This is a genomic window from Mesorhizobium sp. WSM4848, from assembly GCF_055811375.1.
Genome location: NZ_JBVVPX010000004.1, coordinates 189581 through 246517, shown reverse-complemented (window position 1 = coordinate 246517; position 56937 = coordinate 189581). Strand labels below are relative to the sequence as shown.

Sequence of the window (56937 nt, the reverse complement as noted above, 5' to 3'; positions counted from 1 at the left end):
CCGCCGACTGGTGGCGGATGATCAGGATGTCGGGATGCATGGCGTTCAGCGTCATCGCCGTGTCGATCAGCGTCTCGCCCTTCTTCACCGAAGAGCTGGCCACCGACATGTTCATGACGTCGGCGCCGAGCCGTTTTCCGGCCAGTTCGAACGACGACTGCGTCCGTGTCGAGGCTTCGTAGAACAGATTGATCTGAGTGCGGCCACGCAGCGTGGAGGCCTTCTTCTCCGACTGCCGCGAGATCGCGACCGACCGGTCGGCCCTGTCCAGCAAAAGCTCGATGTCGGCGGGGGAAAGATCGCGGATGCCCAGAAGATGGCGGTGGGGGTAGAGTGGCAGGGACGAAGCGTCGGTCATCTCAAGGCGCTGCTATAGGGTGGAGGACCTTTGGCTGCAAGCACCAGCTTTGGATTGCGGCCTTTCTCCCCGGTATTTTCGTCGCGCGCGTTGCGCGGCTTGGGTTATAAGCCGCTAATGGCTTCGGATTCGTAGCCTTGTGATGATAAGGACAGTGCGTGACCGACGACGTGACGAACCAGCCGCCGCCGCTGGCAGGCGGCAACGCCTGGCGAGGCGATCCGCTGCTGATCCAGCTTGCCGAGCGTTTTTCCGATCCGGTGCGCAAGGATCTCGATGGCCTTGGCCGTTTCGTGCTGACGCAGGAGGCGCAGGAACTGGCTCGCCTCGCCAATGTCGAAACGCCGAAGCTCAGGACCCATGATCGCCAGGGCCGGCGCATCGATCTGGTCGAGTTCCATCCAGCCTATCATGCGCTGATGCGCCGGTCGGTGGCGAACGGGCTGCATTCGTCGGTCTGGGAAAATGGCGATGCCGAGATCGGCCGCCGCCATCAGGTGCGCGCCGCCCGTTTCTACCTGACGGCCCAGCTCGAAACCGGGCATCTCTGTCCCATCACCATGACCAGCGCCTCGCTGGCCGCACTGATGGCAAGCCCAAAACTGTTTCGCGAATGGGCGCCTCGGGTGACGACACGCAAATATGACCAGAGCCAGAAGCCGCCGGTCGAAAAGGCTGGGCTGACGCTCGGCATGGGCATGACCGAGAAGCAGGGCGGCACCGACGTCCGCGCCAACGTCACCAGGGCCGAGCGCGCCGGCAGCAGCTTCTATCGGCTGACCGGCCACAAATGGTTCATGTCGGCGCCGATGTCGGATGCGTTCCTGGTGCTTGGACAGGCGCCGGAAGGACTTTCGTGCTTTCTCGTTCCCCGCATTCTCGGCGATGGTTCGAGCAACGGCTTCCGCTTCCAGCGGCTGAAGGACAAGCTTGGCAACCGCTCCAACGCCTCGTCCGAAGTCGAGTTCGTCAATGCCATCGGCGAGATGGTCGGCGAGCCCGGGGCAGGCGTCAAAACGATCATGGATATGGTGACGCTGACCCGGCTCGACTGCGCGATCGCCTCGTCGGCGATCATGCGTGCCGGGCTGGCCGAAGCCGTCCACCACACCCGTCATCGCCAGGTGTTTGGAACCAATCTGATCGAGCAGCCGCTTATGCAGCGTGTGCTGGCCGACATGGCGCTCGACGTCGCCGCCGCCACCGCGCTGTCATTCCGACTGGCGCGCTCCTTCGACGAGGCGGCCGGCGACCGCGGCGAGGCGGCCTTCGCTCGCGCCATGACGCCGGTCGTCAAATACTGGGTCTGCAAGATCGCACCGCCGCTGCTCTATGAGGCGATGGAATGCCTCGGCGGCAATGGCTATGTCGAGGAGGCGCCGCTCGCCCGCTACTATCGCGAAGCTCCGGTCAACGCGATCTGGGAGGGATCCGGCAACGTCATGGCGCTCGACGTGCTGCGCGTGCTGGGGCGTGCACCCGGCCTGTTCGACGAGGTGCTGGCCGGCATCGATCGCGATCTCGGCGCCGGCGGGCGCGGCACCGTCGGTGTTCTCAAGGCAGCAATGCAGGTCGCTGCAACCGATGAGGGCTCGGCCCGTCTGCTCACCGAGCAACTGGCGCTGTCGGCGGCAGCGGCGGAGCTTCGCAGGCTGGGGGCAGGGCGGATCGCCGACGCCTTCGTCGAGACGCGCCTCGCCGGCCAGTGGCGCAACACATATGGCATGCTCGATTCACGCCATGACGCGCGTATGATCATCGACACGCTCTACCCCCCGGTCACCTGAAGCGACTTCGGGAAGGTTTCTCGTCGTTTGTCGCACCGCTAGATGATTGCGAGCGCGGCGCAAACAATCTGAGCACGGTCTCACGCAAAGCGAGCACGAGCGCTTCGCCAGTCTAAAAGAATTTGTGGATTCGGCTATGATTGTGAGCAGCTACATCTAGCTTGGTCTAGAGCGTCCTTGCGCGTCCAATTGGGGGAGCATGAGGAACTCGCGTTGCGGCCCACCAAACGGGCACTTTCTATGGCGCGATTTCGGCCCGTTCAGAGAGCCTCCGTCACCGACCACCCCACGTTCCTCGTGCTCTCGAAATCGAGCGCCGCATTCAGGCGGTTTGACGAAACAGGTTCTTGATGAGCGTGAGGGTAGATGGAATTTCTTGTTTTGATCGTGTCATGCCGACGGCACCCCAAAAAATTTTCAAACTTGCCCACTGCCGATCAACTTGACCCAGCATTCGGGACTCTTAAGTGAATTAAATGGTTAATCGGGGCGCAGCGAGATGGGAATGGCAGTCAATTTCAGCGAGCTTCTGGATGCGTTCGAATTCGTGAGTTCCGGCGGAGCCGGCGAAAATGAGGCCTATCTGTGCATGGAGACAGGCAAGATCTACTGCCATTCGGAATGGGTGGACGATGTTGAAGAACTGCCTGACGACGTCGAGGACAGCGAAAGATACATCGCCATCCCGGACAAGCGCGAACTCGATCTCGGCAAACCGCTGGTGCTGACATTCGCGCGCCACCACCTGCCCGACGATTTCGATAAGGTTCGAGAGATCTTCAGCCGGTCGGGTGCCTATGCCCGCTTCAAGGATCTTTTGGAGCACAGGGGCGCCTTTGATCGATGGTACGACTTCGAGCAAAAAGCCACGGAAGAAGCGTTGAAGACCTGGTGCTCGGATAACGACATCAAGATAACGCTCACCACCGCTGTGGATGATCGTTAACCTTAACAAATGGTTTCCATTGCAGCGGCAAGCCGCAAAGCCCACTGTTCTGTTTACGGAAGCAGGAACGCTATGCGGCATATATTGAGCTCCTTTCTGGCCTTGCACTGGGCGGTCGTTTTCGCCTTGCTGGCGTTCATCTGCATCGATGGGAATCGCGGTGTTGGGGCAGCGCTTGGCGTGCTCGGCATCGCCGTCCAGAACACCGGCTTGGTCGGCCTCGAAAACGCTCTGGTGGTGGCGCCGCTTGCCGTAGCGCTGCTTGTCGTAGCGGTGCTGTTCTGCTGGGCATTTGTCGAGGCTCTGTTTAGCGACCCGACACATCCGGACGCGACCGATAGCGTCGTGCGGGTCGCCTTCATCTCCGCCTCCGGCGTGCTGTCACTGATTGTCGTCGGCGGCGCCGCGCTAGGCATCAACGGGCTGTTCATGGTTGTCGCGGTGCAACTGGCGGCACTGCTGGCTTCCTATGTCGCCATGCTGGCAGAGCGGCGGTCGGCCCTGGCCGCAGCGGTTCCGGGCACGGGTGAAATCAGTGCCGCCGCGCATGTGATGGCGAAGGCGGCGGCGCACAACTCGGCGCTCTCGCGCATTTCTGGCCGGCTGGACACGAGCTTGAGGCCGGACACGAACTTGAGGGACCGCTGATGCGCACCTTGTTCGCGCTATGGGCGGCGCCGCTCGCCCTGTTCTGGGGCTGGTTCTTCCTGTCGCTCAACGACGTCAATTTCGGCTATGTCATGCTGAGCCGCCAATTGCATGACCTCGTCTTCCAGCTCTATGGGGAGATGCTTGGCATCGATCCGGCTCTCATTCCCGGCATGGTGGCAAAAGCCTGCATCCTCGACAGCCTGCTGCTCATGGCGTTTTGGGCGTTTCGCCGGCGCCGAGTGATCGGTAGCTGGATCAGGATAATGCGCGACCGCTATTTCGACCAGGCGTCGACGCCGAGCGCCTGAAGCCGGTCGAGCGCGCCCTGAAGAATAAAGGCCGCCGCGGCCGAATCGATCTTGCCGGCGCGTTTGCGGCGCGAAAAATCCATCTCGATCAGCGTCCGCTCGGCCGCTACCGTCGACAGCCGCTCGTCCCACAAAACGAAGGGCAGGTCGGTCACAGCAGCCATGTTACGGGCGAAGGCGCGGGATTTCTGGGCGCGCGGGCCTTCCGACCCGTCCATGTTGACCGGCAGGCCGAGCACCACGGCCCCGACATTCTCTTTCTCCAGCAAGGCGAGCAGCACTGCGGCATCCAGCGAGAATTTCCTGCGCATGATGACGGGACGCGGGTGGGCGAAGGCAAAGCCCCGGTCGGAAACCGCCACGCCGATCGTCTTGTCGCCAAGGTCGAGCCCGGCCAGCGTCTTGCCGCCGCTGAGCCGCGCCGGCAACTCCTCGATGGTGATGATGCTCAACGGCTTTCCTTGGCCTACACGCCGCAAAGGACGCTATGGGACTTTAATTTCACTGCCGGCGTTCTATCCTTTGGCGAAGCAAAAATCGAGGAAGGCATTCATGAAACTGACCTGGTACGGACATTCCGCATTTCGCGTCGAAACCACCGAGGCGAAAATCCTCATCGATCCCTACCTGATCGGCAATCCGTCGTGGACGGGCGGCTGGGAAGAGCCGGCGGAAGGGGTCACGCATGTTCTGTTGACCCACGGCCACAGCGACCACATCAGCGGTGCGCTCGAAGTGCTTGGGAAAAGCGGGGCCATGCTGGTCGCCAATTTCGAGGTCTGCATGTATCTGGTCGGCAAGGGCGTCAGCGACAAGAAGATCAATCCGGGCAATATCGGCGGCACTGTCGATTGCGGCGGCTTCACCACCACCTTCGTCCAGGCGCTGCATTCCTCGTCGTTCCCGGGCGACAAGGGCCAGAACACCTATCTCGGCAATCCCGGCGGCCTCGTGCTGCATTTCCAGGAAGACAAGACGCTCTACCATATGGGCGACACCGACATTTTTTCCGACATGGCGCTGATCAACGAACTGCATGAGCCGAAGATCGGCATCGTGCCGATCGGCGACCGCTTCACCATGGGCGGCGCGGTGGCAGCCCTTGCCTGCCGGCGCTTCTTTCAGTTCGAGACGGTCATTCCCAGTCACTTCGGCACGTTTCCGATCATCGACCAGACCGCCGACAAGTTTGTCGCAGGGTTGGAGGGTTCCGGCGTGAAGGTGGCGTTGCCGGAGATCGGCGGGACAATCACCCTGTAGTGCACGCACCTTGCAGCATGCACCTTGTAGAGCATGCCAAAGGCGCCAGCTATTCGCTGCGACGGCGTTGCACTGCCATCGACCTTCTGGGCCGGTTCTCGGCACGATGCATGTTGCGCGGCACGCGCCGCGCCGCTATAGCGCGGACTGGTTTCCCGAGGCACAAGCAAATATGTCCGTTGATCTGCAGACAGTGAAGCGCGTCGCGCGTCTCGCCCGCATTGCGGTGAGCGAGGCGGATGCCGAGCGCATGACCGGCGAGTTGAACGCCATTCTCGGCTTTGTCGAGCAGTTGAACGAGGTCGACGTCTCCGGCGTCGAGCCGATGACGTCGGTCATTCCGATGGAGATGAAGAAGCGCCCGGACGTCGTCACCGACGGCAGCAAGGCGGCCGACATCGTCGCCAACGCACCGGCCACCGAAGAGAATTTTTTCCTCGTTCCGAAGGTCGTGGAGTAGCGGGCCGATGGCAATCGACATCGCCATCGAAACGCCGCTGCAGGACGACGTGCGCGGGCTGGTCAAGGAGCTCAACGACACCCTGCTGGAACTGACGCCGCCGGAGCACTGCTCTCACATGACCGTCGAGCAGATGGCCGACAACGACACGACTGTCTTCATCGCTCGCGACAATGGCCTCGCCATCGGCTGTGGCGCGCTGAAGCGCCACGACGGCGCTGTCGGCGAGGTCAAGCGCATGTACACGCGGCCTTCGCATCGCGGGCAGAAGATCGGCGCCGGGATCGTCGAGCGAATCGAGGCGCTGGCGCGCAATGAAGGACTGAAGCGTCTGGTGCTGGAAACCGGCGACCGCCATCCGGCTGCGTGGACCGTCTATGAACGCGCCGGATTTTCGCGCTGCGGCCCGGTGCTGGACTATCCCGATTCCGGGTGGTCGGTGTTTTACGAAAAGAGCCTTGCCTGATGAGCGACCTGACCCACCTCACGATTTCGCAGGCCCGCGCCAAGCTGCGCGCCAGGGAAATCACCGCAACCGAGATCACCGAAGCCTATCTCCAGGCGATCGAGCGGGCCAATCCGGCGCTCAATGCCTATGTCGTCATAACCGATGACAAGGCGCGCGACATGGCCAAGGCCTCGGACGCGAAGCTTGCGAAGGGCGAGGGCGGGTCGCTCGAAGGCATTCCGCTCGGCATCAAGGACCTGTTCGGCACCGAAGGCATCCACACCCAGGCCTGCAGCCATGTGCTGGACGGCTTCAAGCCGCACTACGAATCGACCGTCACCGCCAATCTGTGGGCCGACGGCGCCGTCATGCTCGGCAAGCTCAACATGGACGAGTTCGCCATGGGCTCGTCCAATGAGAGCTCCTACTACGGCCCTGTCGTCAATCCGTGGCGGCGTTCACGCGTCGACACGATGGTGATGCCGACCACGCATCAGGGCGATGGCGGTTTTGTCTCGGCCGGCGGCACCAGAACCGCGCGCACGCTGGATAACGCCCAGCTCGTGCCGGGCGGCTCGTCGGGTGGCTCGGCCTCCGCCGTTTCGGCGTTCCTGTGTGCCGGCGCCACCGCCACCGACACCGGCGGCTCGATCCGCCAGCCCGCCGCCTTCACCGGCACGGTCGGCATCAAGCCGACCTACGGCCGCTGCTCGCGCTGGGGCATCGTCGCCTTCGCTTCGTCGCTCGACCAGGCCGGTCCGATCGCCCGCGACGTGCGTGACGCTGCGATTCTGTTGAAATCCATGGCCTCGGTCGATCCGAAGGACACCACCTCGGTCGACCGCCCGGTGCCGGACTACGAGGCGGTGATCGGCAAGCCGATCAAGGGCATGAAGGTCGGCATCCCCAGGGAATACCGCGTCGACGGCATGCCCGACGAGATCGAGGCGCTGTGGCAGAAAGGCATTGCCTGGCTGAAAGATGCCGGCGCCGAGATCGTCGACATTTCGCTTCCGCATACCAAATATGCGCTGCCGGCCTATTACATCGTCGCGCCCGCCGAAGCGTCGTCGAACCTCGCCCGCTATGACGGCGTCCGCTACGGGCTGCGTGTGCCTGGCAAGGACATCGTCGACATGTACGAGAAGACCCGCGCCGCCGGCTTCGGCCGCGAGGTCAAGCGCCGCATCATGATCGGCACCTATGTGCTCTCCGCCGGCTACTACGACGCCTACTATCTGCAGGCGCAGAAGGTGCGCAATCTCATCAAGCGGGATTTCGAAAACGCATTCACTGCCGGCGTCGACGTCATCTTGACGCCGGCGACGCCGTCGGCGGCCTTCGGCATCGCCGACGAGGACATGGCCGCCGACCCGGTCAAGATGTACCTCAACGACATCTTCACCGTGACCGTGAACATGGCCGGACTGCCGGGCATCGCCGTGCCCGCAGGGCTCGACGCCAAGGGCCTGCCGCTCGGCCTGCAGCTCATCGGCCGGCCGTTCGACGAGGAAACCTTGTTCCAGACCGCCCATGTCATCGAACAGGCGGCGGGTACGTTCCAGCCGGAAAAGTGGTGGTAGTGGCGTCTCCCATCTGAAGGGGTGAGGGATGTTCTACTGCAGACCACCAGCGCGGCGGTCCGTGAATGGATCGGGCTCGTCGCCTACCGGCTGTCGGGCCGCATCGATCGGCTTTTTCCGGGACCGGGTGTCAGCTCGGGCGGCTGACCGATCACGGCTTGCCGCGCCGCCGAGAAGAACTGGCGACGCACCAGAACCGCCAGCAACAGCAGCGTCGACAGCACGAACACTTTTGGGTCGACGAACCAGCCGAGATAGCCGATCGAGAAGAACACGCCGCGCATGCCGGCATTGAAATGTTTTCCGGCCAGCATGTTCATGCGCGCAGCCCGCCATACCGCCGTCTCGCTGACCGGGTTGCGCGAGGCCTCGCCGTGCGGGATCGGCACCGCACCGATCAGGATCGAGCAATAGTTGAACAGCCGGTAGGCCCAGCCGAACTTGAAAAAGGAATAGGCAAGGATCAGCACCAATCCGAACACCTTCATCTGAAAAGCGGAGCGGGACGACGTCGCGCCGAGCGGCAGGTCGCTCAGCACCGAAACAACCTGATCGGAGGCGCCGAGCAGGGCAAAACAGCCGCCGATCGCAATCAGCGAACTGGAGGCGAAGAAGGCGGTTCCCTGTTGAAGGCCGGCCATGATGGCGGTGTCGACAATGCGGACCTCGCGTTCGGCCATGTTCCGCATCCAGGCTTGACGCTGGACGTTCATCGCCGTCGTCAGCGACATGCGCCTGATCAGCTTTCCGTCGGAGGCGAGCGTATGCATCACCCACACGAAAAGGAAGAAACCCAGCGCAACGAGGTCTGCCGTCGACAAATGGAAGGAATCGCCCATGCAACCCTCTTACCACAAGCGGTGGCGGCGCTTCGATGGCGGAACGCGACGATGTCGCTGCCGGAGCAAACAAGGTCGGCAGGTGCAGCGCCGCAATCTTCGAAAGAGCGGAAACATCACAGGAATTCCTATATGTAGATTCCAATAGGAGAGAGCGGCGCGTGTTCCTTTCGGTTTTCGACCTGTTCAAGATCGGCATTGGACCATCGAGTTCGCACACGATGGGACCGATGACGGCTGCGCGGCGTTTTCTCGACGAGGTCGCGGGAGATGACTGGCCACGCCCGGCCGGCGCCAAGGTCGACCGCATCGCCGCCAGCCTGCACGGCTCGCTTGCCTACACCGGCATCGGCCATGGTTCAGATCGCGCCGTGGTGCTCGGGCTTGCCGGCCAGACGCCGCAGACGGTAGACCCCGATCAGGCGGACAGCATCGTCGACCGTATCGACGCCGAGAAGCGGATTTCGCCGCCCGGCCATCCATCCTATCGCTTCGACCCAGCGACGGATCTGGTGCTGGATCGCAAGACGCCGCTTTCCGGCCACGCCAACGGCATGGCTTTCTCCGCATATGATGCCGACGACCGCCTGCTGCTCAAGCGCATCTACTATTCGATTGGCGGCGGCTTCGTGGTTTCCGAAGAAGAGCTGCAGCGGATGAAGGCGAAGGGCTCGGTGACGACGGAAGGCAAGAAGGTTCCATACCCCTTCAAGAACGCTGTCGAGATGCTGTCGATGGCCGCGAAAAGCGGTCTTTCCATCGCCGACATGAAGCGCGTCAACGAAGAGACGCAGATGTCGCGCGAGGAGCTCGACGCTGGCCTCGACGGCATCTGGGGCGCCATGAAGAGCTGCATCGAGCGCGGCCTGTCGCAGGACGGAATCATGCCGGGCGGCCTGAAGGTGCGCCGACGCGCGCGACAGTTGCATGACAAGCTGCAGGAGCAGTGGCGGCAGAACCGGCCCAATCCGCTGCTCGCCAACGACTGGCTGTCGATCTATGCCATGGCGGTGAACGAGGAGAACGCTGCCGGCGGGCGCGTCGTCACCGCGCCGACCAATGGTGCTGCGGGCACGTTGCCGGCGGTGCTGCGCTACTGGCTGCATTTCCACCCCGAGGCCGACCAGCCAAGCATCCGCGATTTCCTGCTGACAGCGGCAGCGATCGGCGGCATCATCAAGACCAACGCTTCGATCTCGGGCGCCGAAGTCGGCTGTCAGGGCGAGGTCGGTTCGGCCTCGGCGATGGCGGCAGCGGGGCTGTGCGCCGTGATGGGCGGCACGCCCGAGCAGATCGAGAACGCCGCCGAGATCGCGCTCGAACATCATCTCGGCATGACCTGTGATCCGGTCGGCGGGCTGGTGCAGGTGCCTTGCATCGAGCGCAACGCGCTCGGCGCCGTCAAGGCGGTGACTGCCGCGTCGCTGGCCATCAAGGGCGACGGCGTTCATTTCGTGCCGCTCGATGCCGCGATCGAGACCATGCGCCAGACCGGCCTCGACATGAACGAGAAATACAAGGAAACCAGCCTCGGCGGCCTGGCCGTCAATATCGTCGAATGCTGAGCCAAACTTTGCACTGTGGCCAAACTTTGCACTGCGGATTGGCACTGTCGAGAACAGCGGCACTGTGGAGAAAGTCGACCGGGCCAGTTGACGCCTTCGCGCGCCGGACTAAACCTTAATCCATGTCCCTCAATCTCATAAAGCTCTGCGTTGGCTGCGACAGCGTCGAAGATCTCGAAGAGTGGATCGCCTTCCGCCTCGCCGAACGGCGGCGCGCCGGTGAACCGGTCGAGCACTACCACACCACCCGCATGATGCCGACGCGCGGCGCTGAGGTCACCGATGGCGGCTCCCTCTACTGGGTGGTCAAGGGCAATGTGCAATGCCGCCAGTTGATCACCGAAATCCGTCCTTTCACCGATGACGAGGGTATCGGCCGCTGTCACCTGATCCTCGATCCCGCGGTCGTGCTGACTGAATGGCAGCCGCGCCGCGCCTTTCAGGGCTGGCGCTATTTGAAACCGTCGGACGCACCGGCCGATCTCTCCAGGGGCAAAGCGGGGTTGGTCGAAATGCCGCCGAAACTCAGGCGCGAGCTTGCCGATCTCGGCCTTCTCTAGGAAGGCCCCCAAAATTCAAAGCTGCGGTGATCGCCGGCGCTCCAGATCGCCCCATGCCGGGCTTGCAAGCTGTGCGACAACGCCACATCTTGAATGTCATGAGCGACAAGAAGCAGCCCGTGCCCGCAAAGGCCAATCCTGCGCCGGTCGAACCCCAATCGAGCACCGGCGAGATCGATGCGTTTATCCGTCAGGCAAGGGCGCTGGCTGCGTCCGCGACCGGTACTGGCAGGCTGATCCTTTCTCTCGACGCGACGATGAGCCGCCAGCCGACCTGGGATCTCGCCTGTGCGCTGCAGGGCGAGATGTTCGACGCCGTCGGCAAGGCCGGGGCGCTCAAGGTCCAACTGGTCTATTTTCGCGGTCTTGGCGAGTGCCGCTCATCCGCATTTGTCACCGATACGAACGCGCTGAAGCAGCTGATGACGCGGATCGAATGCCGCAGCGGCCACACCCAGATCGGCAAGGTGCTCGCCCATGCGCTGAAACAGACGGCGGCGGCCAAGGTCAACGCGCTGGTCTATATCGGCGACGCGATGGAGGAAAACATCGACGATCTGGCGGAAAAGGCCGGCAGCCTCGGCTTGCACGGCGTTCCTGTCTTCGTCTTTCAGGAGGGCCATGATGCCGGCGCGGAAAAGGCGTTCAAGGAAATTGCGCGGCTGTCCAAAGGCGCTTGGTTCCGATTTGATCGGCGGGCCGCCGAAACCCTGGCCAGCCTGCTATCGGCGGTCGCGGTTTTTGCGACCGGTGGGCTGAAGGCTCTGGAGGCCAGGGGCAGGCCGGAAGACCGGCTGATGATCGAGCATCTGCGGAGCGGCAGGAAATGATGGGCGCGACTATCGCATTCGTGGCGTTGCTTTTGGTGCTGCTCGGCGTGGCCACGGTGTTTCTGCGCGCCGACCCCGCGAAACTCGCAAGCTGGATGAGGACAGTTGGGCCCGCCCTGCTGGCGCTGATCGGCGTCGCCGCGCTTCTGGTTGGACGCGCAGGCATCGGCGGCTTGATCCTGTCGACGGCGCTCGCCTGGTGGGGCTCGATGCGGATGAAGCGGCCGACGACGAAACTGGAGCCAGGCAAGTATTCGACGGTGCGCACCGCGGCACTCGAAATGGAGCTTGATCACGATACCGGCAATCTGGAGGGCCTCGTGCTCGCCGGCCGCCATGAAGGCAAGATGCTAGGCACGATGAGCCTTGCGGAATTGCAGCAGCTTTATCGCGAACTCCCCGGCGACCCGGAGAGCCGCCAGCTGTTAGAGACGTATCTTGACGGCAGATTTCCCATCTGGCGCAAAGACGCGGAGGCGAATGGTGGCGACGGGCTGGGTGTTTCGCCAGGTTCGGGCGCCATGACTAAGGAGGAGGCCTACAAGATCCTTGGTCTTGAAGCGGGGGCCGCCGCGGCGGATGTCCGCAAGGCGCACCGCCGCCTGATGCAGCGCCTGCACCCCGATCTCGGCGGCACTTCGTTTTTGGCGGCGCGGATCAACGAAGCCAAGGACGTCTTGCTCTCCAATCACAACTAGTCTCCTTCGACGCGGAATTCTTCCGGGAGATGTTTCGACGCCGCCTACTGGTGGACGGCGTAGCACTCGATTTTCTTTTTCTTCAGGGCGTTGCAGGCTTTCCAGGCGGCAGTCTTCGAGCCAAAACCGAACCGGGCGCGGTAGTAGGTGACGCCGTCCTTTTCGAAGGCGACGGTGAAGCCCACAGCATCGGCCAGGACCGACGGCGCCTGTTTGCTCGTCTCGTCCAGGAGAGCCTGGGCTTCGGACTGTTTTGGCGAAGAGGCGACCTGCACTGCCCAGCCGGACGGCACCGATGCCGTGTTGACGGGATCGACCTTTGCCGGTTCGGCATAGGCTGCTGCGACCCGTGCGGTCGCCACATCGTCCGCCGTGGCCGCGGCCACTGTCTTGACCTTCTGAGAGACGGGCCTGGTCTCAACGACGGGGGTGGCTTCTTCAACGACCGGCTCAGTCTCCTCCACCAGAGAGGCAATGGCATCGCCGTCCGACGCCTCGTTGTCCGAGGCATCGTCGTCCGGCCTGCTGTCCGGCATCGGCGCGTCGTGCTTGGGCAGGAATACTTTCGCCAGAGCGGTGATCGGGTTGCCGCCGCCAGCCTTGGCGACCAGCAAGCCGCTGCCGCGCGACGACGCCCTCGGCATGTAGGTGTTGATCAACTCGGCCATCTGGTTGTCGCGGCTGCGTCCGGATTTCCCGCCTATGACTACCGCGACGATGCGGCGGTCGCCGTCGTCGACCGAGGAGACGAGATTATAGCCGGAGGCGCGGGTGTAGCCAGTCTTGATGCCGTCGACGCCCTTGATGCGGCCAAGCAGGCGGTTGTGGCCATTGATGCGCCTGCGGCCGTAGAGAAAGGAACGCTGCGAGAAATAGCCGTAATACTGGGGAAAATGTTCCCGCAGCGCGATGCCGAGCACCGCCATGTCGCGCGCGGTGGTGAACTGACCGGGATTTGGCAAGCCGTGGGCGTTGCGGAAAACGGTCCCCTTCATGCCCAGTGCCCGCGCCTTGGCTGTCATCATGTGGGCGAAATTGGCTTCATTGCCGCCGAGAAGTTCGCCGAGCGCGGTTGCCGAGTCGTTTGCCGACTTGGTCACCATCGACAGGATCGCGGTCTCGACCGTGATCGCGCCGCCCCGCCTGACGCCGAGTTTGGTCGGCGGTTCGGCAGCAGCATTGGCCGAGAAGACGACCCGGGAGTTCTTGCTGATCTTGCCGTTCGCCATGGCCTCGAAGGCCATGTAAAGCGTCATCATCTTGGTGAGCGAGGCGGGATAGCGTCGGCCATCGGCATTCGAAGAGTAAAGCACCTTGCCGGTCTTGGCGTCGATGACGATGGCCGCCGACCTCGCCGCCATAGACGAAGCAGGGTCTGCAACGACGAATGTCATCGCCAAAGCGAGGATCATGATCGTTTTCAAAGAGGACGCGGATTTGGAGAGAATGCCCGACAACGCCTGACGCACCGATGGTTCCTTTGAATTTTTGTTGCGGTGGAGGCGGCAAAGGGGTCCCTGCCTCACTTCAAGCCAAGCTATCGCAGCCAGCGTTACCAATCCGTTTATGGTAACCGCGGCGTTCACCATTTTCTTCGAGCTTGAGCTTTTCTTTATTCGAATTTTAGCTGTTACCCGACGGTTGCGCCGATTTGCTGGATGGCCGGGGACGCACTCGGTGAAACCCTCACTCGGTAAAAACTTGAATTTTGTGCAGTGCACAATATATTATTTGCATTGCACAACGCGGCCCGGGACAAGGCCGCGTCCACCGCTCAAGGACAACTGTCAAGGGATTGCGTGAATGACCCAAACCTATGAAGATTTCAGCAAATACGGCAAGGAGTTTGCGGATAGCGGCTTGAAGAGCTTCGCGTCCCTTTCCAAGGGTGCGCAGGCCATCGCCACCGAGGCGGGCGAATACACCAAGAAAAGCTTCGAGGCCGGCAGCGCAGCAGCCGAGAAACTTGTGTCGGCCAAGTCGCTGGAGAAAGCGATCGAGATCCAGACCGATTTTGCCAAGCAGTCGTACGAAGCCTTCGTCACCGAAGCCACCAAGATCGGTGATCTCTATGCCGAACTCGCCAAGGAAGCCTACAAGCCGTTCGAATCAATGGTCGCAAAGGCGAAATAATCTCGCTTTAAGATGTGAGAACGGCCCTTGGCCTGCAAGACGGACCCGGTCGCGAATGTGCGGCCGGGTTTTTTCATGGCATTTTAAGCGCATGGCGTTGGTTTCCAGCCAATCAACGCTGATCTAGACAGCAATGAGCCGGGTTGTCGGTTTGCTGAAGGGCGAATGATGCATGGGTCGATAAATGATGCGGCGCTCCGCTAACGCTGGAACACATCAGCCGATGGTTCGGCGACACTGCCTAAAGCCTCCACTCTGAAGGTCGCCCGGTACAGGTCCGGGCGACTGTGGTTCATGGCGACCGGGCTTATCGCTGTGCTGGTGGCCACTCCGGTTCTCGCCCTTATCTGGCAGGCGCTGCGGGGATCGAGCGGGCTCTGGCCGCATCTACTCGCTTACGTGCTGCCACAGGCCTTCCAGCAGACCACGGCGCTGCTCGTCGGCGTCGGTGTCCTCGTCATGCTTCTTGGCACTCGACGGCCTGGCTTGTCACTGCCTATGACTTTCCGGGCCGCAGGTTTCTCGAATGGGCGCTGCTCCTCCCGCTCGCGGTGCCGACCTACATAATCGCCTACGTCTATCTCGATCTTCTCCATCCGATCGGCTTGGTCCAGGGTGCGGTCAGAGCGGCACTTGGCTACACCAGCCCACACGAATTCCGCCTTCCCGACATCCGGTCGATGGCCGGCTGCATCATGCTGCTCGGCTTCGTGCTCTACCCCTATGTGTACCTGACGACGCGGGCGATGTTTCTCACCCAGGCGGGCCAATCTGGTCGAGGTGTCGCGCTCGCTTGGAAGTGGCAAAGGCCGTGTCTTCTGGCGCGTCGCGCTGCCGCTGGCGCGTCCGGCGATCGCTGTCGGCGTCAGCCTCGCGCTGATGGAGGCGCTGAACGACATCGGTGCCTCGGAATTCCTGGGCGTGAAGACACTGACGGTCTCGGTCTACACGACATGGGTGACGCGGTCCGACCTGCCGGGCGCGGCGCAGATTGCGCTCGCCATGCTGTCATTGGTGGTCGCGCTCGTCACCATCGAGCGTTGGGCACGCCGTCGTCAGCGTTATTGGTCGAGCGCACAAAAGGCGCGGAGTTTCACACCGCATCGTCTCGGCACCGTTTCCGGTCTGGTGGTTCTTGCACTCGGCCTTTTGCCGGTGTTCATCGGGTTCATCGCCCCGGCGAGCTATCTTGCCGTCGAGGCGTGGAAGCGCGTCCGTTTCGCAGGACTGTCGCCCCGGCTTTTGTCGGAAACGCTTAATACCGTCACCCTGTCGGCCATAGCTACGCTCGCCATCCTCCTCTTCGGCGTGGTCATCGCCTATACGGCGCGCTCGCTTCCCGGCCGCATCACGGCGGCTTTGCAGCGGATTTCCACGGTCGGCTGTGCGATGCCCGGCACCGTGGTGGCCATCGGAATATTGTTGCCCGTCGCGGCGCTCGATCAGATGATCGACCGAGCTGCGCTAGCATGGCTGGGCCCGCCAACCGGCCTGCTGCTGATCGGGTCCGGAGCAGCGCTCGGCTACGCCTATGTCGACGCTTCCTGGCGATTGCGGTCGGTTCGGTCGAGGCGGGCTTCAGCCGCATTCCGCGCTCGTTCGATCACGCCGCCCGCAGCCTCGGCCAGAATGTGACTGGCACATTCCGGCATATTCATCTGCCGCTTTCGAGACCGTCGCTCGTCGCTGCGGGCTTGCTCGTGTTTGTCGATTGCATGAAGGAATTGCCGGCGACGCTTCTGTTGAGGCCGCTTAATTTCGAGACCCTGGCGACGCATCTCTACGGCGAGGCGGCGTGCGGGACCTACGAGGAAGCGTCGATCGCCGCACTTGCCATAGTTCTCGTCGGCACCTTGCCTGTCGCTGTTCTCGCTCGTGTTGGACGATGGAAATCCTAAGTGTGTCCGGCCGTAACCGTCTCGCTGGCACCTAAAGCGCGTCTGTTAGCTGACGCATCCACGATAAGCCGTAAGGGCTCCACGCCTGTCGGATCGCGTCAATGCCCTCGATTTTGAAATCAGGGGCTCTGCTGCCTTCACGATTTCGAAAAATCGGCCAAGTTTGGCCACCTAGCCATATTGTCAGCTAAACAGAAGGGCTTAAAATCATTCATCGAAGACCTACATGTCGAACGCGCATGGGGATTCGAAAAGGCAGGGTTACGTGACTACAGGTTTGACTGCCACAACAGATGCGGTGCGGATGCAAAACGGCAGCGACGGCAACGAGACCGGTCGCGGCACGGCTGTCATCACGCGCACCAAAACCAAGACCAAGAAGCCCAGCCTCTATCGGGTCCTCATTCTCAACGACGACTACACACCCATGGAATTCGTGGTTCACGTGCTGGAGCGTTTTTTCCAGAAGGACCGTGAAGCCGCCACACGCATCATGCTTCATGTTCACAATCATGGAGTGGGCGAGTGCGGGGTCTATACATTCGAGGTGGCCGAGACCAAAGTGTCTCAGGTCATGGATTTCGCCCGACAGAATCAGCATCCGCTGCAATGCGTGATGGAGAAGAAGTGAGGTAACATGCCGGCTTTCTCCCAAGGCCTGGAAAAGGCGCTTCACCAGGCGCTGACGCTCGCCAATGAGCGGCACCACGAATATGCAACCCTTGAACATTTGCTGCTCGCCCTCATCGACGACACCGAGGCGGCCGCGGTCATGCGCGCCTGCAACGTCGATCTGGACGAGTTGAAGCATACGGTTCTCACCTATATCGACACCGAGCTCGACAATCTCGTCACCGGCTACGACGAGGATTCCAAGCCGACGGCCGGTTTCCAGCGCGTCATCCAGCGTGCGGTGATCCATGTTCAGTCGTCCGGCCGCGAGGAAGTCTCCGGCGCCAACGTGCTCGTTGCCATCTTCGCCGAGCGCGAGAGCCATGCCGCCTATTTCCTGCAGGAACAGCAGATGACCCGCTACGACGCGGTCAACTACATCTCGCATGGCATCGCCAAGCGTCCCGGCGCATCCGAGACGCGGTCGCCGCGCGGCGCCGACGACGAGCAGGGCGGCCAGAGCGGCGCCGAGCCGCAAGAGGACGGCGGCAAGAAAAAGCAACAGCAGGATGCGCTGACCGCCTATTGCGTCAATCTGAACAACAAGGCCAAGGCCGGCAAGATCGATCCGCTGATCGGCCGCGAGTCCGAGATCAACCGCACCATCCAGGTGCTGTGCCGCCGCTCCAAGAACAATCCGCTCTATGTCGGCGACCCCGGCGTCGGCAAGACCGCGATCGCCGAAGGCCTTGCCAAGCGCATCGTCGAGGGCGACGTGCCGGAAGTGCTGCACAACGCCACCATCTTCGCGCTCGACATGGGAACATTGCTGGCCGGCACCCGCTATCGCGGCGATTTCGAGGAGCGGCTGAAGCAGGTCGTCAAGGAGCTCGAGGATTATCCGGGCGCGGTTCTGTTCATCGACGAGATCCACACCGTGATCGGGGCAGGGGCGACGTCGGGCGGCGCCATGGATGCATCGAACCTGTTGAAGCCGGCGCTGTCGTCCGGAACGATCCGCTGCATCGGCTCGACCACCTACAAGGAGTTCCGCCAGTTCTTCGAGAAGGATCGCGCCTTGGTGCGGCGCTTCCAGAAGATCGACGTCAACGAACCGACCATCGAGGACGCCATCGAGATCATGAAGGGTCTCAAGCCGTATTTCGAGGAGTTCCACAAGGTTCGCTACACGTCTGAGGCGATCAAGGCTTCGGTTGAACTGTCGGCGCGCTACATCAACGACCGCAAGCTGCCGGACAAGGCGATCGACGTGATCGACGAGACCGGCGCCTCGCAGATGCTGGTGCCGGAGGCCAAGCGCAAGAAGACCATCGGCATCAAGGAGATCGAAGCGACGATCGCCACCATCGCCCGCATTCCGCCGAAGACGGTTTCCGCCGACGACGAGAAGGTGCTGGCCGGTCTCGACGTCGAGCTGAAGCGCGTCGTCTACGGTCAGGACACCGCGATCACGGCTTTGACCTCGGCGATCAAGCTGGCGCGGGCCGGCCTGCGCGAACCGGAGAAGCCGATCGGCTCCTACCTGTTCTCGGGGCCGACCGGCGTCGGCAAGACCGAAGTGGCAAAGCAGCTCGCCGCCTCGCTCGGTGTCGAGCTGATCCGCTTCGACATGTCCGAATATATGGAACGCCACACCGTCTCGCGGCTGATCGGCGCGCCTCCCGGCTATGTCGGTTTCGACCAGGGCGGCCTGTTGACCGACGGCGTCGACCAGCATCCGCATTGCGTGCTGTTGCTGGACGAGGTCGAGAAGGCGCATCCGGATCTGTTCAACATCCTGTTGCAGGTCATGGACCATGGCAAGCTGACCGACCACAACGGCAAGCAGATCGACTTCCGCAATGTCATCCTGATCATGACCACCAATGCGGGCGCCTCGGATGCGCAGCGCGCGGCGATCGGTTTCGGCTCGACCAAGCGCGAAGGCGACGATGTCGAGGCGATCAACCGGCTGTTCACGCCGGAGTTCCGCAACCGTCTTGATGCGATCATCCCGTTCGGCTCGCTGCCGGTGCCGGTCATCCACCAGGTGGTGCAGAAGTTCGTCATGCAGCTCGAGGCCCAGCTCTCCGAGCGTGGCGTCACCTTCGACCTGTCGCAGGAGGCGATCGCCTGGCTGGCCGAGAAGGGCTATGACGAGCGCATGGGAGCACGGCCGCTCGGCCGCGTCATCCAGGAGCACATCAAGAAGCCGCTGGCCGACGAGGTGCTGTTCGGCAAGCTCAAGAAGGGCGGCACGGTGCGTGTCACCGTCGACAAGAAAGAGACCGGCGAAACCGGGCTGAAGCTCGAGTCGCTCGCCGACGAGGCGCCGGTCAAGCCGAAGAAGGAAGAACCGGACGACGCGCCGAAGCCCAGGAAAGCTGCCGGCAAGAAGCCCGCCGCGAAAAAGGCGGTCGCGCAGAAGCCGGAGCCCAAGGGCAAGGATGGCAGCAAGCGCAGCCTGGTGCCGCAACTGCCCCGCAAGGGATGATGGCCTGAACGCGAAAAAAAGCCCCGAAAACGGGGCTTTTTTTAGCTTCGGGGAACTGGTGGGTGGCCGGACGCACGACGCCCGGCGTCAGTTTGCCAGCGCCGTCCGTATCTTGCCGGCGTTCTCAGCCAACACTTCTGGCTTCTCCATCTGCCCGCTATGCGGCTTCAAAGGGATGCCCTCGAAGCGTGGAATGACATGGACATGGAGGTGGTAGACGGTCTGGCCCGAAGCAGGCTCGTTGAACTGCAGGATGGTGACGCCATCGGCGCCGAAGGCCTTCTTCACCGCCACCGCCACCTTCTGCACGATAGCGAAGAGTGGGCCGAATGTTGCCGGATCAGCGTCAAGCAGGTTGCGCGACGGCGCCTTCGGCACAACCAGCGTATGACCCGGCCCTTGCGGCATCACATCCATGAAGGCGACAACCGCGTCATCTTCATAGACGCGATGCGACGGGATTTCACCGCGCAGGATTTTCGCGAAGATATTGTTGCTGTCGTAGGTGGTTTTTTCGGCCATGGCGTGGGCTCCGGATTGTGCCTTGCTTTACCGCATCGACCCGATAACCGGAATCGATTTTCGGAAATTACGATGCGGAGGTTCGAAGTGTTAATGCGTGTCGCGCGCTCTAATCGTCCGCCAGATCCTTGCGGAACGGGGTGTGCTCTTCGAGATAACCGGCCATCCGCTCCACTTCGCGGCGCTCGCGCCTGAGATAGTCGGCGACCGCGTTACGCAAGCCGGGATGCGCGATGTAATGCGCCGAATGCGTGGTCACCGGCCTGTAGCCGCGCGCCAGCTTGTGCTCGCCTTGCGCGCCGGCTTCGACCACCTTCAGCTTACGGTCGATGGCGAAGTCGATCGCCTGGTGATAGCAGACCTCGAAATGCAGGAAGGGGTGGTCCTCGATGCAGCCCCAGTTGCGCCCGTAGAGCGCATCGGAACCGATGAAATTGATAGCGCCGGCAATGTAGCGTCCATTGCGCTTGGCCATCACCAGCAGGATGTCGTCGGCCATGCGCTCGCCGATCATCGAGAAAAACTCGCGGCTGAGATATGGCCGCCCCCATTTCCTGCTGCCGGTATCCATGTAGAAGGCAAGGAAGTCGTCCCAGACTTTTTCGGTCAGGTCCTGGCCGGTCAGCCAGTCGATCGAGATGCCGTGAGCGAGCGCCTCGCGCCGCTCCTTCCTCATCGCCTTGCGCTTGCGCGATGCCAGAGTGCCGAGAAAATCGTCGTAGGTCGAATAGCCCTCGTTGAAGAAGTGGAACTGCTGGTCGGTGCGGTGCAAAAAACCCGCCGCTTCCAGCGCCTCGACATCCCTCAGCTGCGCGAAGGTCACGTGCGCCGAGGAAACGCCGAGCTTGTCCGTCACCGCCTTCAGGCCGGCTGCCAAGCCGGCCTTCACGGCGTGACTGTCCTCGCCCTTGTTGACCAGCAGGCGAGGGCCGGTGACCGGCGTGAACGGCACGGCGCATTGCAGTTTTGGATAATAACGCCCGCCGGCGCGCTCGAACGCGTCCGACCAGCCGTGATCGAAAACATACTCGCCCTGGCTGTGCGATTTCAGGTAGCAGGGAATGGCACCGAGCAGCTTTCCCTGCGCTGTCTCGAGCCTGAGATGATGGCCCTGCCAGCCGGTGCGCCGCACGGCGCAGCTGGAATCTTCAAGCGCAGCCAAAAAAGCGAATGAAACGAGAGGGTTGTAGCCGTTTTCTTTGTCGCCGCGTGAGGTTCCGCCGAGGCTATCCCATTCGGCGCAGGTGAAGGCGCCGATGCCGGAGGCAACCCGGATCGCATACGCTCCATTCGCCGTTTGCCCGTCGCCTTCATCGCCTTGATCCATGAGGCCTATTTAAGCTCCGTGCCGGTCCATGCAAGCTCGGTTCAAGCGACCTGCACAAGATCCGGGTCAAATCCTTCGAACGTCATCTGGTCGGCATATCTGAAGGTCAGGTCGACCGCCGGTTGGTCGAGCACGGTCCAGGTGATGACCGGCATTTTGAGCCTTTCGCGGACAAAACTGACAAACCGGTTCGGCAGGTCGCCTGCGGCATAGGAGGTGAAGGCGATGTCGTGCGCCAGCATGGCGAAATGTGCCTCGATCAGCTTGGCGTCCTTGCCATAAGCGGTCAGCCCGCCCGGAATGCCGGGCGCGTGTTTCGGGAAATCGCGAATCAGCCAGTGGTCGAACGACATGATCGCCGCCTTGCCCCTGTAGTTTTTGAGCATCTTGCCGACGCTTTCAACCAAGCCCTCGTCACGGCCGGGAACCCCTTTCATCTCGACGACCAGCGGCACGCGACCATCGACCAGGTCGAGGGCCTGCTGCAGCGTCGGCAGACGATCCGATGTGCCGCCGATCTTGAGGGCCGTCATTTCTGCTGCCGTGCGCTGCCAGACGAAACCGTCCTGGCCGGTCAGCCGCTTGAGATCGCTATCGTGGATGATCACCGGGATGCGGTCTGACGACAGATGCACATCGCATTCGATCGCATAGCCGCGTTCAGCCGCAGCGGCAAAGGCGGAAAGCGTGTTCTCCCAGCGCGTCTTGTTCATGTCGTGGAGGCCGCGATGGGCAATGGGTCGGGCGGTCAGCCAGGAAAGGTCGGTCATGCCGGGCTCATTCGACTTCGAAGATGGCTTCGATTTCCACTGCGGCATTAAGCGGCAGGGACGCGGCACCGACGGCGGCGCGGGCATGCTTGCCGGCATCGCCGAGCGCTGCAACCAGAAGATCCGAGGCGCCGTTGGCAACCAGGTGCTGCTCGAAAAAATCCGGCGCCGAGGCGACGAAGACGGTGATCTTCACCACGCGGCGGATTTTCTCGAGATCCCCAAGTGCTGCCTTGGCCTGCGCCAATATGTTGATCGCGCAGTATTTTGCCGCTTCCTGGCCAGTTGCGATGTCGACATCACGGCCGAGCAGGCCGCTCGCCTGCAGCTTGCCCTGCTTGAGCGGCAGCTGTCCGGCGATGAACAGCAGATTGCCTGAGCTGCAATAGGGAACGTAATTGGCGGCGGGCGCGGCAGCGACCGGAAGCGTCACGCCGAGATCGCTTAGCCGCTTTTCGATTGTTTCACTCATGGTATTTCCCTATTGCTTGATGACGCTGCGCAGGCCGGGCCGAAATTGCAATTTTTGCCTCGCTTCCGCCACGACTTTTTTTAAGCTGGACCCTCTTTCCCTGCGGCCTGCCATCAGGCGCGATGATCGGAGCCCCTCATGCGCGCAACACGCCTCGCATTCCACGCTGTCCTGCTGCCAGCGGTGTTCTCGATGGCGCCGGCTTTTGCCGTGCCGGCGCTGCAGGCGCATCGCGCGGTTTACGATCTGACCCTGGACAAGGCCTCCGACCGCTCCGGCATTACCGGCATTTCCGGCCGCATGGTCTATGAGTTCAACGGCTCGCCTTGCGAAGGCTATACGGTGAAGTTCCGTTTCGTCACCCAGATCGTCACCAACGAGAATACAAGGCTGACCGACCAGCAGACGACCACTTTCGAGGACGCCGAAGGCAAGACCTTCTCGTTCGTGACAAAATCCTTCGTCGACCAGACTCTCGACAAGGAGGTCAAGGGCACCGCGACGAAGGAGACAGACGGCCTCAAGGTCGACATCGACAAGCCGGAGCAGAGCAGCGTCGAACTGCCGGCCACCCAGTTTCCGACACAGCATCTGGTCGAACTCATCGACAAGGCCGAAAAGGGCGAAAATTTCTACGAAACCAACCTGTTCGACGGTTCGGAAGATGCCAACAAGGTGATGACCACCACCGTCGTCGTCGGCAAGAAAGCCGATGCCGACAAGACCGATCCGGAAGTGCCGGCACTGGCAAAACTCGCCACCGACAAATACTGGCCAGTCGACATCGCCTATTTCGACAGCACCGACAAGTCAGGCGAGGAGGTGCCGGAATACCGGATCAGCTTCAAGCTGCATGAGAACGGCATCACGCGCGACCTGCTCATGGACTACAACGATTTCTCGATGACCGGCAAGCTGGTCAATCTTTCGCTGTTCGATCAGACGAAACCCTGTCCGCCGAATTAGAGCCTTGGGTTAGCCACGCCGCAGAGCGGCGGCCAATGACTTGAACACGCCGCAATTGCATTTCAACCTCTACGCCGAGGGATCGATCGGGGGGTGGGTTGAGCAAAATCGATGTGTTCGTGGCGCCGACGCCCAATCCGGCGCTGATCAGGATCATGACTGTCGTCAACCGGGTCGTCATGCTGCGTGGCATTCCCGGGTTTCGCGACCTGTTGCCGTTCAACCGCGTGGCTGGATTGCGCGGTGTCGCCAATGTCCGCCATATCGACTTTCCCGACGACGACCGGCAGCGGCTGAAGGCCTGTTGCGGCGCAGGCAAGGCGACATTCATCACGCCCAACCATCCGGAATTCTTCACCGACTGGATGATCGACAAGGAGATCGTCTCGCAGGTCAGTCCGCTCGCGGCATCCTGGGCCACGCATGGCGTCGTCAACGGCCTCGGCCGGATCATGCAGAAATTCTGGCTGGCCAACAATCTGGTCGCCCAGATACCCGGAAACAGCGGTGCTGCCAAGGAACACTCGATCGCCTGGGCGCTGAAAGGGCATGGCGTTCTCTTGCATCCCGAAGGCGGCGTCGGCTGGCATGCCAATGTCGTCGCTCCGCTTCTTCCGGGGGCGGTCGAGATGGGGTTCGAAGCGCTCAAGCGCGGTCGCGCCTCGGATCAGGATTTCAAAGTCTGGATCGCGCCGGTTGTCTGGAAGCTCGCCTTCACCAAAAATGTCGAGCCGGCGCTGGCGCAGGAATGCGCCTATGTCGAGAAGAGCCTGAAGATCGAACGCCGTGCCGCCGATACGCTGCCGGAGCGCGTCCACCATATCTATGCGACGCTGCTGTCGCGCGATGAGATTGCCTGCGGCATGGCGCCCGACGAACGGGCTTCGTACGCTACGCGTCAGAAGCAATTGCTGTTCGAGCTGAGCCGGCGCCTGTGGGAGGGTATTTCGGTCGATCCCGGCGCCAGCGAGATCGCCGAGCTTTTGCGCCGGTCGCGCCGCTGGCTGCGGGAAGGCACCGGCGACGCCGGGCGACAAAAACAGATCCGCACGCTAGCGGACACGATCCAGCGTCTCCAACGCGTCGGACCGTGTGCCTCAGCCAATCCGCGCATCACGCAGGAGGAGATCGCAGAGCATCTGAAGCGCATCCGCAACGACTATTGCAAGAGCACGCTACGCGACACGGTCAATTGCTTCGTGCCGCAACCGGCCGGGCCGCGCTGCGCGCATATCCGGGTGCCTGAGCCGTTGGGATTGCACGCCTATCCTGGCTCGATCGACGATGCGCTTGCCGAACTGCACCGCCGCATGCAGGCGGCGGTCACCACGACCGTGGCCGAACTCGAAGGCGCCGGCCGCTTCATTTTCTATCCGAATCCCTTCTATCATCGCTAGGATTGGCATCGCTAGCATCGGCATCGCTAACGTTGGATCTCGGCTGCGGGCGAGCTGCGGCTCCGCTGGTCGGCGCAAGATGAAGGAGTGCGGCAAGCCTCATGGCCGTCTATGTCGACGCGGCGATCTGGAAATGGGTCGGCCACCGCTGGTGTCACCTGCTGGCCGACGATACCGACGAGCTGCATCGTTTTGCAGCACAGCTCGGCGTCAAGCGCTCGTCCTATCAGGGGCCGCCGAAGACATCGGCGCCGCATTATGACATAACCGGCTTCGAGCGCGACCGCGCGGTGCGGCTAGGCGCCATCGAATGCAGCCGCGAGGAGATCGTTGCTGTTTTCCGGCGGGTCCGCGTGCCGAAGGGGAAGATACGACCATGACGTTGACGGCATTTCTGGCTTATTGCGCCGCGATCACATTTGCCGCCGCCACGCCTGGCCCAGCGATGTTCACGGTTATAGCCAACGGCGTCTCGCGCGGGTTCGTTCGCGCTTTCCTGGCTGGGCTCGGCATCGCTGCTGGCGACGCGGTGCTTGTGAGTTTGGCGCTGCTCGGTCTCGCGGCCCTGGCACAGACCTTCGAATGGGTTTTTCTCATCCTGAAATATGCGGGTGCTGCCTATCTGATGTTTCTTGGCATCAGGATGTGGCGATCGGCTTCCGCGCGATCAGATGGGCTGCTGGCAACGCAGGCAAGACTGTCTCGATCGTTTTACCTCGGCATCTCCATCGCATTGGGCAACCCCAAGGCGATTCTGTTCCACGCCTCCATCATGCCGTTGATCCTCGATCTCAACACGATGAGCTTCGCTGAGGGGCTGCTCGTGATTGCGGTCGTGATCGGCGTCAACATTATCACCATGGGCGTCTATGCGGTGCTTGCCGGTCAGGCTTCGAGCTGGTTCAGGACCCCAAGGCGGATGCGCTTGATGAACAGGTTTGCCGGCGGCGCCATGATCGGCACCGGTGCGCTGATCGCCGCACGTTGAGTCGCAGGACACCGCAGCGCTTGCGTTTGCCGCGCATCCCCTCTATATGCGCGCTCATTCCACACACGGACTTTGGTGTCTGCCCGGGAGAAATCCGGCTGAAACCTCCGGTGGCGTTCGAGGACAAAGTCCAGAAATGCCTGTGTCCGTGGAGGCTAACCGGAAAAGGACATAAGAATGGCTCTGCCTGATTTCAGCATGCGCCAGCTTTTGGAAGCTGGCATTCACTTCGGCCACCAGACCCACCGCTGGAACCCGAAGATGGCGCCCTATATCTATGGCGCCCGCAACAACATCCACATCATCGACCTCTCGCAGACGGTGCCGCTGCTGCACCAGGCGCTGAAGCAGGTTTCCGACACCGTCGCCAAGGGTGGCCGCGTGCTGTTCGTCGGCACCAAGCGCCAGGCGTCCGACATCGTTGCCGACGCCGCGCAGCGCTCGGCCCAGTACTATGTCAACTCCCGCTGGCTCGGCGGCATGATGACCAACTGGAAGACGATCTCGAACTCCATCCAGCGCCTGCGCAAGCTTGACGAGATGCTGGCTGGCGAGGCCCAGGGGCTGACCAAGAAGGAGCGCCTTAACCTCGACCGCGAGCGCGAGAAGCTCGACAAGGCGCTGGGCGGCATCAAGGACATGGGCTCGACGCCCGACCTGATGTTCGTGATCGACACCAACAAGGAAGCGATCGCCATCCTCGAGGCCAAGCGTCTCGGCATCCCGGTCGTCGCCATCATCGATTCCAACTGCGACCCGGACAAGATCGATTTCCCGATTCCTGGCAATGACGACGCGGCCCGCGCCATCCAGCTCTATTGCGATCTGATCGCCAAGGCTGCAATCGACGGCATTGCTCGCCAGCAGGGCGCGCTTGGCGTCGACGTCGGCGCTTTGGCCGAGGCTCCGATCGAGCCGGCACTCGAGCCGACGCCGAAGGCCGAGACACCGGCCGCTCAGACTCCGGCCGCCCAGACACCGGAAGCGTAACAGCGAAGGCCGGTTTCGGCCTTCATCTTTCTCATATTTTTGGCGCGCTAAGCGCTGGCGCCAGGCGCATCATCGAGGATCGGTGCGTCGGTGCATTTTAAACAAAGAGGCGACAATGAGCATTTCGGCTGCACAGGTCAAAGAACTCCGCGACTTGACCGGCGCGGGCATGATGGACTGCAAGATGGCGTTGAACGAGACCAACGGCAACATGGAAGAGGCCGTCGACTGGCTGCGCAAGAAGGGCATCTCCAAGGCCGACAAGAAGGCCGGCCGTACCGCGGCCGAAGGCCTTATCGGCGTGGATTCCGGTATCCGCGAGGCGGCGGTCGTTGAGGTCAATTCCGAGACCGACTTCGTTGCCCGCAACGCTGCCTTCCAGGAGATCGTCGCCAACGTCGCCAAGGTGGCGCTCGCCTATGGCGGCAAGACCGAGGCCGTCGCAGCTGCCCCGTATCCGGGTTCCGACAAGTCGGTTGCCGACACCATCAAGGACGCTGTCGGCACCATTGGCGAGAATCTTGGCTTCCGCCGTTCGGCCAAGCTCACCGTCGAGCAGGGTGCCGTCGCAACCTACGTCCACAACGCGGTTGCCGACGGCCTTGGCAAGCTCGGCGTGCTGGTCGCCATCGAGACATCTGGCAACGCGCAGGCTGCCAACGCCTTTGCGCGTCAGGTCGCCATGCATGTCGCCGCCACCAACCCGATGGCGCTGACCACGGAAGAACTCGACCCGGCGGCGGTCGAGCGCGAAAAGGCGATCTTCGCCGACCAGGCGCGCCAGTCGGGCAAGCCGGAAGCGATTATCGAGAAGATGGTCGAGGGCCGCCTGCGCAAGTTCTACGAAGAGGTCGTGCTGCTCAAGCAGGCTTTCGTGCTCAATCCTGACATCACCGTCGAGAAGGCGCTGCAGGATGCCGAGAAGGAAATCGGCGCACCGGCCAAAATCACTGCCTATCTGCGCTTCGCGCTCGGCGAGGGCATCGAGAAGGACGAGACCGACTTTGCGGCGGAAGTCGCGGCAGCGGTCAAGAAGTAAAACGCTCTTTCTGAAAAGACTTTTACGGCCGGGTGTTCGCGAGGATGCCCGGCCGATTTCTTGCGCGGTATCGATGAAGGCCAGGCGTCGGCGCCCGGATCCGCTAATGCAAGGATCTGCTCGTGCAAGTTGCATTTGCTGGTGTAAGCCAATGGCCGGAAGAGCGTTTACCGGTTCCGGCGCCGCGTGACATCGCAGCGCCCTTCGTGTATCGGAACGCCAATGTTTCGGGGCAGCGCCTGCGCGGGGAAGCCCCGGGCGCGTCACACGCATAATGATGAGGACCAGATGACGGTGAAGCCCCTCTACCGACGTGTCTTGCTGAAAGCGTCGGGCGAAGCGCTGATGGGTGAGCAGCATTTCGGCATCGACGTGTCGGTGGTCGATCGCATCGCCGCCGACATCGCCGAGGCCCGTACCCTGGGCATCGAGGTCGGGGTCGTCATTGGCGGCGGCAACATCTTTCGCGGCGTCGCCGTTGCCTCCAAGGGCGGAGATCGCGTCACCGGCGACCATATGGGCATGCTCGCCACCGTCATCAACTCGCTGGCGCTGCGCACCTCGTTGAACAAGATCGGCGTCGACGCGGTGGTGCTGTCTGCAATCGCCATGCCTGAGCTTTGCGAGAGCTTTTCGCAGCGCCAGGCGACCGCCTACATGAACCAGGGCAAGGTCGTCATCTTTGCCGGCGGCACTGGCAATCCGTTCTTCACCACCGATTCGGCCGCGGCGTTGCGCGCGGCGGAAATCGGCGCCGACGCGCTGTTCAAGGGCACCCAGGTCGACGGCGTCTATTCCGCCGATCCCAAGAAGGACCCGCATGCGACCCGCTTCGAGCGCATCAGCCATGGCGAAGTCATAAAACGCGGTCTCTCGATCATGGATACGGCCGCGATTGCACTTGCGCGCGAAAACAACATCCCGATAATCGTCTATTCGATCCACGAGAAGGGTGGTTTCGGTGATATTCTGAGGGGCGGCGGCCGTTGCACGGTCGTCACGGACGACTGATCGGGGGCCCGATCCCGAACCGAAGGTTTTCCGTAGGCGAAAAACGGGAACCGGTTTTTGAATCGAGGCTTGAATACGGGATACCCTGAAGTGAACCCGGCTAACGGGTCGAGGAGACGATGATGAGTGGCGAATTCGATGATCTCAAACGGCGCATGGACGGGGCGATCGCTGCGTTCAAGCACGATCTGGCTTCGCTGCGGACCGGCCGCGCTTCGAGCAACCTGCTCGACGCGATCCAGGTGCAGGCCTACGGCACCACGATGCCGATCAACCAGGTGGCAAACGTGTCGGTGCCGGAGCCGCGCATGATTTCGGTTTCGGTCTGGGACAAGTCGATGGTCGGCGCGGTCGATCGCGCCATCCGCGAATCCAATCTCGGTTTCAATCCGATCGTCGACGGCACCAATCTCAGAATTCCGCTGCCCGAGCTCAACGAACAGCGCCGCAAGGAGCTGGTCAAGATCTCGCACGGTTATGCCGAGAATGCGCGCATCGCCGTGCGCCACGTGCGCCGCGACGGCATGGAGTTTCTCAAAAAGGCGGAAAAGGACGGCGATATCAGCGAGGACGATCATCGCAAGCGGTCCGACCAGGTCCAAAAGCTCACCGACGAGATGATCGGTACCATCGACCATCTGCTTTCCGATAAGGAAGCTGAAATCATGCAGGTTTAGGGTCTGGCCACTGCTGGCTCGAAAGCGAGAACATGACAAGCCCCGCGCATGTCGCGATCATCATGGACGGAAACGGACGCTGGGCCAAGGCGCGTGGCTTGCCACGGCTTGCTGGGCATCGTGCCGGCGTCGAGGCGCTGCGCAACACGGTGCGCGCCGCTCCTGGCCTTGGCATCTCGTTCCTGACCGTCTACGCCTTCTCGTCGGAAAACTGGTCGCGGCCGAAGTCCGAAGTCAGCGACCTGATGGGCCTGTTGAAAATCTTCATCCGCCGCGACCTCGCCGAACTGCACCAAAATGGCGTGCGGGTCAGGATCATCGGCGACAGGGCAGGGCTGAAGCCTGACATCAGGAGCCTGCTTGAAGAGGCCGAAACGCTGACCGTCCGCAACGACGCGCTGACCCTGGTCATCGCTTTCAACTATGGCGGGCGCGACGAGATCGTGCGCACCGCGCGCAAACTTGCCGCGGCGGTGGCGCGCGGCGAGCTCGACAGCGAGGCGATCACGGCCGAATCCTTTGCCGGCTCTCTCGACACCCAGGGGATTCCGGATCCGGAACTGGTCATCCGTACCAGCGGTGAGCTCAGGCTGTCGAATTTCCTTCTGTGGCAAGCGGCTTACAGCGAACTTGTCTTCCTGCCTTGCTACTGGCCCGATTTCAGCCGCGAGCATTTGGCTGACGCATTGCGCGACTTTGCCGGTCGCGAGCGCCGTTTCGGCGGGCTTGGCGCTGAAGACGTCGCCGTGACAGCCAAGGGATGAGCAACCTCCAGCTTCGCGTTATTTCTGCCGTCGTGCTTGCGGTCGTCACGCTTGGCCTGACCTGGCTCGGCGGACTGCCCTTCCGGCTGCTTTGCGCCGCCATGACGATCCTGATCTTCTACGAATGGACGCGAATGTGCCGCCCGGTCGCCGCCACGGGTCTTGGTCTTCTGCCGGAAGCGCTGCTTCTGGTTTTCGTCGGCGCCTTGGTCGCTGGCCTGCCGGCGTCCTGGCTGCTGCTTCTTGTGGCGGTGATGGTCGTTGTCACCGTGGTCGTGGCTTCGATGCGCCAGCCGTCGATGCACCAGGCGGTACAGTGGGACGCGTCCGGCCTCACCTATGCCGCGATTTCCGGACTGTCACTTGCCCTGTTGCGTGACGGCGACCATCCCGGCCTCGTCGCCATTCTCTTCCTGTTCGCGGTGGTTTGGGCGACCGACATAGCAGCTTATTTCGTCGGCCGCGCTGTCGGCGGGCCCAAGCTGGCGCCGTCGATCTCACCAGGCAAGACGCAGAGCGGGGCACTCGGCGGCGCCGTCGGCGGCGTGGTTGCCGGGCTGCTTCTGGCCGCTGTGGCCGGAGCAGGCAATCTCGCAGTGCTCGGCGTCGTCGCGCTGGTGCTTTCGCTCGTCTCCCAGGCTGGCGACCTTTTCGAATCATGGGTGAAGCGGCGCCACAACCGCAAGGATTCGGGCACGCTGATACCGGGCCATGGCGGCGTCATGGACCGGGTCGACGGGCTTGTCGCGGCGGCTTTCGCCCTGTACGTCATCGGCTGGATTTCGGCGACCGCCGACCATCCGGCACAGGGACTGTTTCCAGCTTGATCGGCATTGATTGCGGGCCTGGTTTCTTGACCTGCGCAGGATGCGCCATGGATTCGCCTGGATTGGTGCCACAGTCGCGGTACCACCGTGCTGCGGACGAATTTTGAGGACATGAGTTGAACGAGATTCTTCACGCGGTTTTCAGCACGGAGGGCTTTGTCCTCGGTACGCTGGTGCCTTTCCTGTTCGTGCTGACCGTCGTCGTGTTCGTTCACGAGATGGGCCATTATCTCGTCGGCCGCTGGTGCGGGATCGGCGTGAAGGTCTTTTCGATCGGCTTCGGCCCGGAGATCTTCGGCTTTAATGACAGCCATGGCACGCGCTGGAAACTCTGCGCCATACCACTCGGCGGCTACGTCAAATTCGTCGGCGACATGAACGCCACCTCGAGCCAGCCCAGCTCGGAGGAGATCGAAACGCTGACGGCTGCCGAACGCAAGGTCGCTTTTCACACGCAGCCGGTCTGGAAGCGCGCGGCAACTGTGGTGGCCGGCCCGCTGTTCAATTTTCTGCTGACGATCGCCGTCTTTGCGGTGCTGTTTTCCGCCTATGGCCGGCCCGTGCTGGAGCCTATGGTGGCTGACGTCACCACGGGCAGCCCAGCGGCCAGGGCCGGCATCCTGCCCGGCGACCGATTTGTCAGCGTCGACGGCAGCAAGGTCCAGACCTTCGCCGACGTCCAGCGCCGGGTCTCGGGCCGCGGTGGCGACCCCATCACCTTCGTCATGCTGCGCGACGGCAAGGAGATCACCGTTACGGCGACGCCGGAATTGATGGAGCAGCAAGACGGGCTGGGCAACAAGGTCAAGGTGGCGGTGATCGGTGTCGTCAACAACCAGGAATTCGGCCAGCCCAGGCTGATCACCTACAACCCGGTCGGAGCGGTAGGGGCGGCGGTCGAGGAGACGGGATACATCATTCAGCGCACCGGTCAGTTCCTGCAGCGTTTCGTTGTCGGTCGCGAAGACAAATGCCAGCTGGGCGGCCCAATCAAGATCGCAAAGATGTCGGGGCAGGCGGCAAAACTTGGCTTCGACTGGCTTGTCCAACTTGTAGCGCTGCTGTCGGTCGGGATCGGTATTCTGAACCTTTTGCCGATTCCGCCGCTCGACGGCGGCCATCTCCTGTTCTACGGCGTGGAGGCCGTCATTCGGCGACCGGTGTCGGAACGGATGATGGAGTTGGGCTACAGGGCTGGCCTGCTTCTCGTCTTGGCCTTCATGGGGTTTGTTTTCTGGAACGATCTGTTTGGATGCTGAAATCATGAAGAAATTTGGCTTCAGCACAGCCAATGTTGAGACGCCGTTTACCATGCGTGGGGATATGCGTGACGCGAAAGCCACGCAATTCGGTTAAGTAAATACAAATTAACCAGGAGCCTTGCGTGTAGGGAAAATCCGGTTAATACGGTAGGGGAAATTACCGCACGTCCGGTTTTCTCGCCGTGGGGACTTCGAGAAAAGGTACAAAAGCCCGATGAAGGCAGCATCCAAGTTTCTGAGCGCCGCGTCCGCGGTGGCCCTGTCCGCCGCCTTGGTCGTACCAGGTGCGGTCGCAGTGCAGTTCGTTGCCACATCGGCGGCCGAGGCCGCTGTTGTTTCAAGAGTTGAAGTCAGCGGCAATCAGCGTGTCGAGGCCGACACGATCCGCAACTACGTCACGATCAAGCCCGGCAAGGCCTTTTCCAGCGCCGATATCGACGAGGCGGTCAAGGCGCTGTTCGGCACCGGGCTGTTCTCTGACGTCCAGATCAACCAGGTCGGTTCGACACTGGTCATCAAGGTTTCCGAATATCAGGTCGTGAACCAGGTGCTGTTCCAGGGCAACAAGAAGCTCAAGGACAACGCGCTTGCGGCCGCGGTCCAGTTGAAGCCGCGTGGAACGTTCTCGCAGCAGGCGCTCGATGCCGATGTCGAAGCGGTCAAGGCCGCCTACAGGCGTATCGGCCGCGATGACGCCGCCGTGACCACCCAGATCATGGATCTCGGCGACAACCGCGTGAACGTGATCTTCAACATCAATGAAGGCGGCCGAACGCAGATCGCCGCGATCAATTTCGTCGGCAACAGCGCCTATTCGAGCCGCCGCCTGTCCGACGTCATCTCGACCAAGCGCTCGACCATCCTGTCGTACGTGCTGCGCGATGACGTCTACGACGAAGACAAGCTGCGCGCCGACCAGGAGTTGCTGCGCCGTTTCTATTACAATCACGGCTATGCCGACTTCCAGGTGATTTCCGCGGTCGGCGAACTCGACGAAACCACCAATAAATACACGGTGACCATCACCGTGCAGGAGGGCGACCGCTACACCTTCGGCGACGTCAGCGTCGAGAGCACGATTCCCGAGGTCGACCCCGCATCGCTGCAGTCGGTGGTCGAAACCCACAAGGGCGATGTATACAACGCCGAGAACGTCGAAGACACCATCATCGCATTGACCGAGAGGGTCGCCGGTTCCGGCTATCCCTTCGCCCAGGTGACGCCGCGCGGCGACCGCAATTTCGAGAACCACACCATTTCAGTGGTCTATACGATCGACCAGGGCACCAAGGCCTATGTCGAGCGCATCGAGATTCGCGGCAACGACCGGACACGCGACTATGTCATTCGCCGCGAATTCGACGTGAGTGAGGGCGATGCCTTCAACCAGGTTCTCATTCAGCGCGCGAAGAAACGGCTGGAAGCGCTCGATTTTTTTGAGAAGGTCGAGGTTTCGACCGTGCCCGGCTCTGAGCCGGACCAGGTGGTGCTGGTGGTCGACGTGGTTGAGAAATCGACCGGCGAGTTCTCGGTCGGCGCCGGCTATTCGACAGGCGGCGACACCGACGGCCCATCCATCGAAGGATCGATCACCGAGCGCAACTTCCTCGGACGCGGCCAGTTCATCAGGCTATCGGCGGGCGGCGGCAAGAATTCACGTGACTACAGCTTCTCCTTCACCGAGCCCTATTTCCTCGGGCGGCGTATCGCTGCCGGTTTCGATGTCTTCAACCGGACCAGGGAATACGACGACTACCAGAGCGAGACGACGGGCGGGACAGTGCGCTTCGGCCTGCCAATCACCGACGACATCTCGACGCAGCTGGCGTATAATATCTCGCAGGAGAAGTATGAGCTCGACGATGGCTGCGATCCCAACGCCGGGTGCGACGTCTCTACGGCTATCCTAAACGGCATTGAGGAAAGCCCGTGGCTCAAGTCGTCGGTCAGTCTCAGCCTGGTCTACAATACCATCGACGACATGAAGAGCCCGCATGAAGGCATCTTCGGCAATGTCACCACGGAATTCGCCGGCCTCGGCGGCGACGCCAAATTCGTCAAGGTGACAGCGCGTGGCACCGTTTACCAGACATTGTCTGAGCAGCTTGATCTGGTTGGTTTGATTTCGGGTGGAGCGGGCCATATCCAGGGCTACGGCAGCGACGACGACCTGCGTATCTTCGACCATTTCCAGAGCAGCGACCGTATGATCCGCGGCTTCGCCTATGGCGGCATCGGTCCTGTCGACGACCAGGGCTTTGACGACCATCTCGGTGGCACCACCTATTTCAACGCCTCGGCGGAAGCTCAGTTTCCGATGCCGGTGATTCCGGAGAGCTTCGGCCTGCGCGGCGCGGTCTTTGCCGATGCGGCGACACTTTATGGCAACGATGTGGCGGGTGTCGATCCATCGACAACCGGGATGGAGTGGCGCGCCTCGGTCGGTCTCGGCATGATGTGGGCGTCGCCCTTTGGCCCAATCCGCATCGACTATGCGATCCCGGTCCTCAAGGAGGACACCGACGAGGTGCAGGAATTCAACTTCGGCATATCGTCCCGCTTCTGATCGGCGGGCGCCGGTACTTCCGGGCCATATGGGTCCGGAAGAGAGTAATTCGACACTACGGCGCCGCGCGTCCTCCTGGACGCGCAAAGGACGCTGCAGGACTTTGATTTTGCGCCTGATCCTTTCCGAAAATCGATTCCGATTTTCGGGGTCATGCGCTAGCTGGATATAGCTTCTGGAATGACCGATCCGGTGTTCTTCGCGCCATCACGCCGGTATACGGCTGGCGAAGTCGCGAATCTGACCGGCTCGGTGCTTGTCGATTCCGGCCTCTCCGATAGATCGATCGAAGCCCTGGCGCCGGCAAGCGAAGGCGGCGAGCACGCTCTTGTCTTCGTCGATGGCAGACGCAACTTCGCGCTGATGCAATCGCTGCGAGCAGCGGCGGTTCTCTGCCCCGCGGAATTTGCCGGCAAAGCGCCGGCGGGTATCGCGGTTCTGGTCCATCCGCGCCCGCAACAGGCCTTCGCGATGGTCGGACGCCTGCTTTTCCCGGCGGCTGCGACACCGGCGCCGATGACCGGTGAAACCGGTATCTCGCCGCATGCCCATATCGATCCATCGGCGCGTGTCGAGGCCGGCGCGATCGTCGAGGCCGGCGCGATCATCGGCCCTCGCGCTTCTATCGGCAGCGGAACCGTCATTGCTCCTCATGCCGTTATCGGTCCCTCCTGCCAGTTCGGCCGCGACGGCTATGTCGGCCCAGGCGCCAGCATCCAGTACGCGCTGATCGGCAACCGCGTCATCATTCATGGCGGCGCCCGCATCGGCCAGGACGGTTTTGGCTTCGTGGCCGGCGCCAAGGGCCCGGAGCGCGTGCCGCAAATCGGCCGGGTCGTTATCCAGGACGACGTCGAGATCGGCTCCAACACCACGGTCGATCGTGGCGCCATGTCCGACACGATTATCGGTCAAGGCACCAAGATCGACAATCTGGTCCAGATTGCTCATAACGTCCGCATCGGCCGCAATTGCATAATTGCCGGCCTTTCGGGTATTTCCGGTTCCGTAACGGTGGGCGACAACGTCACCATGGGTGGCGGTGTCGGTCTTGCGGATCACCTGACGGTAGGAACAGGGGCCAAGCTAGCTGCAAGAAGCGGGTTCATGAGCAACGTCCCCGCGGGCGAGATTTGGGGAGGGTACCCGGCGCAGCCGATGGCGGAAGCCATGCGGGAGATCGCGGCTCTGCGAAGACTGGCCAGGGCCCGCAAATCGGGCGACGGAGGGAAGAGCTGAGATGGTTGCGGCGACAACGCTCGAGGCGGTCGACATATTGGGGCTGATGAAGCTCCTGCCGCATCGCTATCCGTTCCTGATGATCGACCGCATCATCGATATCGATGGCGACGAGTCCGCCACCGGCATCAAGAACGTGACCATAAACGAGCCGCATTTCCAAGGTCATTTCCCGGATCAGCCGGTCATGCCCGGCGTGCTGATCGTCGAGGCGATGGCGCAGACGGCCGGCGCCATCTGCATCCGCAGCCTCGGTACCGAAAAACCGTCGCTGGTCTATTTCCTGACCATCGACAACGCCAAATTCCGTAAACCGGTCGTTCCCGGCGACCAGTTGAAGATCCATGTGAAGAAAATCAAGAAACGCGGCAACCTGCTCAAATTCGCCTGCGAGGCTCTCGTCGACGGCGTCAAGGCCGCGGAAGCCGAGATCTCGGCGATGATGGTTACGAGCGACTGACGATCGAATGCTTATGAAAATCCAGACAGTCATCCATCCATCTTCGGTCATCGAGGCCGGCGCCAAAATCGGCGAAGGTGTCCGCATCGGGCCATTCTGCCACATCAGCGCCGACGCGGTGATCGGCGACCGCGTCGAACTGTCCAGCCACATCTCGGTGATCGGCGCGACCACCATCGGTGCGTCGACCAAGGTCTATCCGATGGCGACACTGGGCGCCCCGCCACAGAACACCAAGCACAAGGGCGGCCGCACCACGCTGGTCATCGGCGAGAACTGCACGATCCGCGAAGGCGTGACCATGCACCTCGGCACCGATTCCAGCCGCGGCGAGACGACGATCGGCGACAACGGCAACTTCCTTGCCTACGCCCACATCGCGCATGATTGCATCGTCGGCAAGAACGCCACCTTCGCCAATCAGGCGACGCTGGGCGGCCATTGTGAGATCGGCGACAACGTCTATATCGGTGGTCTCAGCGCCGTTCATCAGTTTGTCCGCGTCGGCGACAACGCCTTTCTCGGCGGTTGCTCGGCATTCGTCGGCGATGTCATTCCCTACGCCATCGCCGTCGGCAATCGCGCCAGCCTTCGCGGCCTCAACATCATCGGCCTGAAGCGCGCCGGCCTGCCGCGCTCCGAGATCCACACGCTGCGCAGGGCCTACAGGACGATCTTCGATCGCTCCCGAACCGTCGGCGAAAACATCGAGTTCGCCAAGGCGGAATTCGCCTCGTCACCGACCGCCATGAAGATCATCGATTTCATCGCCAGTCGCGGTAAGCGGCACTATGCCGTCCCGTCGCTCAAGGCTGGCGGCCGCGACGATGCAGATGACGAAGATTGAGGGCAGATGACAAAGATTGAGGCCACCAGGACGGGCCTTGATCTCGCGCCAGACGCCAGGGTCGGCATCATCGCCGGCGGCGGCAGCTTGCCGGTCGAAGTTGCGATCAGCCTGGCCGCACAAGGCTATCCGCCGGTCATTATCCTGATCGAGGGCGAAGCCGACCGCAAGTCCGAGCTCGGCGGCTACGAGCATGAGAATCTCGCTCTGGAAGACATCGGTTCACTCGCTTCGTTGCTGAAGCGTCGACGGATCAGCCATCTGGTTCTTGCCGGCGAGATCAGGCGCCGGCCTCGGCTGATCGACATGCGCCCGAGCCTTGCCTTGCTTGCCGTGGTGCCTTCGGTGGTCATGGCGCTTGCCCGCGGCGACGACGGCCTGCTGAAGGTTTTGACGCGGGCGCTGGAGGCGCGTGGCGTCAAGGTGGTCGGCGCCCATGAGATCGTGCCGGAACTGGTCGCCGCCGAAGGCGCGCTGACCAAGGCAGCGCCGCAGAAATCCGACTGGCGCGACATCAAAGCGGCCCACGCAGCGGCAATAGCCATCGGCGCGCTTGATATCGGCCAGGCGGCTGTTGCGATCGGCGGCCGCGCCATCGCGCTGGAAGGCATCGAGGGTACCGACGGATTGCTCGATCGAACACGGCAGTTGCGCGGCCATGGCAGGCTGGCCGGCAGAACGCGCGGCGTCCTGGTCAAATGCGCCAAGCCTGGCCAGGAGTTGCGCGCCGATCTGCCCTCCATCGGACCGCAGACGATCGAGGCGGCGCATGCCGCCGGACTTGCCGGCATTGCCGTCGAAGCTGGCCGCTCGCTGGTTCTGGAAGGCCCGACAGTCGTCGCTCGCGCCAACGCGCTCGGCCTGTTCGTGATCGGCCTGCCCGCTGCGGAGCCGGCGCATGGCGACTGAGCGACCGCTGAAGATCGCGATCGTCGCCGGCGAGGAATCCGGCGATCTGCTTGGCGCCGACATCGTAGCGGCGCTCAAGCGCGCGACCGGCCGCGAGGTCCGGCTCGTCGGCATCGGCGGCCGGCATTTGCAGGCGCTCGGCCTCACGCCGCTGTTCGACGGCGGCGAGATCGCGCTGATGGGATTGAGCGCCATCCTGCGCGATCTGCCGCGCCTGATACGACGGATCAGCCAGACAGCCGGTGCGGTCGCCAATGAAAAGCCCGACTGCCTCATCACCATCGACAGCCCGGATTTTTCGCTGCGCGTGGCGAAAAAGGTGCGTGCCGCCGATCCGGCAATCCCGATCGTCCACTATGTCTGCCCGAGCGTCTGGGCGTGGCGGCCGGGCAGGGCGGTGGCGATGAAACCGTATGTCGACCATATCCTCTGCATCCTGCCGTTCGAAGTGAGGGAACTCGCCCGCCTCGGCGGTCCGACCGGCACCTATGTCGGCCATCGCCTTAGGCATGATCCGGGCGTGCTCGGCGCCGCCAAGGCGCAAAGCCTGCCGCGCGACCTGTCCGACGATCGTGTGAAGACACTGCTTGTGCTGCCCGGCTCGCGTCGCGGCGAGGTGCGAAGGATGGCCGGCCCATTCGGCAAGACGATCTCGATCCTGCGTGCGCGCGGACACCGCTTGCGCCTGCTGTTGCCGACGGTGCCACATGTCGCCGACCTGGTCAGGGCTTCGGTGGCAAGCTGGGACGAGAAGCCGGAGATCATCCTTGATCCCGAGCGCAAATGGCAGGCCTTCGGCAAGGCCGATGCAGCGCTGATCGCATCGGGAACGGTGTCGCTGGAACTGGCGCTGTCAGGTGTGCCGATGATCTCCTGCTACCGGCTCGATCCGGTCATGCGGATGGCCCAACGCCTGATCACCGTATGGAGCGCCGCCTTGCCCAATCTCATCGCCGACCGCCCGATCGTGCCGGAAAACTACAACGAATATGTGCGGCCGCACTATCTGGCGCGGCAGTTGGAGGCGCTGTTTTCCGACACCCCCTATCGCGCATGGCAGAAGGACGGTTTTGCCGAGGTGGCCAGACGCATGGCCGTCGACAGACCGTCCGGCGACATCGCTGCGGGGGTTGTGATGAGGTACATCAAGAAGGGAGTAGTGAGTAGTGAGTAGTGAGTAGTGAGCGGCATCGCTAGGTGTCTAAGATACTACTCGCTACTCGCTACTCGCTACTCGCTATTCGCTACTCACTCATCTCTTCGCAATCGGCACGTAGTCGCGTTCCGGCGCACCTGTATAGAGCTGGCGCGGGCGGCCGATCTTCTGGTGCGGATCCTCGATCATCTCTTTCCACTGCGCGATCCAGCCGACGGTGCGGGCGACCGCGAACAGCACGGTGAACATGGTGGTGGGGAAGCCCAGCGCCTTCAGCGTGATGCCGGAATAGAAATCGACGTTCGGATAAAGCTTCTTCTCGATGAAATAGGAATCGGTCAGAGCGATCCTTTCCAGTTCCATGGCGATGTCGAGCAGCGGATCGTCCTTGATGCCGAGTTCGCCCAAGACCTCATGTGCGGTCTTCTGCATGATCTTGGCGCGCGGATCGTAGTTCTTGTAGACGCGGTGGCCAAAGCCCATCAATCGGAACGGATCGTTCTTATCCTTGGCGCGGGCGATGAATTCCGGGATGTGGTCGACATGGCCGATCTCGCCCAGCATGTTCAAGGCTGCCTCGTTAGCGCCGCCATGCGCCGGTCCCCACAGGCAGGCGATGCCGGCGGCGATGCAGGCGAACGGATTGGCACCCGACGACCCGGCGAGGCGAACGGTCGAGGTCGAGGCGTTCTGCTCGTGATCGGCGTGCAGGATGAAGATGCGCTCCATCGCACGCGCCAGCACCGGGTTGATCTTGTATTCCTCGCACGGTACGGCAAAACACATATGCAGGAAGTTGGCCGCGAAATTCAGCTCGTTCTTCGGGTAAATGAAGGGCTGGCCGATGTGATATTTGTAGGCCATCGCCGCGATCGTCGGCATCTTGGCGATCAGCCGCATCGACGCGACCATGCGCTGGTAGGGGTCCGAGATGTCGGTGGAATCGTGATAGAAGGCTGACAGCGCGCCGACCACGCCGCACATCACCGCCATCGGGTGGGCGTCGCGGCGAAAGCCGGTGAAGAAGCGCGACATCTGCTCGTGCACCATGGTGTGGCGCGTCACTCGGTAGTCGAAATCGTCCTTCTGCGCCTTGGTCGGCAGTTCGCCGTAGAGCAAGAGATAACAGACTTCGAGGAAGTCGCCGTGCTCGGCCAACTGGTCGATCGGATAGCCGCGATGCAAAAGGATGCCGGCATCGCCATCGATGAAGGTGATTTCCGACTCGCAGCTTGCCGTCGAGGTGAAGCCGGGATCATAGGTGAAGGCCCCGGTGGTGCTGTAAAGCGCGCCGATATCGATGACATCAGGTCCGACCGAGCCGCTTCGCACCTTGAGTTCGTGAGTTTTGCCGCCGAATTCAAGTTTCGCAGTCGACGCGTGGGTTTTGCCGCCAAATTCCATTTTTGTCGCAGCTTCGGACATTGCAAACTCCTTTTTGTTTTCTCGTGTCGGCAAAGGCAAAATATCTGCAACGCAACACGTCCGAAGCATCGGAGTTCGCGCGGTCGCGCCCGCAATTGGATTTGCGTGCCAAATTGGGCCAGGACCTAATGTTGCACTGCGAAACCCACCTTTCAATGCCAATCTTCTTGGGCCAGTTTTGCTAATCGATTTGATCCGCGATGCGCGCCAGGCTTTCCTCGCGGCCAAGCACGGCAAGCACGTCGAACACGCCGGGCGAGGTGCTTTTGCCGGTGAGCGCGGCGCGCAAAGGTTGGGCCACAGCGCCGAGCTTATGGCCGCCGGCAAGCGCATATTCGCGGATCGCCGCTTCCGCCGCTGCGGCCGTCCAATCCCCTGAAATCGCCTTCAGCGCCGCATGGGCGCCCCGCAGGATCTCGCGCGCCTCACCGCCGAGCAGTGCCGCCGCTTTCTCGTCGATCGGCAGCGGCCGCTCGGCAAACAGGAAGGCGGCACCGTCAACCAGCTCGACCAGCGTCTTGGCGCGCTCCTTCAAGCCGGGCAGGGCGGCAAGCAACTGCGCCGTGCGTGTGTCGTCGAGGCGCGCTGCGATCGCCGGGCCGCCTTCGAGATAGGGCATGGTGTTGATGAAGATATCGAGCAATTCGGCGTCGTTCATGCGGCGCATATGCACGCCGTTCAGCGCCTCGAGCTTGGCGAAGTCGAAGCGGGCGGCCCCTTTGTTGACATCGCCGATGTCAAACCACGCAATCATGTCGGCGATCGACATGACCTCGTCGTCGCCGTGGCTCCAGCCGAGCCGCGCCAGGTAGTTGAGCAGTGCCTCGGGCAGATAGCCCATCGCACGATAGGCTTCAACGCCGAGGGCGCCGTGCCGCTTCGACAGCTTGGCGCCGTCGGCGCCATGGATCAGCGGGATATGCGCCATCGACGGAACGTCCCAGCCCATGGCTCGATAGATCACCATCTGGCGGGCGGCATTGGTCAGATGGTCGTCGCCGCGAATGATGTGGGTGATGCCCATGTCGTGGTCGTCGACGACGACGGCATGCATATAGGTCGGGTTGCCGTCCGAGCGCAGGATGATGAAATCGTCGAGATCCTTGTTGGGGAAGCGGACTTCGCCCTGGACGCGGTCATGCACCACCGTGTCGCCGTCGGCCGGCGCCTTGATGCGGATCGCGCCCCTGGCGCCAACCGGCGCCTCTGACGGGTCGCGGTCGCGCCAGCGGCCGTCATAGCGAGGAGGCAAGCCCCTGGCCCGCGCGCTCTCGCGCATCGCCTCCAGCTCAGCCGGCGTCGCATAGCAGTAATAGGCTTTGCCGAGGCGAACCAGTTCCTCGGCGACCGCGCGGTGGCGCGGCGCGCGCTCGAACTGCGATACCGGCTCGCCGTCCCAGGTGAGGCCGAGCCAGGAGAGCCCATCGAGGATGGCAGCGGTTGCGGCATCGGTCGAACGCTCGCGATCGGTGTCCTCGATGCGCAGCAGCATCTTGCCACCGGTGTGTCTCGCATACAGCCAGTTGAACAGCGCCGTGCGCGCCCCGCCAATATGCAGGAATCCGGTGGGCGAAGGGGCAAAACGGGTGACGACCTTGTCGGACATGGAACTCCTGGGCAAGCGCAGAAAACGGATATGGTTGCGCGGACTTTCGCGCGTCGCGCGTTCATGTAGCATAGGAGGTCAAGGGCGCAAGGGGCGAACCCGATGGCTGGACCAGGCCGCGGCGCGGACAAGAGCGAGGGCGCGACCACAAGCGTCAGCGAACGATCGCTGTTTGCCGACGTTCCCGACGCCGAGCCGCCACCCGCTTCGCTGCCTGCGTCGCACCCGGGCATTCAGCCTGTTTCGCCGGACCGCGCCGCGCCGATACCGGCTCCAGCACCCGGCCCTGTCATTCGTTTTCGCCGACAGCTCAGCCGTCTTTCACCATCCGGTATCCGCAACAGCGTGGCCTCGGCAGCCGGCCTGGAATTCGACCGCGGCGTCGCCTTCCTGCTGGTGCCGGTTTTTCTGGCATGCGGAGTGATTGTCTATTTTTCGCTTGCCGTCGAACCGGACTTTGCCCAGCCGATTGCCGTCGTGGTGCTCACGGCATTGTGTGCGGCCGTCACGCGCTCACGCCGCAAAACGCATCTGTGCTTCATGGCAGCATTGCTGTGCGCGCTTGGTGTGCTCGCCGCCAAGCTTGAAACCTGGCGCGCCGGAACGAAGATGCTCGGTTCGGAAATCCAGACCCAGCTGACTGGCCGTATCGTCAGGCTCGACCAGATGGCGAACGGCCGGGTCAGGCTGACCATCGACGTGATGTCGACCGCCCGGCCGACACTGCGTTATGCACCCGAACGCGTCAGGGTTTCGGCACGCAAGATCCCCGCTGGGATGACCGCAGGCTCGGTGGCAACCGGCTATGTGAGGCTTTTGCCTCCGACTGGCCCGGTCAGGCCGGACAGCTTTGACTTCTCCTTTGACAGCTATTTCGCCGGTATCGGTGCCAGTGGCTTTTTCCTCGGCAGCCCAAAGATCGTCGTTTCCGAAGAAGCACCGTTTACCGCCCGCCTTTCTTCGTCGATCGAGAAGGCGCGCGAAGCCATCGCCGACCACATCAGGGACAGCATCGGTGGTGCCGAGGGGGAGATCGCCGCTGCGCTGATCGTCGGCGTGCGGGCCGGCATCCCCGAAGCGATAAACGAATCGATGCGGCGCACCGGCATCTACCACATCATCTCCATTTCCGGCCTGCACATGGCGCTTGTCGCCGGCACCGTCATGGGATTGCTGCGCGGCGCCTTTGCGCTGTTTCCCGACTTTTCGTCGCGCCGGCCGGTCAAGAAATATGCGGCTGCTGCCGCACTCGTCTCCATCGCTGCCTATCTGATTTTTTCCGGTATCGTGGTCGCGGCTGAACGCAGCTTCATCATGCTGGCGGTAATGCTTGTAGCCGTGCTGTTCGACCGGGCGGCACTCACCATGCGCAACCTTGCGATTTCGGCCATCGCCGTCATCATCGTGTCGCCGCACGAGGTGGTCGGCGCAAGCTTCCAGATGTCCTTCGCCGCGACTGCGGCTCTCGTGGGTGCCTATGCCGGTTGGTCCGACTATCGTGCCGACAAGGCCACGGCGCCGCGCCAAAGACGGTCACCGGTCGTTTTCGTCACCCAGAAACTCGTCGCTGGGGCAGGCACCATCGCAATGACCTCCATCATTGCCGGCAGCGCCACCGCGCTCTTCGCCATCTGGCACTTCCAGCGCGTCTCGCCGCTCAGCCTGTTCGCCAATCTGGCCGTCATGCCGATCGTCACGATCGTCATGTTCCTGGCCGTCCTCAGCGCCTTGGCAATGCCTTTCGGCCTCGACGGCCCTTTCCTCTACATGATGGGCAAGGGGCTGACGGTGATGATTGCAATTTCGGGATGGATTTCGGAGCGTTCGCCGGTCGATGCAGTCGGACTGATTTCGTTGCAGTCGGTTCTGCTGGTGACGGTCGCCCTGGTCATCGCCACGATGGCGACGACATGGCTGCGGCTTGCGGCACTTCCCTTTGCGCTCGCCGGCCTGCTGACGATTTCGGGGACGCGCAACCCCGACGTGCTGATCTCGGAGGATGCGCATCTGGTGGCGCTGCCGATCGGCGGCGGCGAACTTGCCGTCAACCGGATGCGTTCGAACGAATTCACCACCGACAACTGGAAACATGCGCTGGTTTCAACGACGATCGTCGAGCCGGAGACATTCGAGAAAGGAGATGTGCAGTCCGACATCGCCGATCCGGCCGACCTGCCGCCGGGAGCGCCTTTCACCTGCACTGCCGGCCTGTGCCTCGCCCGGCATCCGTCCGGCGCGCTCATCGCGGTCGCCGACGACCGCAAAACCGCGCGGCCAGCCTGTGCCTTTGCGGATCTGATCGTCATCGACGATGCCACAGCCTATTACAAACCCTGCCGCAATCCGCTGGTTCTCGTCGTCACCAAACGGCAGCTCGCTCGCATGGGCAGCGCCGCCGTCTTCTTCGATCCGCTATCGGCGACGACGCGCGCAGAAATCCGTTTTGCCGTCAGACAGCCATACAGGCCCTGGCATGAGCAGCGGCGATTTTCGCGCGAGGCGAGGGGCCTGCCGCCCTACCGCAAAGCCGAGAAACCCAAGAAGCCTGCCGCTCAGTAACGCCGGATCAGTCCGACGAGCTTGCCCTGCACCTTGACCCGGTCCGGCCCGAAGATGCGTGTCTCGTAGGCCGGATTGGCGGCTTCCAAGGCGATCGAGGCGCCCTTGCGGCGGAACCGCTTCAGCGTCGCTTCCTCCTCGTCGACCAGAGCGACAATGATCTCGCCAGGCTGGGCCGTATCGGCGTTGCGGATGATGACCGTGTCGCCGTCGAAGATGCCGGCCTCGATCATCGAATCACCCTTGACCTCCAGCGCGTAGTGCGTGCCGCCGGTGATCATGTCCGGTGGCACCGAGATCGAATGCGTCTGGTGCTGGATGGCGTCGATCGGCACACCGGCAGCGATGCGGCCCATCACCGGTATGGAGACGGTGGCAACGACGTCGTCGTCATTGCCGGCCGCACGCATGCGCGAAGGCGCCGGCTTGATCTGGCGCCCGAGGCCGCCCTGCCCAAGGCTGCCTTGAATGACGCTCGGCGAGAATTTGCGCGCCGCATTGAGGCCCGGCGCGATCGAATCGGGCAGGCGCAGCACCTCCAGCGCGCGGGCGCGGTTGGGCAGGCGGCGAATGAAACCGCGTTCCTCCAGCGCCGTGATCAGCCGATGGATCCCCGATTTGGAGGCGAGGTCGAGCGCTTCCTTCATCTCGTCGAACGAGGGCGGAATGCCGCTTTCCTTCAGCCGCTCGTGGATGAACATCAGCAGTTCATGTTGTTTGCGTGTCAGCATCGCGACCCCCAACAGAATCAGAAAAACAAACCCAGAACAAACACTATCTGTTCCAGTTGTGTTCCGCAACCATTTAAAGTTTAATGAATGCGTTGACGTTTTGTTCAGCGTAGCATCAGCACCCTGCAGGCGGTGCCGGCCGCGCCTGCGGCAGCGAATGGTTCGCGCACGATCAGTCCGTTGGCGTCGGCCAGCATTCTGAGCATCGAGGAATCCTGGATACTGAACGGCGTTGCCTCAAGCGTGCCAGCTTCTTCCTTCACCACCGCGCGTACATAGTCCTGCCTGAGATCGTTGGCCGGCATGGCGGCGCCGAGCCGCGCCTGGCGCATGTCCTGACGGAAGGCGCGGCCGCCGAGCCGCGCCAGCAGCGGCTTCAGAAAGAGCTGCGTGCAGACCAGGCTGGCCACCGGATTGCCGGGCAGGCCTAGGCAGCGGATGTCGCCCAGCCGCCCGAACATCAGTGGCTTGCCGGGCCGCATGGCGATTTTCCAGAAATCGAGCGCCATGCCTTCGCCGGTCAGCACGTCATGGACGAGGTCGTGGTCGCCGACCGAGGCACCGCCCAGCGTGACGATGACATCGGCGCCTGCGTCGACCGCTTTTTTGACCAGCGCGGCGATCGCCTCCTTGCGGTCGGGGGCGATGCCGAGATCGAGTGCGCTGGCGCCGACCGAGCGGACCGCGGCGGCGACGCCATAGGCATTGGAGGAGATGATCTGGTCGGGGCCAAGGTCGCTGCCCGGCGGCAGCAATTCGTCGCCGGTGGCGATGATGGCGACCAGCGGCCGTTTCACCACGCTGACCTGCGGATGGTTGGCCGACGCCGCCAGCGACAATGCCGCCGGATCAAGCAGGCGGCCTTTCTCCAGCAGCATGTCGCCCTGCGAGAAATCGAGCCCGAGGCGGCGGATGTTGCGGCCTTCAACCGTCGGCGCGGTCACTTCGACCATGCCGCCGCCGAGGTCGCGGACATTCTCCTGGATGACGATTGTGTCGGCGCCTGCGGGAATCGGCGCGCCGGTGAAGATGCGCACGGCCTGCGCCGGGCCGACTGCTCCGGCAAAGCCGCGTCCGGCCGGCGCCATGCCGATCACCGAAAGTCTCGCGGGCACGGACGCGACATCGTCGGCCCGCACGGCATAGCCGTCCATGGCTGAGGCGTTGAATGGCGGCTGGGTGCGGAGCGCCATGAGTGGCCCCGCCAGCACGCGGTCGGCGGCGACCATCAGGGCGACGCTTTCAGCCTGCAAGGGCGCAGCATCCTCAAGCAGGCGCTCGAGCGCCTCGGCGACCGCAAGCAGCGCCATTATTGGCCTGCCCCCTGGGCATCCGCCGTGTAGTCGCCGGATTTGCCGCCGGTCTTTTCCACCAGCCTGATGCCGGAGATCGCCATGGCGCGATCGACCGCCTTGGCCATATCATAGATGGTCAGGCAGGCGACCGAGACGGCGGTCAGCGCTTCCATCTCGACGCCGGTCTTGCCGGTGACGCGGGCCAGCGCCGTGACCTTCAGGCCGGGCAGCTTCGCGTCCGGTTCGATGTCTACCGATATCTTGGTCAACAGCAGCGGATGGCAGAGCGGGATTAGCTCATGCGTCCTCTTGGACGCCATGATGCCGGCGATGCGCGCCGTGCCCAGCACGTCGCCTTTCTTGGCATCGCCGTCGAGAATCATTTTCAGCGTTTCGGGCCGCATCGAGACAAGACCTTCGGCGATTGCCGTACGGGTCGTCTCCGCCTTGTCGCCGACATCGACCATATTGGCTTCGCCTTCCGCGCCAAGATGGGTGAGGGCGGCCGACATCGTCAGGTCACCTTGGAGCGACGTGCGTCCGTTTGGACGCACAAACTACGCTCTAACGCTTTGTATCTATGCATCATGCTCTCCGAAAATCGATTCCGATTTTCGGGCAGATGCATTGGCGGGCGCCTTGCCCGTCAAAAGCAGGTGCGTCGCAGTGGCCACGTCCTGTTGCCGCATCAGGCTCTCGCCGACGAGGAAAGTGCCAATGTCGCTCCGTTCCAGCCTGCGGCAGTCTACGTGCGAGAAAATACCGCTCTCGCTGACCAGCAGCCGGTCGGCCGGCACCATCGCCGCGAGCCGCTCCGATGTCTCGATGCTGGTTTCGAACGTCCGGAGATTGCGGTTGTTGATGCCGATCAGCCGCGACGACAGTTTCAGCGCGCGTTCCGTCTCGGCCTCGTCATGCACCTCGACCAGTGCGTCCATGCCGAGCTCGAAAGCCGTCGTTTCGAGTTCCCTGGCCACGGCGTCATCGACGCTCGCCATGATGATCAGGATGGCGTCCGCGCCCCACGCACGGGCCTCGAACACCTGATAGGGCTCGAACAGAAAATCCTTGCGCAAAGCGGGCAATGTCACGGCGCTGCGTGCATCGGTGAGGAATTCAGGCGCCCCCTGGAAAGACGGCGCATCGGTCAGCACCGACAGGCAGGCAGCCCCACCTTTGGCATAGGCCCTGGCCAGCGCCGGCGGATCGAAATCGGCGCGGATCAGGCCCTTGGACGGGCTCGCCTTCTTGATCTCGGCGATCAGCGCGAAACTGCCGGATTTGCGTTTGGCTTCAAGGGCCGAGAGAAAGCCGCGTGGCGCGTCGGTAGCCTTTGCCCGTGCCTTGATTTCGGCAAGCGGCACCCGCGCCTTCGACGCCGCGATCTCGTCGCGCTTGTAGGCTTCGATCTTGCGCAGGATATCAGACACGGCGCTATCCGTTCGAAATCTCGACCAGCCGGTCAAGCACTTTCAGCGCCCGGCCGCTGTCGATGGCTTGCGCCGCCGTCGCCATGCCATCGGCAAGCGTCGTCGCCTTTCCCGCCACCACCAGTCCGGCGCCGGCGTTCATCAGCACCGTATCGCGAAAGGCACCGGCAGCGCCGCCCAGCATGTCGCGCAGCGCCTGGGCGTTGTAGGCGGCATCGCCGCCGCGCAATTCGTCCTTTGTATGCCGCTTCAGCCCGACCGCTTCCGGGGTCAGCGTAAAGCTGCGGATCTCGCCGCCGACCAGTTCGGCGACTTGGGTTTCGCCGGTGGTGGTGATCTCGTCATAGCCGTCGCCATGGGCGACCCAGACGTGGTCGGCGCCCAGCGCCTTCAACGTCTCGGCCACGGGCATGATCCATTCCGGCAAGAAGACGCCAACCATCTGCCTGACGACACCAGCCGGATTGGAGAGCGGGCCAAGCAGGTTGAAGATGGTGCGGGTGCCGAGCTCGGCACGGATCGGGCCGACATGCTTCATCGCCGGATGATGCGCCGGCGCGAACATGAAGCCGACGCCTGCGTCGAGGATGCAGCGGCCGATCGTTTCCGGCGGGATGTCGAGCTTGACGCCGAGCGCGGTCAGCACGTCGGCGGCGCCGGTCTGCGAGGATAGTCCGCGATTGCCGTGCTTGGCTACCGGCACGCCGCAGGCGGCGATGACGAAGGCGGATGCGGTCGAGATGTTGACGCTGTGCGAATTGTCGCCGCCGGTGCCGACGATGTCGATGGCGCCAGCCGGCGCTTCGACGCGCAGCATCTTGGCGCGCATGGTGGCGACTGCGCCGGAAATCTCGCTCACGGTCTCGCCGCGCACGCGCAGCGCCATCAGGAAGCCGCCGATCTGGCCGGGCGTGGCGTCGCCCGACATGATGATGTCGAAGGCATCGCGCGCTTCCTCGAAGGAAAGGGAGCTGCCGGCGGCGACCTTGGCGATATGGGTCTTGAGCGCGCTCATCTGGTCAGGGCCTGGGCAACGGCGGTCTGGTCGATGCGAACGTCATATTGCGTCTGCAGCTGCGCCACCAGCTGGTCGAGCAAGTCGTCGGACATGCCGGCGGTGAACGATTTCTGCGCGTCGTCCGGCACCGAGCTGGCGTCGGCTCCGGCAGGCTCGAACACTTCGGCGATCCTGAACAGGATCTGTCCGTCGCCGGTGGGCGAGGCGATCAATCCGGTCCCGCCTTCGCCTTCGCCGAACATCGCAGCCGCCCCTTCCTTGCCGAAATCGGCGTCGTCCGCGCCGCGCTTGACGCCGCGCTTGGTCTGTTTCTCAAGCTTGAGCTCGCTCGCGATCACGTCGAGCGTGGTGCCGGCCTCGAGACGCTTTTCGAGTTCCTGCGCTTTTGCGGTGAGCCGCTTGGTCGTTTCCGCCGCCGTCCAGTCGGCCACCACCTTCTGGCGGACTTCATCCAGCGTGCGGTCGCGGGCCGGCGTGATCGAATCCACCTCGTAGAACACGAAGCCGTTGTTGGCGGTGGTGAGGTCGGGATTCTCGGTGCCGGGTTCGGCATCGAACACCGCCTTGATGAGCTCCGGCGATTCCGGCAGATCCTTGACGATGGTGCCGTCCGGCGTCAGGCCGGTGCGATCGATCGCGTCGATGGTGACGACCTTCAGCTTCAGTTTTTCGGCCGCTTGCTTGAGCGTGCTGCCCGAAGCGCGGCTATCTTCGTAACTGTCATGCACGTCGAGCAGAATGCGGCTTGCCTCGCCCAGCGCCAGGTCCTTGCGGATGTCGGCGGCCACTTCGGCCAGCGGCTTCACCACTTCGGGCTTGATCTCGGTGACGCGCAGCAGCACCGGACCGAAGGCACCCTGAACGACCGGGCTGACTTCGTTGACGTCGAGCGCAAACGCCGCATCCGCCACCGCTTTGTCGGCGATCTTGTCCTTGGACAGCGTGCCGAGCAGCGTGTCGGCCTGCGTCTTGCCCTCGGCGGCGACGAGTTTGTCGAAGGTCGCGCCGGTCTTGAGTGAATCGAGCGCGGCCTTCGCGGCATCGGGCGTTTTGAACACGAGCTGTTCGATGGTGCGCGTTTCCGGCGTGGTGTAGCGCCCCTTGTTCTTGTTGTAGTCGTCGCTGACCTGTTGGTCGGTCACGGCGCTGACATCCATGATGTCTTCCGGCTCGAGCCTGACATAGGAGAATTTGCGGTATTCGGGCGCCGCATAGGTCTTCTTGTTTTCCTCAAAATAGGCCGAAAGCGTCGTGTCGGATGGCGCTTCGATCGGCTCGACCAGCGATTTCGGCAAGGTCACGTAGTCGATGGTGCGGTCTTCGCCACGATAAAGCGCGACCGCCTTCAAGAACGTATTCGGGGCCTTGAGGCCGTCCGAAACCGCCTCGACGATCTGCTGGCGCACAGCCACCTGGGCGCGATTCCTGAGATAGTCTTCCGGCCGCATGCCGACCTGTTGCAGTATGTATTCGAAAGTCCTTCTGTCGAAGCTGCCGCCGGGACCCTTGAAGGCCGGGTCTTCATGCGTGAGTTGGGCCAGCCGGTCCTTGGACAGCCCAAGCCCGAGCTTGCGGGCCTGCTCATCGAGGACTGCCCCGGACACGAGTTGCGCCAGCACCTGATTGTCGAGGCCGAGCGCCGTCGCCTGCTCGCGGCTGATGCGCTGGCCGAATTGCTGCGACATCACGCTGATCTGCCGGTCATAGGCCAGCCGATACTCGTTGATCGACACTTTGGTGCCTCCGGCCGTGACAACGGCATCGTGGCCGGCAAAACCACCGACCATCTGTCCGGAAATGCCCCAGACGGCGAAGCTCAACACCAACAAAATCAGCAGCGCTTTCGCGATCCAGGTCCCCGCCGCGCTTCTCAAGATACTAAGCATGGTCACTTCCGATTTTTTAGCGCATTTTCGCATGCGCCGAGTCTGAAACAAGCGCAATAGCGTCCTTCCGGCCCACTGTCGATTGCTTTGTGGGCTGAGTTTGGTAGTGAGGACGCAGCCGAATATTGCCCGGAGAAGCAAATCCCATGACGCCTGGAATCCGCCCGCTGGTCGCCGGCAACTGGAAAATGAACGGCACCAGCGCCTCGCTCAACGAACTCAGGATGATCGGCAACGGCTTCATGAGCGGGCTCGATGCGGAGACCGAAGCGCTGGTCTGCGTTCCGGCGACCCTGCTTGCGCATGCCGCGGAGATTTTGTCGCGCACGCCGGTCCGGGCCGGGGGCGAGGATTGTCACACCAAGGAGAGCGGCGCCCATACCGGCTGTATTTCGGCCGAGATGCTGAAAGATGCGGGCGCCACTCACGTGATCGTCGGCCATTCCGAACGCCGCGCCGATCACAATGAGGACGACGCCATCGTCCAGGCCAAGGCGTCCGCCGCGTGGCGCGCCGGGCTGGTTGCCATCATCTGCATCGGCGAGACGAGAGCCGAGCGCGAGGCGGGCGCTACGCTCGACGTGCTGTCGCGCCAGGTCGCCAGTTCGGTGCCGCCGAACGCCACGGCATCGAATACCGTCATCGCCTACGAGCCGGTATGGGCGATCGGCACGGGACTGACGCCGACCGCCGCCGACGTTGCTGAGGCGCATGCGCATATTCGCGAAAAACTGTCGGAAAGGCTTGGCAGCGCGGCGGCGAAGATGCGCATCCTCTACGGCGGCTCGGTCAAGCCGTCGAACGCGGTCGAACTGCTCGGCGTGAAAAATGTCGACGGCGCGCTGGTCGGCGGCGCCAGCCTGAAGGCGGCGGATTTTCTCGGCATCGCCGAAGCCTATCGAAATATCTCCTAAAGCGCGTCGCGTTTGGCCGGCCTATTGCGCCGCGCTTTAGGTTGTTGTTTTTAACGCATGTCGTTATCGCAAAACCGCTGCACACTTTTTGCGCGACATGCTTTAGCATCGAAAGGCTGTCTGGCACTTCGGATACTGTGCTGCAGCGGAAAACGTTGCAACGGCCGCATTGCTTCCCATATTCCGGCCACGGGCTTGGAAATGCCGTCAAAGCATTGTATGAGCCGCCTCCAAATCACCGGTCGTACCCGCGGCCGCGCAAGGCTTTGCCAGGATAAATTATGGAAACCGTACTGATCGTCGTCCACCTCATGGTCGTGCTCGCTCTTGTCGGCGTGGTGCTGCTGCAGCGCTCCGAAGGCGGCGGCCTCGGCATCGGCGGCGGATCGGGCTTCATGACCGCGCGCGGCGCCGCCAACGCGCTGACGCGGGCGACGGCGATCCTGGCGGCGGCGTTCTTCGCCACCTCGCTGACCTTGTCGATCGTCGCCCGTTACGGCGAGAAGCCGATCGATATTCTTGATCGCGTGCCTGTGACGAACGGCGGGGGCGGCGTGCTCAATCAGTTGCCTGGCACCACGACGCCGACACCGCCGTCCGGCAATACGGCGCCAACACCGCCTTCCGGCAATGATGCCGCAGCCCCGGCTCCCGCTGCACCGCCAGCGACGGATTCGACCACGCCGCCGGCCACAAACGGCGCCACCCAGCCAGTAACGCCGCAGGTTCCAAACCAGTAATCAGCTAACGTCCGGCGCCGCGATCTGTTGTTGTTTGAACACAGTCGCGGCAAATGCCGCACGATCGCGTGGATTCGACCGGGCGCGGCACGCCAGGGCGCTTGAGGCGTCTCCGATTAATCGATTATAGATTGCGCGCGGCACTTTCGGGGTCCTTGGGGGACGCCGGGCGACGCCGTGGCAACAAGCATTGAACGATCGGATCTTCGCCATGCAGCTTCGCAGCTTCATTTTAGCCGGCCTTTGGGCCGTGCTCAGCCTTGGTGCGCCCGCTTACGCGGCCATGCCGGCGGGCAATTCGGCCCCTAAATCCGCAGTCACAACTGACGTCGTCAACGTCGCCGCCAAAAGCGATACGGCGCAACTAAGGCTCCTCAAGAAGAAAAAAGACCCAAGCCCGGCCGATCTTGCCCAGATCCGGAAGATCGAAGCCAAGATCGCGGCTGACAAGCAGGCCGCTCGAGTAAAGGCCATCGAGGCAAGGAAGCTGGCGATGCGCGAGGCGGCCAAAGCCAAGTCGGACGCGGAACGCCAGGCGTTTCTTGCCAAGAAGGGCCTCGCCAGGAAGGATAAGTCCGCTGGCCAGGCCAGGCTGGCCGATGCCAGGCCGGTCAAGATCATCGAACCGGTGCAACCCATCGCAGCAATCCAGTCGGCCGAGGCAATTCCCGCCGAGGCTATGAACGTCGCGCTGACCGGCAACAACGGGGAATTGCGCAGCGAGCCGGTCGGACAGAAGCCGCAACGCGTCGGGCTGTTCGCCGGCCTGTTCGGCGGCACGTCCTCATCGATGTCGCTGCTCCCCGAAACCCGCGCCCTCGATGCCGCGCTCGCCAGGAAGGAAGCCAGGAAGCAGTTCAAGGTAAAGCCAGAGTTTGCGCCGCAAGAGGTCGAGTTCACCGGCTATAGCCCCGGCACCATCGTCATCGATACGAGTGCGCGCCGTCTCTATCTCGTCGAATCCTCCTGGACCGCCCGCCGTTATGCGATTGCGGTCGGTCGTGACGGCCTGCAGTTCAAGGGCACGGTCGCCGTCGGCGACAAGCAGGAATGGCCCCGCTGGATCCCGACGCTCGATATGCAGAAGCGTGAGCCGAAGAATTACGGCCGGTACAAGGACGGCATGCCCGGCGGCGGCGATAACCCGCTCGGCGCGCGCGCCATCTATCTCTACGACGGCAAGAAGGACACCCATCTGCGCATTCACGGCACCATTGCGCCGCAGACGATCGGGACGAGTTCCTCCAACGGCTGTTTCCGCATGATCAACGAGCACGTCATGGACCTTTACCGCAGGGTGAAAGTGGGCACCAAGGTCGTCATCATCTGACGCCTTGACGGTCAAACAAAAGGGCCGGCCTCGCCGGCCCTTTTGTATGGGTTCGAGCATCACCAGGGCGCCTTTTTGGGAAAAAGTCTTCGCGGCGGTTTTTTCTCTGGCGGAATCAATTCGGCCGCGTTAAGCGATGACTCCCATGGCGCGATATGTATTCATCACAGGCGGCGTGGTTTCCTCACTCGGAAAAGGCATCGCTGCAGCGGCCCTTGGGGCTCTCTTGCAGGCGCGAGGCTATCGCGCGCGCATAAAGAAGCTTGACCCCTATCTCAATGTCGATCCCGGCACGATGTCGCCATACCAGCATGGCGAAGTCTTCGTGACCGATGACGGCGCCGAGACGGATCTCGATCTTGGCCATTATGAGCGATTCACCGGCCGCTCGGCCAACCAGCAGGACAACATCACCACGGGCCGCATCTACAAGAATATCATCGAGCGCGAGCGACGCGGCGACTATCTTGGCGCCACCGTGCAGGTCATTCCGCACGTCACCGACGAGATCAAGAATTTCATTCTCAACGGCAATGACGACTATGACTTCGTCCTGTGCGAGATCGGCGGCACCGTCGGCGACATCGAGGCGATGCCGTTTCTGGAGGCGATCCGCCAACTTGGCAACGACCTGCCGCGCAACAACGCCGTCTACGTGCACCTGACGCTGATGCCCTACATCCCAACGGCGGGCGAATTGAAGACCAAGCCGACCCAGCATTCGGTCAAGGAATTGCGCGGCATCGGCATCGCGCCCGACATTCTGCTGGTCCGCGCCGACCGCCCCATCCCCAGGGAAGAGCGCCGCAAACTGTCGCTGTTCTGCAATGTGCGCGAGAGCGCGGTCATCCAGGCGCTCGACGTGCCGCACATCTACGACGTGCCGATGGCCTATCACAATGAAGGGCTGGATTCGGAAGTGCTCGCCGCTTTCGGCATCGATCCGGCGCCGAAGCCGCGGATGGAGCCTTGGCAAGCGGTCTCCAAACGCATCCACAATCCGGAGGGCGAAGTGACCATCGCCGTCGTCGGCAAATATACCGGTCTCAAGGACGCTTACAAATCGCTGATCGAGGCGCTGTCGCATGGCGGTCTCGCCAACCGCGTCAAGGTCAAGCTCGACTGGATCGAGAGCGAGATATTCGAGAAGGAAGACCCGGCGCCGTGGCTGGAAAAGGTCCACGGCATTCTGGTCCCCGGCGGTTTTGGCGAGCGCGGCGCGGAAGGCAAGATCCTTGCGGCGAAGTTCGCCCGCGAGCGAAAAGTACCGTATTTCGGCATCTGCTTCGGCATGCAGATGGCCTGCATCGAGGCAGCGCGTTCGCTGGCCGGCGTCAAGCATGCCTCGTCGACCGAGTTCGGTCCGACCGAGGAACCGGTCGTCGGCCTGATGACGGAATGGCTGAAAGGCAACATGCTGGAGAAGCGCAGGGAAACCGGCGATCTCGGCGGCACGATGCGGCTCGGTGCCTATCAGGCGGACCTCGCCAAGGGCTCGAAGATCGCCGAAATCTATGGCGATACGCAGATTTCCGAGCGCCACCGCCACCGCTACGAGGTCAATGTCGACTACAAGGAGCGGCTCGAGGATTGCGGCCTGGTTTTTGCCGGCATGTCGCCGGACGGCGTGCTGCCGGAAACGGTCGAATATCCCGACCATCCCTGGTTCATCGGCGTGCAATATCATCCCGAGCTGAAAAGCCGGCCGCTTGACCCGCACCCGCTGTTTGCCAGCTTCATCGAGGCGGCAGTGGAGCAGAGCCGCTTGGTCTAAGAGACAGGCCGGTATGCAAACCTACGTCGCTCTGCTTTACAGCATCGTCCTGGGCGAGGGGCGGCGTGTCGTCATGTCCGATCTCAGGGCCATGACAGAAGGCCTGGGCCTGAACAACCCGCGCACGCTGGTGGCGACCGGCAATCTGGTTTTCGAGACGAAAGAAACAGAAATTGCCGCGCTCGAGCGCCGATTGGAGACGGCGTTCCAAAAGACTTTTGGCCGCCATGTCGACATCATCGTGCGCCGTGCGGACGACTGGTTGAAGCTTGCGGCCGGCAATCCGTTTCCCGCCGAATCGGCTGCCGCCGCGGATCGGGTAGCGGTGCGCGTGATGCGCAAGCCTGTTGCCGCTGAAGCCATTACGGCGCTGGCGTCCTATATCGGCAAGGATGAACGGATGCAGGCCGTCGGCGGCGACATCTGGATCTTCTTTTCGCGCGAGACGCCAAGTTCGCGGCTTCTGGCGGCGATAAGCCATAAACGGCTCGGCATCGGCACCTCGCGCAATTGGAACACGGTGCGCAAGCTGGCCGAGATGGTCGGCGAATAGGGCTTCCTTTCTCCCTGGGAGAAGGGGAAATTGGAAATCTTGGCGTCGAAACTGTCC

General features: G+C 62.6%; 54 protein-coding genes and 1 pseudogene (1 of these 55 running past the window's edge). 39 read left to right on the top strand and 16 right to left on the bottom strand.

The features are described 5' to 3' along the window. On the bottom strand, positions 1–358 hold the beginning of the coding sequence (locus AC0L16_RS06685) for an aspartate carbamoyltransferase catalytic subunit (protein ID WP_473619723.1). 605 nt of this gene lie to the left of the window's left edge; 358 of the gene's 963 nt are visible here — the first part of the coding sequence; the start codon lies at positions 356–358; the stop codon falls past the left edge of the window. 158 nt (positions 359–516) lie between these two features. Here AC0L16_RS06685 and AC0L16_RS06680 point away from each other — a divergent pair, with 158 nt between their 5' ends. From AC0L16_RS06680 to AC0L16_RS06665, 4 genes are all read left to right on the top strand, one after another. After that, positions 517–2145 carry a DNA alkylation response protein gene (locus AC0L16_RS06680; protein ID WP_473619722.1) on the top strand — a complete coding sequence of 543 codons (1629 nt, stop codon included), beginning with the start codon at positions 517–519 and terminating at the stop codon, positions 2143–2145. Positions 2146–2650: 505 nt separating this feature from the next. Continuing rightward, on the top strand, positions 2651–3091 hold the full coding sequence (locus AC0L16_RS06675) for a UPF0158 family protein (protein WP_473619721.1): 441 nt from the start codon (positions 2651–2653) through the stop codon (positions 3089–3091). Between the two features lie 72 nt (positions 3092–3163). Continuing rightward, positions 3164–3739, top strand: coding sequence for a hypothetical protein (locus tag AC0L16_RS06670; RefSeq protein ID WP_473619719.1), 576 nt, complete (start codon positions 3164–3166; stop codon positions 3737–3739). Further along, entirely contained in the window at positions 3739–4050 is a 312-nt protein-coding gene (locus AC0L16_RS06665) for a DUF6105 family protein (RefSeq protein ID WP_473619718.1), read from the top strand. The genes AC0L16_RS06670 and AC0L16_RS06665 overlap by 1 nt, the downstream gene beginning before the upstream one ends. Here AC0L16_RS06665 and ruvX read toward each other — a convergent pair. After that, positions 4017–4502 (bottom strand): Holliday junction resolvase RuvX, encoded by a 486-nt coding sequence (gene ruvX / locus AC0L16_RS06660; protein WP_473619717.1) that lies wholly within the window; start codon positions 4500–4502, stop codon positions 4017–4019. The two genes, AC0L16_RS06665 and ruvX, sit on opposite strands and share 34 nt — an antisense overlap. Before the next feature lie 100 nt (positions 4503–4602). Between ruvX and AC0L16_RS06655 the strand changes: the two genes are divergently transcribed. From AC0L16_RS06655 to AC0L16_RS06640, 4 genes are all read left to right on the top strand, one after another. Beyond that, positions 4603–5310, top strand: coding sequence for a metal-dependent hydrolase (locus AC0L16_RS06655; protein ID WP_473619716.1), 708 nt, complete (start codon positions 4603–4605; stop codon positions 5308–5310). 172 nt (positions 5311–5482) lie between these two features. Further along, the gene (gene gatC, locus AC0L16_RS06650) at positions 5483–5770 is read left to right on the top strand and encodes an Asp-tRNA(Asn)/Glu-tRNA(Gln) amidotransferase subunit GatC (RefSeq protein WP_027151920.1); all 288 of its coding nucleotides are present in this window, start codon (positions 5483–5485) and stop codon (positions 5768–5770) included. Positions 5771–5777: 7 nt separating this feature from the next. Beyond that, complete coding sequence (locus tag AC0L16_RS06645; RefSeq protein WP_473619714.1) at positions 5778–6236, top strand: GNAT family N-acetyltransferase; 459 nt, start codon at positions 5778–5780, stop codon at positions 6234–6236. Then, positions 6236–7801, top strand: a complete 1566-nt coding sequence (locus AC0L16_RS06640) for an amidase (protein ID WP_473619713.1) — start codon at positions 6236–6238, stop codon at positions 7799–7801. Before AC0L16_RS06645 ends, AC0L16_RS06640 begins: the two co-directional genes overlap by 1 nt. Positions 7802–7884: 83 nt before the next feature. On the opposite strand, the gene AC0L16_RS06635 is transcribed toward AC0L16_RS06640, so the two are convergent. Then, on the bottom strand, positions 7885–8640 hold the full coding sequence (locus tag AC0L16_RS06635; protein WP_473619712.1) for a DUF599 domain-containing protein: 756 nt from the start codon (positions 8638–8640) through the stop codon (positions 7885–7887). Between the two features lie 161 nt (positions 8641–8801). On the opposite strand from AC0L16_RS06635, the gene AC0L16_RS06630 reads away from it, so the two are divergent. The 4 genes from AC0L16_RS06630 to AC0L16_RS06615 all read left to right on the top strand — a co-directional run bounded on the left by AC0L16_RS06630 (position 8802) and on the right by AC0L16_RS06615 (position 12293). Continuing rightward, entirely contained in the window at positions 8802–10205 is a 1404-nt protein-coding gene (locus AC0L16_RS06630) for an L-serine ammonia-lyase (protein WP_473619710.1), read from the top strand. A gap of 122 nt (positions 10206–10327) precedes the next feature. After that, positions 10328–10765, top strand: coding sequence for a DUF1489 family protein (locus AC0L16_RS06625; protein ID WP_473619709.1), 438 nt, complete (start codon positions 10328–10330; stop codon positions 10763–10765). A 98-nt stretch (positions 10766–10863) separates the two neighbouring features. After that, entirely contained in the window at positions 10864–11595 is a 732-nt protein-coding gene (locus tag AC0L16_RS06620) for a vWA domain-containing protein (RefSeq protein WP_473619708.1), read from the top strand. Then, positions 11592–12293 (top strand): DnaJ domain-containing protein, encoded by a 702-nt coding sequence (locus tag AC0L16_RS06615; protein WP_473619706.1) that lies wholly within the window; start codon positions 11592–11594, stop codon positions 12291–12293. The genes AC0L16_RS06620 and AC0L16_RS06615 overlap by 4 nt, the downstream gene beginning before the upstream one ends. A 44-nt stretch (positions 12294–12337) precedes the next feature. Here AC0L16_RS06615 and AC0L16_RS06610 read toward each other — a convergent pair whose 3' ends face one another. Next, positions 12338–13762, bottom strand: coding sequence for a D-alanyl-D-alanine carboxypeptidase (locus AC0L16_RS06610; RefSeq protein WP_473619705.1), 1425 nt, complete (start codon positions 13760–13762; stop codon positions 12338–12340). 334 nt (positions 13763–14096) lie between these two features. Between AC0L16_RS06610 and AC0L16_RS06605 the strand changes: the two genes are divergently transcribed. The 4 genes and pseudogenes from AC0L16_RS06605 (at position 14097) to clpA (ending at position 19430) form a co-directional block, all read left to right on the top strand. Next, positions 14097–14426, top strand: a complete 330-nt coding sequence (locus AC0L16_RS06605) for a phasin family protein (RefSeq protein WP_473619704.1) — start codon at positions 14097–14099, stop codon at positions 14424–14426. Between the two features lie 294 nt (positions 14427–14720). Beyond that, positions 14721–16324, top strand: a pseudogene (locus tag AC0L16_RS06600) (ABC transporter permease). Positions 16325–16628: 304 nt separating this feature from the next. Continuing rightward, entirely contained in the window at positions 16629–16955 is a 327-nt protein-coding gene (clpS, locus tag AC0L16_RS06595) for an ATP-dependent Clp protease adapter ClpS (protein WP_023801212.1), read from the top strand. A gap of 6 nt (positions 16956–16961) precedes the next feature. Beyond that, on the top strand, positions 16962–19430 hold the full coding sequence (gene clpA / locus AC0L16_RS06590) for an ATP-dependent Clp protease ATP-binding subunit ClpA (RefSeq protein WP_473619702.1): 2469 nt from the start codon (positions 16962–16964) through the stop codon (positions 19428–19430). An 87-nt stretch (positions 19431–19517) separates the two neighbouring features. Here the strand turns inward: clpA and AC0L16_RS06585 are convergent, their stop codons facing one another. The 4 genes from AC0L16_RS06585 to AC0L16_RS06570 all read right to left on the bottom strand — a co-directional run bounded on the left by AC0L16_RS06585 (position 19518) and on the right by AC0L16_RS06570 (position 22521). Then, the gene (locus AC0L16_RS06585) at positions 19518–19952 is read right to left on the bottom strand and encodes an HIT family protein (protein WP_473619701.1); all 435 of its coding nucleotides are present in this window, start codon (positions 19950–19952) and stop codon (positions 19518–19520) included. A gap of 109 nt (positions 19953–20061) precedes the next feature. Beyond that, positions 20062–21279, bottom strand: coding sequence for a GNAT family N-acetyltransferase (locus tag AC0L16_RS06580; protein WP_473619700.1), 1218 nt, complete (start codon positions 21277–21279; stop codon positions 20062–20064). Positions 21280–21320: 41 nt separating this feature from the next. Continuing rightward, entirely contained in the window at positions 21321–22049 is a 729-nt protein-coding gene (locus tag AC0L16_RS06575; RefSeq protein WP_473619699.1) for a glycerophosphodiester phosphodiesterase, read from the bottom strand. 7 nt (positions 22050–22056) lie between these two features. Then, positions 22057–22521 (bottom strand): RidA family protein, encoded by a 465-nt coding sequence (locus AC0L16_RS06570; protein ID WP_473619697.1) that lies wholly within the window; start codon positions 22519–22521, stop codon positions 22057–22059. A gap of 138 nt (positions 22522–22659) precedes the next feature. Between AC0L16_RS06570 and AC0L16_RS06565 the strand changes: the two genes are divergently transcribed. From AC0L16_RS06565 to lpxB, 17 genes are all read left to right on the top strand, one after another. After that, positions 22660–23487 carry a cell envelope integrity EipB family protein gene (locus tag AC0L16_RS06565; RefSeq protein WP_473619696.1) on the top strand — a complete coding sequence of 276 codons (828 nt, stop codon included), beginning with the start codon at positions 22660–22662 and terminating at the stop codon, positions 23485–23487. Between the two features lie 98 nt (positions 23488–23585). After that, entirely contained in the window at positions 23586–24884 is a 1299-nt protein-coding gene (locus AC0L16_RS06560) for a hypothetical protein (protein ID WP_473619695.1), read from the top strand. 101 nt (positions 24885–24985) lie between these two features. Beyond that, positions 24986–25264, top strand: a complete 279-nt coding sequence (locus AC0L16_RS06555) for a DUF4031 domain-containing protein (RefSeq protein WP_029352779.1) — start codon at positions 24986–24988, stop codon at positions 25262–25264. Further along, positions 25261–25872 (top strand): LysE family translocator, encoded by a 612-nt coding sequence (locus tag AC0L16_RS06550; RefSeq protein ID WP_473619694.1) that lies wholly within the window; start codon positions 25261–25263, stop codon positions 25870–25872. The genes AC0L16_RS06555 and AC0L16_RS06550 overlap by 4 nt, the downstream gene beginning before the upstream one ends. Positions 25873–26049: 177 nt before the next feature. Next, positions 26050–26862: a 30S ribosomal protein S2 gene (gene rpsB, locus AC0L16_RS06545; protein ID WP_473619693.1), complete on the top strand. Its 813-nt coding sequence runs from the start codon at positions 26050–26052 to the stop codon at positions 26860–26862. Between the two features lie 115 nt (positions 26863–26977). Beyond that, positions 26978–27901: a translation elongation factor Ts gene (gene tsf / locus AC0L16_RS06540; protein ID WP_292398111.1), complete on the top strand. Its 924-nt coding sequence runs from the start codon at positions 26978–26980 to the stop codon at positions 27899–27901. Positions 27902–28189: 288 nt separating this feature from the next. Continuing rightward, positions 28190–28912 (top strand): UMP kinase, encoded by a 723-nt coding sequence (pyrH, locus tag AC0L16_RS06535; RefSeq protein ID WP_023801221.1) that lies wholly within the window; start codon positions 28190–28192, stop codon positions 28910–28912. A 122-nt stretch (positions 28913–29034) separates the two neighbouring features. Continuing rightward, positions 29035–29589, top strand: a complete 555-nt coding sequence (gene frr / locus AC0L16_RS06530) for a ribosome recycling factor (protein ID WP_473619692.1) — start codon at positions 29035–29037, stop codon at positions 29587–29589. A gap of 32 nt (positions 29590–29621) precedes the next feature. Then, on the top strand, positions 29622–30353 hold the full coding sequence (locus AC0L16_RS06525; protein ID WP_473619691.1) for an isoprenyl transferase: 732 nt from the start codon (positions 29622–29624) through the stop codon (positions 30351–30353). After that, positions 30350–31180: a phosphatidate cytidylyltransferase gene (locus AC0L16_RS06520; protein ID WP_473619690.1), complete on the top strand. Its 831-nt coding sequence runs from the start codon at positions 30350–30352 to the stop codon at positions 31178–31180. The genes AC0L16_RS06525 and AC0L16_RS06520 overlap by 4 nt, the downstream gene beginning before the upstream one ends. Before the next feature lie 116 nt (positions 31181–31296). Continuing rightward, a complete protein-coding gene (gene rseP, locus AC0L16_RS06515) occupies positions 31297–32439 on the top strand; it encodes an RIP metalloprotease RseP (RefSeq protein WP_473619689.1) in 1143 nt (380 codons plus the stop codon). Positions 32440–32656: 217 nt separating this feature from the next. Continuing rightward, positions 32657–35008, top strand: coding sequence for an outer membrane protein assembly factor BamA (gene bamA / locus AC0L16_RS06510; protein WP_473619688.1), 2352 nt, complete (start codon positions 32657–32659; stop codon positions 35006–35008). Between the two features lie 180 nt (positions 35009–35188). Beyond that, entirely contained in the window at positions 35189–36247 is a 1059-nt protein-coding gene (lpxD, locus tag AC0L16_RS06505) for a UDP-3-O-(3-hydroxymyristoyl)glucosamine N-acyltransferase (protein ID WP_254020112.1), read from the top strand. Position 36248: 1 nt separating this feature from the next. Further along, positions 36249–36707: a 3-hydroxyacyl-ACP dehydratase FabZ gene (gene fabZ, locus AC0L16_RS06500; RefSeq protein ID WP_292484378.1), complete on the top strand. Its 459-nt coding sequence runs from the start codon at positions 36249–36251 to the stop codon at positions 36705–36707. A gap of 13 nt (positions 36708–36720) precedes the next feature. Then, on the top strand, positions 36721–37554 hold the full coding sequence (gene lpxA / locus AC0L16_RS06495) for an acyl-ACP--UDP-N-acetylglucosamine O-acyltransferase (protein WP_473619686.1): 834 nt from the start codon (positions 36721–36723) through the stop codon (positions 37552–37554). 6 nt (positions 37555–37560) lie between these two features. Beyond that, positions 37561–38463, top strand: a complete 903-nt coding sequence (locus AC0L16_RS06490) for an LpxI family protein (protein ID WP_473619685.1) — start codon at positions 37561–37563, stop codon at positions 38461–38463. Continuing rightward, complete coding sequence (lpxB, locus tag AC0L16_RS06485; protein ID WP_473619684.1) at positions 38453–39637, top strand: lipid-A-disaccharide synthase; 1185 nt, start codon at positions 38453–38455, stop codon at positions 39635–39637. Before AC0L16_RS06490 ends, lpxB begins: the two co-directional genes overlap by 11 nt. A 78-nt stretch (positions 39638–39715) precedes the next feature. Here lpxB and gltA read toward each other — a convergent pair whose 3' ends face one another. Both gltA and gltX read right to left on the bottom strand, forming a co-directional pair. Continuing rightward, entirely contained in the window at positions 39716–41044 is a 1329-nt protein-coding gene (gene gltA, locus AC0L16_RS06480; protein ID WP_473619683.1) for a citrate synthase, read from the bottom strand. A 181-nt stretch (positions 41045–41225) separates the two neighbouring features. Then, the gene (gene gltX / locus AC0L16_RS06475) at positions 41226–42650 is read right to left on the bottom strand and encodes a glutamate--tRNA ligase (protein WP_473619681.1); all 1425 of its coding nucleotides are present in this window, start codon (positions 42648–42650) and stop codon (positions 41226–41228) included. Between the two features lie 102 nt (positions 42651–42752). On the opposite strand from gltX, the gene AC0L16_RS06470 reads away from it, so the two are divergent. Beyond that, complete coding sequence (locus AC0L16_RS06470) at positions 42753–45209, top strand: ComEC/Rec2 family competence protein (protein ID WP_473619680.1); 2457 nt, start codon at positions 42753–42755, stop codon at positions 45207–45209. Here AC0L16_RS06470 and lexA read toward each other — a convergent pair. From lexA to AC0L16_RS06440, 6 genes are all read right to left on the bottom strand, one after another. Next, positions 45203–45940, bottom strand: a complete 738-nt coding sequence (gene lexA / locus AC0L16_RS06465; RefSeq protein ID WP_023801235.1) for a transcriptional repressor LexA — start codon at positions 45938–45940, stop codon at positions 45203–45205. The two genes, AC0L16_RS06470 and lexA, sit on opposite strands and share 7 nt — an antisense overlap. Positions 45941–46044: 104 nt before the next feature. Beyond that, entirely contained in the window at positions 46045–47250 is a 1206-nt protein-coding gene (locus AC0L16_RS06460; protein WP_473619679.1) for a molybdopterin molybdotransferase MoeA, read from the bottom strand. After that, positions 47250–47747: a cyclic pyranopterin monophosphate synthase MoaC gene (gene moaC, locus AC0L16_RS06455; protein ID WP_473619678.1), complete on the bottom strand. Its 498-nt coding sequence runs from the start codon at positions 47745–47747 to the stop codon at positions 47250–47252. The genes AC0L16_RS06460 and moaC overlap by 1 nt, the downstream gene beginning before the upstream one ends. Positions 47748–47813: 66 nt before the next feature. Continuing rightward, positions 47814–48665, bottom strand: a complete 852-nt coding sequence (gene trpC, locus AC0L16_RS06450; RefSeq protein WP_473619677.1) for an indole-3-glycerol phosphate synthase TrpC — start codon at positions 48663–48665, stop codon at positions 47814–47816. A 4-nt stretch (positions 48666–48669) separates the two neighbouring features. Then, positions 48670–49680, bottom strand: coding sequence for an anthranilate phosphoribosyltransferase (trpD, locus tag AC0L16_RS06445; protein WP_473619675.1), 1011 nt, complete (start codon positions 49678–49680; stop codon positions 48670–48672). Beyond that, positions 49677–51569 (bottom strand): SurA N-terminal domain-containing protein, encoded by a 1893-nt coding sequence (locus AC0L16_RS06440; protein WP_473619674.1) that lies wholly within the window; start codon positions 51567–51569, stop codon positions 49677–49679. The genes trpD and AC0L16_RS06440 overlap by 4 nt, the downstream gene beginning before the upstream one ends. Before the next feature lie 146 nt (positions 51570–51715). Here AC0L16_RS06440 and tpiA point away from each other — a divergent pair, with 146 nt between their 5' ends. The 5 genes from tpiA to AC0L16_RS06415 all read left to right on the top strand — a co-directional run bounded on the left by tpiA (position 51716) and on the right by AC0L16_RS06415 (position 56880). Next, entirely contained in the window at positions 51716–52483 is a 768-nt protein-coding gene (gene tpiA / locus AC0L16_RS06435; protein WP_473619673.1) for a triose-phosphate isomerase, read from the top strand. A gap of 281 nt (positions 52484–52764) precedes the next feature. After that, positions 52765–53223, top strand: coding sequence for a preprotein translocase subunit SecG (gene secG, locus AC0L16_RS06430; protein ID WP_473619672.1), 459 nt, complete (start codon positions 52765–52767; stop codon positions 53221–53223). A 211-nt stretch (positions 53224–53434) separates the two neighbouring features. Further along, on the top strand, positions 53435–54553 hold the full coding sequence (locus AC0L16_RS06425) for a L,D-transpeptidase (protein ID WP_473619755.1): 1119 nt from the start codon (positions 53435–53437) through the stop codon (positions 54551–54553). Positions 54554–54689: 136 nt separating this feature from the next. Then, the gene (locus AC0L16_RS06420) at positions 54690–56327 is read left to right on the top strand and encodes a CTP synthase (protein WP_128244908.1); all 1638 of its coding nucleotides are present in this window, start codon (positions 54690–54692) and stop codon (positions 56325–56327) included. A 13-nt stretch (positions 56328–56340) separates the two neighbouring features. Further along, positions 56341–56880, top strand: coding sequence for a DUF1697 domain-containing protein (locus tag AC0L16_RS06415; protein WP_473619671.1), 540 nt, complete (start codon positions 56341–56343; stop codon positions 56878–56880). The last annotated feature ends 57 nt before the right edge of the window (positions 56881–56937 follow it).

Coding starts and splice junctions, on each gene's coding strand:
- AC0L16_RS06675 (WP_473619721.1), top strand. CDS start 2,651: ATGGCAGTCAATTTCAGCGAGCTTCTGGATGCGTTCGAATTCGTGAGT.
- AC0L16_RS06670 (WP_473619719.1), top strand. CDS start 3,164: ATGCGGCATATATTGAGCTCCTTTCTGGCCTTGCACTGGGCGGTCGTT.
- AC0L16_RS06665 (WP_473619718.1), top strand. CDS start 3,739: ATGCGCACCTTGTTCGCGCTATGGGCGGCGCCGCTCGCCCTGTTCTGG.
- AC0L16_RS06655 (WP_473619716.1), top strand. CDS start 4,603: ATGAAACTGACCTGGTACGGACATTCCGCATTTCGCGTCGAAACCACC.
- gatC (WP_027151920.1), top strand. CDS start 5,483: ATGTCCGTTGATCTGCAGACAGTGAAGCGCGTCGCGCGTCTCGCCCGC.
- AC0L16_RS06645 (WP_473619714.1), top strand. CDS start 5,778: ATGGCAATCGACATCGCCATCGAAACGCCGCTGCAGGACGACGTGCGC.
- AC0L16_RS06640 (WP_473619713.1), top strand. CDS start 6,236: ATGAGCGACCTGACCCACCTCACGATTTCGCAGGCCCGCGCCAAGCTG.
- AC0L16_RS06635 (WP_473619712.1), bottom strand. CDS start 8,640: ATGGGCGATTCCTTCCATTTGTCGACGGCAGACCTCGTTGCGCTGGGT.
- AC0L16_RS06625 (WP_473619709.1), top strand. CDS start 10,328: ATGTCCCTCAATCTCATAAAGCTCTGCGTTGGCTGCGACAGCGTCGAA.
- AC0L16_RS06620 (WP_473619708.1), top strand. CDS start 10,864: ATGAGCGACAAGAAGCAGCCCGTGCCCGCAAAGGCCAATCCTGCGCCG.
- AC0L16_RS06615 (WP_473619706.1), top strand. CDS start 11,592: ATGATGGGCGCGACTATCGCATTCGTGGCGTTGCTTTTGGTGCTGCTC.
- AC0L16_RS06605 (WP_473619704.1), top strand. CDS start 14,097: ATGACCCAAACCTATGAAGATTTCAGCAAATACGGCAAGGAGTTTGCG.
- clpS (WP_023801212.1), top strand. CDS start 16,629: ATGCAAAACGGCAGCGACGGCAACGAGACCGGTCGCGGCACGGCTGTC.
- clpA (WP_473619702.1), top strand. CDS start 16,962: ATGCCGGCTTTCTCCCAAGGCCTGGAAAAGGCGCTTCACCAGGCGCTG.
- AC0L16_RS06585 (WP_473619701.1), bottom strand. CDS start 19,952: ATGGCCGAAAAAACCACCTACGACAGCAACAATATCTTCGCGAAAATC.
- AC0L16_RS06580 (WP_473619700.1), bottom strand. CDS start 21,279: ATGGATCAAGGCGATGAAGGCGACGGGCAAACGGCGAATGGAGCGTAT.
- AC0L16_RS06575 (WP_473619699.1), bottom strand. CDS start 22,049: ATGACCGACCTTTCCTGGCTGACCGCCCGACCCATTGCCCATCGCGGC.
- AC0L16_RS06570 (WP_473619697.1), bottom strand. CDS start 22,521: ATGAGTGAAACAATCGAAAAGCGGCTAAGCGATCTCGGCGTGACGCTT.
- AC0L16_RS06565 (WP_473619696.1), top strand. CDS start 22,660: ATGCGCGCAACACGCCTCGCATTCCACGCTGTCCTGCTGCCAGCGGTG.
- AC0L16_RS06555 (WP_029352779.1), top strand. CDS start 24,986: ATGGCCGTCTATGTCGACGCGGCGATCTGGAAATGGGTCGGCCACCGC.
- AC0L16_RS06550 (WP_473619694.1), top strand. CDS start 25,261: ATGACGTTGACGGCATTTCTGGCTTATTGCGCCGCGATCACATTTGCC.
- rpsB (WP_473619693.1), top strand. CDS start 26,050: ATGGCTCTGCCTGATTTCAGCATGCGCCAGCTTTTGGAAGCTGGCATT.
- tsf (WP_292398111.1), top strand. CDS start 26,978: ATGAGCATTTCGGCTGCACAGGTCAAAGAACTCCGCGACTTGACCGGC.
- pyrH (WP_023801221.1), top strand. CDS start 28,190: ATGACGGTGAAGCCCCTCTACCGACGTGTCTTGCTGAAAGCGTCGGGC.
- frr (WP_473619692.1), top strand. CDS start 29,035: ATGAGTGGCGAATTCGATGATCTCAAACGGCGCATGGACGGGGCGATC.
- AC0L16_RS06525 (WP_473619691.1), top strand. CDS start 29,622: ATGACAAGCCCCGCGCATGTCGCGATCATCATGGACGGAAACGGACGC.
- AC0L16_RS06520 (WP_473619690.1), top strand. CDS start 30,350: ATGAGCAACCTCCAGCTTCGCGTTATTTCTGCCGTCGTGCTTGCGGTC.
- bamA (WP_473619688.1), top strand. CDS start 32,657: ATGAAGGCAGCATCCAAGTTTCTGAGCGCCGCGTCCGCGGTGGCCCTG.
- lpxD (WP_254020112.1), top strand. CDS start 35,189: ATGACCGATCCGGTGTTCTTCGCGCCATCACGCCGGTATACGGCTGGC.
- fabZ (WP_292484378.1), top strand. CDS start 36,249: ATGGTTGCGGCGACAACGCTCGAGGCGGTCGACATATTGGGGCTGATG.
- lpxA (WP_473619686.1), top strand. CDS start 36,721: ATGAAAATCCAGACAGTCATCCATCCATCTTCGGTCATCGAGGCCGGC.
- AC0L16_RS06490 (WP_473619685.1), top strand. CDS start 37,561: ATGACAAAGATTGAGGCCACCAGGACGGGCCTTGATCTCGCGCCAGAC.
- lpxB (WP_473619684.1), top strand. CDS start 38,453: ATGGCGACTGAGCGACCGCTGAAGATCGCGATCGTCGCCGGCGAGGAA.
- gltA (WP_473619683.1), bottom strand. CDS start 41,044: ATGTCCGAAGCTGCGACAAAAATGGAATTTGGCGGCAAAACCCACGCG.
- gltX (WP_473619681.1), bottom strand. CDS start 42,650: ATGTCCGACAAGGTCGTCACCCGTTTTGCCCCTTCGCCCACCGGATTC.
- AC0L16_RS06470 (WP_473619680.1), top strand. CDS start 42,753: ATGGCTGGACCAGGCCGCGGCGCGGACAAGAGCGAGGGCGCGACCACA.
- lexA (WP_023801235.1), bottom strand. CDS start 45,940: ATGCTGACACGCAAACAACATGAACTGCTGATGTTCATCCACGAGCGG.
- AC0L16_RS06460 (WP_473619679.1), bottom strand. CDS start 47,250: ATGGCGCTGCTTGCGGTCGCCGAGGCGCTCGAGCGCCTGCTTGAGGAT.
- moaC (WP_473619678.1), bottom strand. CDS start 47,747: ATGTCGGCCGCCCTCACCCATCTTGGCGCGGAAGGCGAAGCCAATATG.
- trpD (WP_473619675.1), bottom strand. CDS start 49,680: ATGAGCGCGCTCAAGACCCATATCGCCAAGGTCGCCGCCGGCAGCTCC.
- AC0L16_RS06440 (WP_473619674.1), bottom strand. CDS start 51,569: ATGCTTAGTATCTTGAGAAGCGCGGCGGGGACCTGGATCGCGAAAGCG.
- tpiA (WP_473619673.1), top strand. CDS start 51,716: ATGACGCCTGGAATCCGCCCGCTGGTCGCCGGCAACTGGAAAATGAAC.
- secG (WP_473619672.1), top strand. CDS start 52,765: ATGGAAACCGTACTGATCGTCGTCCACCTCATGGTCGTGCTCGCTCTT.
- AC0L16_RS06425 (WP_473619755.1), top strand. CDS start 53,435: ATGCAGCTTCGCAGCTTCATTTTAGCCGGCCTTTGGGCCGTGCTCAGC.
- AC0L16_RS06420 (WP_128244908.1), top strand. CDS start 54,690: ATGACTCCCATGGCGCGATATGTATTCATCACAGGCGGCGTGGTTTCC.
- AC0L16_RS06415 (WP_473619671.1), top strand. CDS start 56,341: ATGCAAACCTACGTCGCTCTGCTTTACAGCATCGTCCTGGGCGAGGGG.